This is a genomic window from Bacillus sp. AY2-1, from assembly GCF_008368965.1.
Taxonomy (GTDB): Bacteria; Bacillota; Bacilli; order Bacillales; family Bacillaceae_G; genus Bacillus_A; species Bacillus_A thuringiensis_S.
The window spans coordinates 1-48,210 of the sequence record NZ_QPEL01000065.1 but is presented as its reverse complement, the minus strand read 5'-3'; the positions used below and the strand labels follow the sequence as shown (position 1 = coordinate 48,210).

Below are 48,210 nucleotides of genomic sequence, written 5' to 3'. Positions count from 1 at the left end.
AAGAACTACTTGGTCGCTCAGAAGCGACTTTATCAATATAACATTTCGTTACATTCTCGTCAACAACTTTTTTCAATAAGTTGTTTTTCGTTTGTTTTGCTTGTTACCTTTCGTGGCAACGAATATAAATATACCAGTTTGATTATTAAAATGCAATAGTTTTTCTAATAAAATTTTTAACTTAGTAAAAAAGTATAAAAACAGCACATTTCTTCTATATAAGTATAATTTCTCGCACCATCAAGATCTATTATACCCACGCAACTCATACTCAAATAAAAAAAGCTTTGGAGAAATCTCCAAAGCTTAGTCTTGTTTATGGCGCATAGCAGGGAATAATAATACATCACGAATAGATGGTGCATTTGTTAATAACATAACTAGACGATCAATACCAATTCCTAATCCACCCGTAGGAGGCATACCGTACTCAAGAGCTTCAATATAATCGTCATCCATCATATGTGCTTCGTCATTACCTTTTTCACGCTCTTTTAATTGCGCTTCAAAACGTTCTTTTTGATCGATCGGATCATTTAACTCAGTAAATGCATTTGCATGTTCACGTGCAACGATAAATAATTCGAAACGATCTGTGAATCGTGGATCTTCATCATTCTTTTTCGCAAGTGGCGAAATTTCTACCGGATGACCGTAAATAAATGTTGGTTGGATTAATTTATCTTCTACTTTTTGCTCGAAGAACTCATTAATAATATGACCAACTTCCATTGTATCCTTAATTTCTACATTATGTTCTTTCGCAAGCTCACGCGCTTCTTCTACACTCATCGGATTCCAGAAATCCGCTCCAGAGTGTTGCTTAATTGCATCTACCATATGAAGACGTGTCCATTCTGGTTCTAGATTAATTTCATAATCACCATATTGGATTGTTGTTGTACCCAATACTTTTTTCGCAATATGAGCAACCATATTTTCTGTTAGTTTCATAATATCATTATAATCAGCGTACGCTTCATATAATTCAATCATCGTAAACTCAGGGTTATGACGAGTTGATACACCCTCATTACGGAATACACGGCCAATCTCATAAACTTTTTCTAATCCGCCCACAATAAGACGTTTTAAATGAAGTTCAATTGCGATGCGCATATATAATTCCATATCTAACGCATTATGATGCGTAGTGAAAGGACGAGCAGATGCTCCACCTGCAATCGCGTGCATCATAGGCGTTTCTACTTCAAGATAACCGTTGTCATCTAAATATCTTCTCATTTCACGAATAATTTTACTGCGAGTAACAAATGTTTCACGACTTTCCATACTTGTAATTAAGTCTAAGTAACGTTGACGGTATCGTTGTTCAACATCTTTTAATCCATGATATTTATCCGGTAACGGACGGAGAGATTTCGTTAAAAGCGTAAATCCCGTTGCTTTTACTGAAAGTTCTCCAACGTTTGTTTTGAACACTTTACCTTCAATACCTACTAAGTCACCTAAATCTGCTGTCGTAAATAACTCGTACTCTTCATCTCCAACAGTATCTTTACGAACGTAAATTTGAACTTGTCCGTGTAAATCTTGAATGTGCGCGAATCCAGCTTTTCCTTTACCGCGTTTTGTCATAATACGACCAGCGATAGAAACAGTGATTTCTTTCTCTTCTAATTCTTCTTTAGAGAATTCTCCATATAAACTTACTAAGTCGGTCGTTGAATTTGTGCGTTCAAATCGTTTACCGAACGGATCGATTCCTTGCTCACGTAAATTATGTAGCTTTTCACGACGAACAAGCAATTGGTCGTTTAATTCTTCGTGGTTCATGTTATCCATGATATTGATATCACTCCAGCTCTATTAATTTTTACAATATATACAGTATAGCATTTTCTACTCAACTAGAAAAACTGCCAGCAACTAACTGGCAGTTCTTCTTTCTTTCACGTAATTATAGGAAGTGTATAGAAGAATGTCAATCTCCTATGTTCCTTATTAACCAACGTAAATTGTTTGTTGTTTCGCTTCTACTTCTTCTACAAATGCACCTAACACATTCGCAAGGTCTTCACGTGTGTTACAAGCATTAATACCATTACGTACACTCGCATTACCACGAACACCTTTTAAATACCAAGCTGCATGTTTTCTCATCTCTCTTACAGCGACACTTTCGTTCTTTAAGTCGATAAGACGATCTAGATGCAACATACATACATCAATTTTCTCGCGCACTGTTGGTTCCGGCATTAATTCACCTGTCTCTAAATACTTTACTGTACGATAAATCATCCATGGATCCCCAAGAGCCGCACGGCCAATCATAACACCATCTACACCAATCTCATCAAGCATGCGCTTCGCATCTTGCGGTGTTTCGACATCACCATTTCCGATAACCGGGATATTCACAGCTTGCTTTACTTGTTTAATGATATCCCAATCCGCTTTACCTTCATACATTTGCACTCGCGTACGTCCGTGAACCGCCACAGCTTGTCCACCAGCACGCTCAATAGCTCTAGCATTTTCTATTGCGAAAATATGTTCTTCATCCCAACCGATACGCATTTTAACTGTAACCGGCTTTTCAACGGCATCTACAACTGCTGCTACCATTTCATATATTTTATTGGGATCTAAAAGCCACCTTGCCCCCGCATCACATTTTACGATTTTCGGTACTGGGCAACCCATATTGATATCAATAATATCTGCTGTCGTATATTTATCTACGTATTTCGCAGCATCTACAAGAGTTTCTTTCTCTCCACCAAAAATTTGTAAACTTAACGGTTTTTCTCTCTCATCGATATATAACATATCTAATGTTCTTTTGTTATTCAGTAATATTGCCTTATCACTTACCATTTCAGCACAAACTAGACCTGCACCAAATTCTTTCACTGTTAAACGGAATGCAGAATTACACACTCCCGCCATCGGTGCTAATACAACCGGATTTTTCATCTCAATATTTGCAATCTTTAACAATCAACCTACTCCTTCCTGCACAGTCACTTTGGCATTAATTCATCTATCGAAACATTTAATGCCTTAGCAACTTCTACTACAAAATCTTGAGAAGGTGATCGATTCCCTCTCTCAACTTCACCTAAAACAGATACAGATACCCCTAATTCTTTAGCAAAACCTTCTTGCGTGTAGCCTTTTAGCTTTCGAAAAGCACGAATGCGTCTTCCCCATTTTTCTGCTTCCATACCGTTACTCCCTCTCGCCTTTTCATTTCTTCTACTTGTGAACGTGAAATGTTTTGTTTTATGTCTTGATTAATCTCTAACAACGGAACGATAACAAAAGCTCTTTCAAACATCCGCGGATGCGGAACAATAAGATTCTCTGCTTCAATATTCTCTTGATTATAAAGTAAAATGTCAAGGTCGATAGTCCTCGGCCCCCACCTAATTTCCCTTTTTCTTCCTAGGTCATTTTCTACTTTTTGTGTTACTTTCAATAATTCTTGTGGTGATAAATTGGTAGAAATTTTTATAACTAAATTTAAAAAGCAACTTTGGTCAGTATAGCCAACTGGCTCAGTTTCATATACAGATGAAATATCATCAACCTGAATATAAGGATTTTTATTTAAGAACTGAATCGCTTCGGTTAGATACGTATAACGCTCTCCAATATTTGACCCTAATGCAATGTATGCTATATTATTCATGGACGTTCTCTCGTAATTTCTACTGCTACAGCACGATAATGACCTGGTATCGGTGGATCCGGCTTAATTACCTTAATTGTACATCGTGAAATACTTTCATATTGTTTTAATATATCTGCAGCAATATTTTCAGCGATACTCTCCACAAGCTTATACTTTCTATCTTCAACAACTTTTCTACATAATTCGAAAAGCTCTCCATAATTGACCGAATGCTCTAATTCATCACTTTCCCCTGCACGCTTTAAATCCAACTCCACCGTTAAGTCAACTTTAAATCTCTGACCTAATTTATTTTCCTCCGAGAACACACCATGATAACCGTAAAACTCCATATCATGGATATAAATTTTATCCAATTACTTTACCCCCTTACCAATCATTGCATCCATCATTTTAGCCATACGCGCCATTTCTTTCACATCATGGACACGAACAAACTCACAACCCTTTTCAATACCAAGACAAACAGTAGCTCCCGTTCCCTCAAGGCGTTCCTCTACTGGCAAATCTAATACGTGCCCAATAAAGGACTTTCTCGATGTACCTAAGAGAACCGGATAACCTAGCACATTTAACTGTTCTAAATTACGCATCACCTCTAAGTTTTGCTTAGGTGTTTTAGCAAAACCGATACCTGGATCTAAAATAATATTCTCATCTCGCACACCAGCATTTTTAGCAATTTTGATACTATCATACAAATCAGCAATCATATCCGCCATTAAATTACGATAATTCATATTATCGCGGTTATGCATTAAAATGATAGGTACATCATAATGAGCTGCGACTTCAGCAATTATTGGCTCCGCCTTCGCTCCCCAAATATCATTAATAATATGAGCACCAGCCTCAATTGCTTGCTTTGCAACTTCAGCTTTATATGTATCGATAGATATAGGCAATTTCACTTCTTTTGAAACCGCTTGAATCATCGGGACAACTCGCTTTATTTCTTCTTCTACTGATACTTTAGCAAAACCCGGGCGAGTAGATTCGCCACCAATATCAATAATATGAGCACCTTCACCTTGCATTTCTTTTGCATGACGTACCGCAGCATCTACCTCGTTGTAACTCCCACCATCAGAAAACGAATCTGGTGTTACATTTAAAATCCCCATAATTAATGTCTTTTCATTTAAATTCAATGTATATTCGCCGCAGCGTAAATCATAATCCCACTTCAAACTACACATCTCCTCTTCGTAATTCATTTCTGCTCCATAATTTCTCTCTCTGCATTCCATAAAGGTACATTAAACTTTTTGTAACTACTCCTACTTTACCCGGGAAATCCTGCGCTTCTATACGATAAAGCGGAACAATTTCTTGAATTGAGTTTGTTACAAAGACTTCATCTGCTGAAAGTAATTCATCTTTTGTAAAGAAACCTTCCTTTACTTCTATATTCAATTCTTCAGCACTTTTTATAATAAACGCACGAGTGATACCATTTAAAATCCCTGTTTTTAACGAAGGTGTATATAAAACATCACCTTTCACAAAAAAGAGATTCGAAACAATCCCCTCTGCAACATAACCTGCTTCAGTAAGGAAAATACCTTCCTTGCTCACTACATTTCCAATTTCACGCTTCCCTAAAATATTATTTAGATAATGATGAGACTTCAGACGAAATGCTCCTTCTGGTGTATTTCGCACTTGTTTTAAAATAACCCCTTCTTTTTCTACTACATCTCCTGGAGCTGTTAAAGGTTTTATAAAAACAATAACCGAAGGGTCTTCATACATTTCCGTTTGTAATCCTATTTCATCTACACCTGCTGATACATTAAAACGTACATACGCATGTTCCAATTCATTCTTAGCGAGTAGATTTTTCAAAATAAGCATCACGTCATCTTTTGTCATTGTCCATTTAATTTGCAATGCATCTAGCGCACCTATTAAACGGTTATAATGATCATCTAACAAAAAAGGATGACCATTATAAATACGAAATGTCTCAAAAACTCCCAGCCCATATAAATAACCATGGTCATAAGGGGAGATTTTCGCTTCATTCGCTTCTACATACTCGCCATTTACGTAAATTAACATGATGTCACACTTGGACTATATTTACGAATGAAGTTCTGTAGTAACTCTTTCCCATGAGAAGTCATAATAGATTCTGGGTGGAATTGCACACCCTCTATCGGCAGTGTCTTATGACGAATCGCCATAATTTCCCCTTCCTCTGTCCAAGATGTTACCTCTAAACAATCTGGCAATGACTCTTTCTTAACAATCAGGGAATGATAACGCGTTGCAGTAAATGGATTAGGAATATCTAAGAAAATCGTTTTCCCATCATGATGCATAAGTGACGTTTTTCCATGCATTAATCGCTCTGCACGAACAACTTCTCCACCAAATACTTGTGCAATCGATTGATGCCCAAGACAAACTCCAAAAATCGGAATCTTCCCAGCAAAGTATTTAATAACTTCCATACTAATCCCCGCTTCATTAGGACTACATGGACCTGGCGAAATCATTAAGAAATCTGGTTTCATATTCTCAATATCTGCAATACTCACTTCATCATTACGCTTAACAACAAGCTCTTGTCCAAGTTCTCCAAGAAACTGTACTAAATTAAATGTAAAAGAATCATAATTATCAATCATTAATATCATTTCTCTCACCTAACCGTTTCTTCGCTACTTTCTTTTGCACGCCATAAAGCAATTGCCTTTTTTAACGACTCTTTATATTCATTTTTCGGATTTGAATCAATTACAATTCCCGCTCCAGCTTGCACATGTGCTTGCCCATCTTTCGCAAGAAGCGTTCTAATGACAATATTTAATTCCGTATCTCCAGAATAACCAATCCAACCAATTGAACCTGTATAAATCCCTCGACGAACAGGCTCTAATTCTTCTATAATCTCCATCGTACGTATTTTCGGTGCACCAGTAATTGTTCCACCAGGAAATACAGCTTTCACTAAATCGAAAGCATCCTTATCTTCTTCCACCTCACCACGCACATTGGAAACGATATGCATAACATGTGAGTACTTTTCAATTACCATAAATTCATCGACTTCTACAGTACCATATTTACAAACACGTCCTAAATCATTTCGCTCTAAATCTACAAGCATCACATGCTCTGCTCGTTCCTTTTCGTTCTCAATTAATTCCCTTGCTAAGTCTTGATCCTCTTGTTCATTTGCACCTCGGGATCTTGTACCTGCAATTGGTCGTGTACTTACTTCTTGCCCTTGTTTTTTAATCAGCAATTCAGGCGAAGCACTAACAATTTGAAAATCCCCAAGCTCTAAGTAACCCATATATGGAGATGGATTAATTTTACGAAGACTTGTATAAATTTCTAGTGGATGCGTTTGTAAAGTTCTTTCCTGTCTTGTCGACAAGTTTACTTGAAACACATCACCATTTCCAATATACTCTTGAATACATTCAACAGCCTTCATAAAGCCTGCTTCTGTAAAGGCAACCGCTTCATTTTTCTTTTTAGGACGTTCAAACGGCATAGTCACTTCAGGCACTTCTGCCGTCCAAAGATCCTTCCATTCATTTAAACGTTCTTCCGCTTCTGCATGCTTATCTACATAATGTGTAATAATCCACAATACCTTTTCTTTTTGATCATAGACAAACACATCATCAAATAATAAAAAGTATATATCGGGTATATTCAGATCATCCTCTGCAAGAGAAGGGAGTTTTTCAATATAACGGATACAATCATAACTAAAGTAGCCCATTGCACCACCTTGAAAAGGTGGGTACTCTGGATTGTAGTCTGTTTTCCATTTCTCCATATATTCTTGCATTAAATCTAATGGATTCCCTTTTTTTATTGTTTCCTTACCACTTTCACTTATATGTAACTTTACACCCTTTCCTTGGATTGCCGCTACCGGGTTTAAACCCACTATGTTATAACGACCGCCACGTCCACTTTCCAGCAAAATATGTTGCGGCTTATCCTGAGAAAGAAATTTATATTGCTTAAAGAAATCTAACTGATATGGAATAGAAAGCGCTAAAGATTTTCTTCGTTGCATATCAACACCCCGTCTTCTTTTATCCCACCCTCTTAGATGAACCACCTCAAACTACATAAGTTATTTATATAGAGATTGATTATACTCGAAGGCTAGTGAAAATAATTTAATTATACTACCTCTTATTTTACATGAAGTTTTCTAGTCATTCACTCTTTTCCTATTTCCAATCCAAAAAGAAAAAGCATCCTTTTTCAAGGATGCTTTTTCAATCGCATTTAATTATGATTCAAATTGATAAAGTGGTGTACTTAAATAACGTTCACCGTTACTTGGAATAATAACGAGTACCTTTTTCCCTTTACCTAACTTTTTCGCAACTTCTGTTGCTGCATAAATAACTGCTCCTGAAGAGATACCAACTAAAATACCTTCTTCTTTAGCCACTCTTCTCGCATATTCAAATGCTTGCTCTGTTTTCACTTGAATAATTTCATCATATACTTCTACATCCAATGTCTCTGGGACAAATCCCGCCCCAATTCCTTGGATTTTATGTGGACCTGGTTTCCCACCAGATAACACTGGTGAATCCGCAGGTTCTACTGCATAAATTTTAATACCTTCATATGCTTCCTTCAGCACTTCACCAGCACCAGTAATTGTTCCACCTGTACCAATACCTGCAATAAACGCATCTAATTGATCACCCATTTGTTCAACAATTTCTGGACCTGTTGTTAAACGGTGAATTTGTGGATTCGATTGATTTTGGAACTGTTGCGGTATAAAGTAACCATGCTCTTTTGCTAATTCAGTTGCTTTACGAATTGCTCCACCCATCCCTTCAGGACCTGGAGTCAATACTAATTCAGCACCGTAAGCACGTAATAAATTACGACGCTCAATACTCATTGTTTCTGGCATTACTAAAATTGCATTATATCCTTTAGCAGCCGCTACCATCGCTAAACCAATACCTGTGTTACCACTTGTTGGTTCAATGATTGTATCGCCCTCTTTTAACAATCCCTTTTTTTCAGCATCTTCAATCATAGCTAGTGCAATACGATCTTTAACGCTACTCCCCGGATTCATAAATTCTAGTTTTAAGTATATATCTGCGCTGTCTGATTCTACGATGCGGTTCAACTTAACGATCGGCGTTTTCCCGATTAATTCTGAAACTGATTGTGCCACTCGCATTCCTGTCACTCCTAACACCGAGTATTTTTATTGGTTTTATCTATATTTAGATTTTGTCAGAAAATTCCCTGTTTGTCAATCTATTCGGAGGGTTAATCCCCTTATTACAAATTCTCAATTAAATTTGTAATATCTTCTTTAGAGAACTTGTAACGTTCATTACAGAAATGGCAATGAACTTCTGTCTCTTCTTCTTCTTCACGAATTTGCTCTAACTCTGTTTTACCTAAACTAATTAACACACTCTCAATACGCTCACGTGAACACGTACAATTAAATTGAACATCCATTGTTTCTAATACTTTTACTTTATCTTCTCCAAGGACTGCATATAGTAGCTCTTCTGGAGAAAGGCCTCGTTCAATCAATGTTGATACAGGCGGGATTTTTTGCAAACGATCTTCAATGAATGAAATTGTTTCTTCCTGTGCGCCCGGCATAATTTGAAGGATAAATCCACCCGCCGCTAATACGCTGTCATCTCCATTTACAAGAACACCGACACCAACAGAAGAAGGCGTCTGCTCAGAAACTGCGAAATAATACGTGAAATCTTCCCCTAGTTCTCCCGAAACGATTGGGGATTGACCGATAAACGGCTCACGCATACCAATATCTTTAATTACTGTTACAAAACCTTCTGTACCTACCGCTTGATATACACGTAATTTCCCTTGTTCCGTTCCTTCAAAATCAACATGTGGATTCGTTACGTAGCCACGTACATCTCCATTTGCATGAGCATCCACTAAGATAGGGCCAATCGGACCATTACCTTCTACCTTAATCGTTAACTTTTGATCACCTTTTAACATCGCACCCATCATTGTACCTGCAGTTAAAGAACGACCAAGTGCCGCCGAAGCTGTCCTCCATGTATCATGACGTCTTTGTGCCTCACTTACTGTATTTGTTGTACGTACACTATACGCACGTACTTCTCCATCAAACGCTAACGCTTTTACTAAATAATCTTTCATACTTATTTATTCACCTTTCTCCTGCTGTAAATTTGCATTACGCTCATATAACATATACAAGCCTTTTAACGTTAAAAATGGATCTACAATATCAATTACATTCGATTCCTCTGAAATTAATTTCGCCAATCCACCTGTTGCAATAACTTTCGGTTCTTGTTTAGCTTCCTCTTTCATACGCTTAACAATACCTTCCACTTGTCCTACATAACCATAAAGAATACCTGATTGCATCGCACTTACTGTATTCTTCCCAACAACACTGCTCGGTTTTGTAATTTCAATACGAGGAAGTTTTGCCGCCCTACTATATAAAGCCTCTGCTGAAATCATAATTCCTGGCGTAATAACTCCACCCATATAATGCTTTTCTTCATTAATATAACAATATGTAGTAGCCGTACCAAAATCAACAATAATAAGTGGACTTCCATACAATTGGATTCCTGCTACTGCATTTACAATTCGATCTGCGCCTACTTCACGTGGATTTTCATATTTAATATTTAGCCCCGTTTTTATTCCAGGTCCTACTACAAGCGGTTTAATTTTAAAATACTTTTCACACATACGTTCTAAAGCGAACATAATTGGTGGTACGACTGAAGACACAATAATACCTTTCACATCTTCAAACGAGAGACCCTCATGATCAAGTAACTGTTTTACAAGCATTCCATATTCATCTTCTGTCTTATGACGATCTGTTTCCATGCGCCAATGCTGACGAAGTTCCCCCTCTTCAAACACGCCTAGTACAGCATTTGTGTTCCCTACATCCAATACAAAAATCATATTCTCACCACTTATCTTATTTAATCTATATTTGTGTAGTATGTATAAAACTTATAAAAACATCATATCACACATACTTATATAATCAGCTTTCCTATCCTCATCATTTTACAAAAAGATTGCTCTCTATTTCAATTTTTAATACTAGTTTTACTTAAATTACTTTATCCACTAAGCCCTCAATAGTAATTAGCAAAAATCTTAACAAATAAAAAAGGAGTGACGATAGTCACTCCTTCATTTCTTACTTATCTTCTTTATCTTCATCGTCTTTCTTCATATTGATGTTTACTTTCACATCATCTGAAGATGTTGGACGCTCAGGTAATCTGCCATAATCATATAAATGATTAATTTGCTCTGCATCTAATGTTTCTACTTCAAGTAACGTTTTTGCGATAATATCAAGCTTATCTCGTTTTTCAGTAAGAATTTGTTTCGCACGAGCATAACAGTCTTTAATAATCGTTTGCATTTCCACATCAATTTCATGCGCAATTGCATCACTGTAGTTTTGTTCTGAATGGAAGTCTCTTCCTAAGAATACCTGACCACCTTGTGAGCTACCAAATTGCATCGGTCCAAGCTTATCACTCATACCGAATTCCGTAACCATACGTCTTGCAATACCAGTCGCACGTTGGAAGTCGTTGTGAGCACCTGTACTTGCTTCACCAAATACAATCTCCTCAGCTACTCGACCACCAAGTAAACCAGTGATTTTATCAAGTAACTCTGGCTTTGTCATGAAGTAACGATCTTCCTTCGGAAGCATTACCGCATATCCACCAGCTTGACCACGAGGGACAATTGTTACTTTATGAACGACATCAGCCTCATCAAGAACAACACCAATTACAGTGTGGCCTGCTTCATGGAAAGCAACGATATTACGTTCTTTTTCAGAGATAACACGACTTTTCTTAGCTGGACCTGCAATAACACGATCCGTTGCTTCATCGATATCACTCATATCAATTTTCTTCTTATCTCGACGTGCAGCTACTAAAGCAGCTTCGTTTAATAAGTTTTCAAGATCCGCACCAGAGAATCCTGGTGTACGAGTCGCAATTGCTCTTAAATTAATATGCTCATCAAGCGGTTTATTACGCGCATGTACTTTCAGTACAGCTTCACGGCCATTTACATCTGGACGATCTACTGTAATTTGACGGTCAAAACGACCTGGACGTAATAACGCTGGGTCAAGAATGTCTGGACGGTTTGTCGCAGCAATGATAATAATACCTTCGTTTGCACCGAATCCATCCATTTCAACAAGTAACTGATTCAATGTTTGCTCACGCTCATCATGACCACCACCAAGACCTGCGCCACGTTGACGACCTACTGCATCAATTTCATCAATGAAAATGATACAAGGAGCATTTTTCTTTGCATTTTCAAATAAATCACGTACACGTGATGCACCGACACCGACAAACATCTCTACAAAGTCAGAACCACTGATAGAGAAGAATGGAACGCCAGCCTCACCTGCAACAGCACGTGCTAATAAAGTTTTACCTGTACCTGGAGGTCCAACTAATAGGACACCCTTTGGAATACGGGCACCAACTTCAGAAAACTTACGAGGGTCTTTTAAGAATTCAACTACCTCAACAAGTTCTTGTTTCTCTTCATCCGCCCCAGCAACATCTCTGAAACGAACTTTTTTCTTTTCATCATTATATAACTTCGCCTTACTTTTCCCGAAGTTCATAACACGGCTACCGCCGCCTTGAGCTTGGTTTAATAAGAAGAAGAATAAAATGAAGATGATGACAAACGGAATGATTGAAGTAAAGAATGTTACCCAAGCACTTGTTTCTTCTGCTGGTTGATACTTAACTTCGGCACCTTTCGCTTTATCATTGATTTTCTTTTGTAATTCCTCAGTATTTGGTGCATAAGTAACAAATTGTTCTCCTTGGCTAGAGTTATTGAATTGTCCTTTTACCTCAAATACACCATTTTTCGGTTGAAGTTGCACATTACGCACTTCACCGCTTTCTAGTTTAGTAATGAATTTGTCGTAGCTAACTGATGTCGTTTTTTGTGTCGAACCATTAAAATAGCTCACGATTCCAATTACTACTAAGAATATCAGTAAATAAAAGATGGTATTACGGAAGATACGATTCATTCCTAACCTCCTCTCACGGCATAAACACTATAGTAAATCGTAACATAGAAAAACTTTCCTATACAATTGTAAAGCCTGTATTTAATTAATTTGAGTAAACGCTTGGTTTTAATACGCCTACATAAGGAAGATTACGGTACTGCTCTTTATAATCTAATCCATATCCTACTACAAATTCATGTGGAACAGTAAATCCAACATAATCCGCTTTCAGATCAACCTTACGGCCTGTTGGCTTATCTAATAATGTAACAATTTTTACAGACTTCGCTTTACGATATTTGAATAAGTCTACTAAGTAGCTTAGTGTAAGACCACTATCAATAATATCTTCGACGATTAAAATATCACGACCTTCTACAGAAGTATCAAGATCTTTTAAAATTTTCACTTCGCCTGTTGAAACTGTAGAGTGACCATAACTAGATACAGCCATAAAATCCATTTCAAGATATGTATCTGTTCTCTTTAATAAATCTGCCATAAATGGCATTGCGCCTTTTAATACACCAATTGCAAGGGGTACTGTGTTTTTATAATCCTCTGCAATAACTGCACCTAGTTCGCGCACCTTTTCTTGTATTTGTTCTTCAGAAATTAATACTTTTTCGATATCTTGATTCATCATTTCATTATCCTCCCGGAAGACTCCTTGCTTTTGTAGTGAATAATCATATATTTACCCTTCTTTGCCATCTCTTTCGAAATTGCAAATGCAGATCGCTTCAACAAGGGTACCCAAATAATGTTCCCACTTGCATCACAAACGACCGGCCATTCTTCCCTTTTTTCTTTTGGTACTTTCGCTTCGATAAAAATAGCTTTTATCTTTTTCGTGCCATCCATACCTTGTATTGACATGCGATCTCCATTTTCCCTAGAACGAATACGAAGTGGATATGATATATCATTATACTTAGCAACAAATACTGTTTCATTCATGTTACTTGGTATATCTTCGCTCACCTCTGTTACAAATTCATCCCCGTTCAATAGCGTAATGATCCCGGGTACTGATAAATCTTGCAAAAAAGGAGAGACAATTTCTTGTTTAAATCTAAAGCTACACTCCTCGTATGTACGAACAATTTTCAAATCACCTGGAAAATCAAGTGAACCTGAAGGTTGTGTCCGCTTAAAAAACTCAATCACCTTGTCAATATGTATAGAAGAAAGAGAAGATGGAATCTTATATTCATAAAGATAGTTTAATATTAGTTGAATCCCTCTTCTTTGTAAAGGCATAGACATGGATTCAAAGGCAGGAATTGATAAGCTAATTTGTTTATCACTTTTTTTTGTAATTACTTTATTCATTTTCTCAAAAGCTAATTCCTGCAAATAAGCCTCATCCTCTTGCATCTGCACGCTAAATTTTTGGAATTTCTCATGCATTTGTGGATTTTCTTCTTTTAAGTGAGGAAGGACATATTTACGTAATCGATTCCTTGTATATACTTCCTTTTTATTACTCGGATCTATACGTGGAATTAAATTTAGCTTATTACAGTAATCAACAATTTCTTCCTTCGTTACCCCAAGTAACGGCCTAATTAAATATCCATTATGAAAAGGACGCTTCACTGCAATTCCTGCATATCCTTTCGGAGTACTCCCTCTTACAAGACGCATTAAAATCGTCTCTACTTGATCATCTCCATGATGTCCAAGAGCAACATATCTTGCATCATATTTCTTCATTATTCTTTCCAAAAATGCATATCTGCATTCCCTAGCAGCAACCTGTGCATTCATCCCGTATTGCTGTTGATATTGTGATACATTAATTCTTATCGTTTCACAAATAATTCCCAGTTCTTCACAAAGGTCCTGCACAAACTGTAAATCCTCATGAGATTCATCACCTCTAAACATATGATCCACATGAGCTACTACAATTTCCAACTGTTTTTCCGCTCTTTTTTCTAATAAATAATATAAAAGGGCTAACGAGTCAGGACCACCAGAAACTCCCACAACAATTGTTGAATCATTCTTTAATACATCATGCTGCTTTACAAAGTCATCTACTTTTTCAACAAATGTATCTTTCAACTTCGCAATCACCTTTCATTAAACAAGAACAGCAACATTAGTCGCCTTGTCTATAATGGTACAACTTTTACAAACATTGTGCAAAAAAAAGATATACAAAAATTACATTTTTATCTTACATCCTCCGTCTGTATTCACAAAATCAATAGCATTACCTTTTCCCACAAAAAAACCTAGGTATTCGCCTAGGTTTTTAAAATCAAATTTTAGATAAACATTCCACTTACATTTTACTGCGCCTGCATGCCTACAATCGGAATCGTAGCCCACTTCGGCATATTTTTCTTCACTTTTGCCACTACAATAGTCATATCATCATTTATATAACCATCACAAGAGCGAATCACTTCTTCCATAATGATATCAGCAATTTCTTGCGGGTCTTCGGTTTGCAATTCTTTAATTTTTCGTTTCATCCACAATTCATGATTCTCTACATGCTGCGCTCCCTCAAAAATCCCATCGCTCATCATAATAAGGATATCGCCCGTTTTTAATTGTTCACCCACCACATCAACTTCAACATCTTCGATGATTCCCATCGGCAAATTACTTGCTTCAATTTTCAAAATATTATTCGCGCGTTTAACAAAACTCGGCGTTGATCCGATCTTTAAAAACCTTGCACTCGCATCTCGCAAATCTACCATAGCTAAGTCTAATGTCGTAAACATCTCTTCCGTCGTTCTCAAAGAAAGAATTGAATTAATAGACTTAATCGCTATTTCTTCGTCAATACCGGATTGGAGTATTTTTTGTAATAATTTCACCGTTTCCTTACTTTCCATATGAGCTCTTTGCCCATTCCCCATACCATCACTAATCGCAAGTGCATATTTGCCAACACTTAAATCCATCATCGCATAAGAGTCACCCGAAACAAATCCACCGCCCTTTGCGGCTGTGGCCAATCCCGTATCAAGAGAATACGTCTTCGCCGAACCGAATGATATTAAACTGTGGCCATTCGGATAAGAAGACTTTTCTTCATGTTTAACGACAATATTTTCTTTAAGGATATCCGAAAGCATCGGTGCAACTAACTTTTCACATTCACCATGTTCATTAGATGCAACGGGAATCAACATTTCAATATCAATACTTCCTCTATCTAAACAATAAATATCAACATGCTCTACTTCGACACCAAAATCACGGAACGCTTGCATAATCTGTTCTTCCTGCACCTGATGATTTTCACGCTCTCGTTGTATCTCCTTAGCAAAATCCTCCATAACCTTTGATACACCTAATAGTTGCTCCGCAACTATTCTACGATTTTCCTTCATTTGTTTTCGTAATTTTTGTCCCTCATAGAAATGATCTAATTCACCCGCTACTAAATCCGTCACTTTTTTCCCTCTCACACAATGCTTGTCCCACTCACGAACTAATTTACGATTATGTTGCAGGGTTCCTTCTTCCGTTTCACTCATTATTTGTTTCATATAATCGTACGTTTTATCGAAATTCACTACCCAGCATTGATCCTTTTTAAAGCATGTTTGACATGTTTTCGCAGTAATTGTACTCAAAAACAAATCTGCTTCTGTCTCTTTATCTTCTTCCTCTACATACCCATATACAGAAAAGCTATTAGATAAAGCAGCAAATACATTTGCAAATTGGTTGATTTTGTTCGCTGTAACATCGCGCATCCTTCTTAAATATTGTTGTTGATCTTGCGAATGCTCTTGTGTACCTGGCATAAATTTAGCAATACGATCTAAAACAAGCTTTGGCGTTAATAAGAAGATAGCAATCGCTACGCCTGACTCAATTAAAGTCGTTACAATATTTGTCTGTTTGTCTACATATAATGTAATTAAGCTTGTCCCAATTAATAAACCTAAACTAACACCTAAACGCTTCCCTTCTTTTAACAACCCACCAAGCAATCCAGAAAAAGCAAGAAGGCTAAGCTGGGACAAGCTAGATACATTTGCTAAACTTAATATCAAACCTGTTACGACCCCCACTGTAGATCCTGTAGCAGCACCCGCAATAAATGCAAATACTAGTACTAAATACCGTGTAAAAATATGTTGAATAGAAGCATCATATACAAACCAATCTGTTGTACCCGTTAAAACAGATGCTAGTAATATAATCAAACAAACAATTTCTTCCGTCTCTAACGCCTGTTGTTTTCCTTTCCTTTCTACTAAAAGCGGAACACTTTGTAAAAATATCATAGTTAATACAAAACTAAGCCCAGCCTCAATGGTACTAACGAGTAAATCGTACATGGTGACAGTTTGTTGTGCAAAATATACAACAACTAAGTGTGCGGTTAATGCGGAGATAAATACTTGAAATGGAACAAGTCCAACGGTTTTACGTGTGAATCTACTAAAGAAGATATTATAAATGAAGAAAGTAAAGATAGATGCAAAAGTAAAAAACAAATTATCTATCGAGACTGAAAGAGCTCCTCCCATTAGAGCTAAAAATGCTAGCGGCATCTTATCCCGCTTCATAACATAAACAGCAGCAAAAAATGGTAGTGCAAACGGTAAGATATTTGTTAATATATATGCTCTTCCCAAAAGAAAACCAATAACAACAATAATAAATCCCCATCTAAAGAAAACTTGTTCAAATTTCATTCGCAACTTACTCGTCCACTTTATTCCTCCAAGCTGACTCTCATTCATTGCCAATACACTTGTATTCATAGTATTCCTTCCTGCTTTAGGCATACTTTTAACACCACCTGCATAGTTTAATTACTGTCATTATAAAAGATGATTGTTGGGATTTTTGTCAAAACAACAGTTTTCACTTTTATAATCGTTCGACTTTTTATTCGAAATAACTCTACAGATATACACGGTATGTAAGTTATTTCGATTTTTTAATTAAATATTCAGAAAATATAGGGTGATTTTGTAGAAGTGTTGTATATCTTAATCCATTTAACAAAAAAAGATCATGCAAATTTGCATGATCTTTTTAGATGACCCGTACGGGATTCGAACCCGTGTTACCGCCGTGAAAGGGCGGTGTCTTAACCACTTGACCAACGGGCCGTTAAATTAAATATAGCGGCGGAGGGGATCGAACCCCCGACCTCACGGGTATGAACCGTACGCTCTAGCCAGCTGAGCTACACCGCCATGTCGTCGTATTTAACGGACAATTAGTATCTTACATCAGATATTATTTAAAGTCAACATATCTTGAAAACTTTTTTAAAATATATTTTCACATATAAAAAAGTACCCTGAGCCATCACTCTGGGTACCTCTCTATATGTTAAAAACTAAACGGTCTTATTATCCGCGACGTGCGCCACGGCCACCACGTTTAGACTCTGTGTTACGCTTTAAAGAAGTTAAACGATCTTCGCTATCCTTTAAGAAGCGTGCCATCTTTTGCTCAAATGTTTCTTTTGGAGCTCGGTCGTTACCGCCACCGCGATTATCTCTGTTGAAAGAGCGATTATTACGTTGTGGACGTCCAGAACGTTGTTGATCACCACCGCGTTGGTATTCACCGCGTGGACGATCTCCTTCTGTTTTTTCACGTTCTTTCGCTTTTTTGATAGATAAACCAATCTTTCCATCTTTTTCAACATTAATAACTTTTACTTCTACTTGGTCGCCCACTTTTAAGTGATCGTTAATATCTTTTACATAGTTATCAGCAACTTCACTAATATGAACAAGACCAGTTAAGCCTTCTGGCAGCTCCACAAAAGCCCCAAAATTTGTAATACCTGTTACTTTACCCTGTAACTTGCTGCCTACCTCGATTGACATAAAAAAAATGCTCCTCCTTAGTGGTTAAAAAGTCAAATTTTACTTTATTATATATAATCCTAAAATATAGTGTCAATAAGACATACTCTACTTCGAAACAGGAAAAATTATCTCCCCTTTACCAGAGAAGAAATAATCCCTTCTAGCAATCTTTAATACGTACTCTTCATCATTTAACTTTTGAACTTCGTCTTTTAGACTTTTTTCTTTATTCGTTAATGAATCCAGTTCTTTTTTCATGTCCTTAACTTTTGCTTCTTTTGCTTTAATGGAACTGTTTTGTTGATAAAACGTTACACTAATACTCGCAATAATTGTAAAAGTAAAGACAAGAAAAACCGCTAAACGGCGATAAAGTCGCTTCCTGTTCTCATCCGTTTGTATTATATGCTCTTTAACAGGATTTGGACTCTGTTTTTCGATTGTTCTTTGTCTCAGTTCCCTCATTTCCGAGGTCCCCCTAACTTCTTTTTTATACGCTCCCATATTTGGAAGATATGTCCCTTCAATTTTGCTATATATTGCAGGAACCCTATATGTTTCACTATAAAAAGTTTAACACGATTAGGGAGAAGTTTCCATATGAGCGAAGCAATAAATCGAACAGGCCAGAAAAAAACTTTCCATATGAAAAGTAATATCCAAATCACCATTTTCCATAACACATGTCCAATTGAAAGCAGTATACGAAATAAGAATAATATAAATGCAATAAATAGCTGCGCTATAATAATAACAGGTTTTATCATGAGTAGCTGTATAATTCGAACAAAAAAATATGTTGTTTGCATAAAAATATAGATGAGAAAATTTAACAGCTTCATGTATAGTGCTTTCAGTAAGCTTTGATATGCCGCAAAACCACATAATAATGCCAAAAACACATATATACGTAACTCAGCTTCATTTACGAGAAGCAATACATAAAAGACAAATAATGCTTGGACAATCCAAAATAGTATATCATGTATAAATACAAGCCAACGTTTACGTTCTTGACGCTTTAAAAAACGTTGATATGTATCTAAAGATGCTCCAATCCAAGCACCCATTCCAATCATTGAAAGCATTGTATACAACTGAATTGTTAAGCTCATTTAAACAACTTACTAAAGAAACCTTTAGTTTTTTCTCCTTGATTTTCATCAATATACAGCATCTCATGAACTTTCCCTTTAATCGACACAATACCTTTTTCTACATCTAAATTTTTCATTTGTAAATTTTGACCACGAATCGTTAAAAAACCCATTACGGTTTCGAGTAAAAACTCTTCGCTATCAAAACTCTCTACCTGCTTCACACCAGTAATATCAATTACACGCCTTCCACGCATAATAATATCATGCTCCACAGAAACATTTTGTTGATTAGAAGACGTAGGTGAGTAACCATTATTCACGTAAATCCCCCCATAGGTTTTTACTAGCTAATAGTAATGTATGAGGGGATAAATGATTTTAGAACAAGCCTTCTTCCGCTTTTACTTTTTCTTCGCGAACTAAGCTATACATATTTGCTGCATCTTCTTTTTTAGTTGTTTCTTTCAATTCATTTATTTTTACAGTCACTATTTTTTGACCAAAACGAATTGTTAATTCATCAGCTACTTTCACATCCGAACTTGCTTTTGCCACTTGACCATTAATAGATATTCTTCCTTGATCAGCTACTTCTTTCGCTAATGTTCTTCTTTTAATTAAACGTGACACTTTTAAAAACTTATCTAGACGCATCTCAAATCCCCCTATTAACGCTCTGTTTGTTTCGCTTCTTCCCATAAAACATCTAACTGTTCTAATGATAAATCTTCCATCTCTTTATTCATTTCAGCTACTTTTGCCTCCATGTATAAAAAACGACCAGTAAATTTCTCATTAGTTGAACGTAACGCCTCTTCTGGATCTATTTTATAATGACGAGCTATATTAACAAATGCAAATAGTAAATCACCAAACTCACCTAGCATCTTTTCCTCATCCATGTTTGTAACTTCTTGTTGGAACTCTTGCCATTCTTCCAAAGCTTTCTCTATCATAGGCTGCACATCAACCCAATCAAATCCAACCTTACCGGCTTTCTTCTGAATTTCATAGGCGCGTAGTAACTGCGGCAAACTTTTTGGAACGCCATTTAAAACAGATTCTTTCACGAATCCTTTTTCTTGTTTTTTAATTTCTTCCCAATTGGCAATCACTTCATCAGCATTGTTTACATCCGTATTTCCAAATACATGTGGATGGCGACGAACCATTTTCTCAGATAGAGTTCGAATGATATCATCTATAGAAAACCAACCTTCATCTTCTCCAATTTGAGCATGAAGCATAACTTGTAATAATATATCACCTAATTCTTCTACTAAGTGATCATCATCCTCTTCATCAATTGCTTCCAATACTTCATAAGCTTCCTCAATTAAATATTTCTTTAATGATTGATGTGTTTGCTTTTTATCCCACGGACAACCATTTGGGCCTCGAAGTTCTGCAATAATTTCTCTAAGTACATCGAACTGTTGATACAAGGATGCACGCTCCTGAACTGGCGGCACATACACACTCGTTAAATTATTCAATTCCGTTTCATGATCTAACATATACAACGGTACCTTCTTTACTTGTTCAAATGAAGTTCCTGCAGCTGTTACGATATACACTTCATAATCATCCGGCAACATCTCCATTAATGTTAATTTCACATCAGATGCAACGAATGCATCATATACTTGGCAAAAGATTAGATGTTGACGTAATTCTAATTGTCCTCTTTTAAATGATGTAGCGTCAAGTAATTGAAATCCTTCAATTGGATCAATCTTTAGGCTTGCAAACATAGGATCAAGGAAACTTTGTCCACCCTCAATTCGCAATTCAACATTTGAATCTTCACCTTTTTCCAACAGTAGCTGAACTGTTCTTTCTGCTACAAGCGGATGCCCTGGAACAGCATAGATAATTTCTGTACCTTCAGCTTGTTCTAGCAATTTATTCGCAATTGTTTCATATACAATTTCAAACGTATCATGCGCTTCATATACATCATCAAAAGCCGTATATTGCACGCCTTCTTTCTCCAATTCTTCTATAACTGGATGTTCCTTCGTCCTAACAAACAGATGATCTGCTTCTTTTATCTTTCGATATACACCCATCGTTAGCTGATCTAATTCACCAGCACCTAAACCTAAAATAGTAATGATTCCACTCACAATCTGTCACCTCTATCCACTCTTCTTCAATGAACCTTCTTTTTTCTCTTGTTTCATAACGGTTCCTAATTCTTTTTTTGTAAATACACGTAATTTCAAAATTAAAAACATATATGTCAATCCGCCGACAACTACACCTAGCAACGCTTCAAGCGTCGCGATTCCTCTATGTTCCGTATCAATTACTAATCCAGACACCTGCAACACACGTGTGAACATCATTAATACAAATCCCATACAGATACCACTAATCACTACACCTAACATATTTCGCTTATTGATAAGCGATCCTGATACAGCTCTCATAAGCAACAAACTATTTAGCCCAGAAATTATAATTAACGCACACAAAGTCGCAAAGGCTGCCCCTTTCACACCAAAATAAGGCATAAATATATAATTTAACGCTAACTTTAAGCAACCTCCAAATACAACAAATAATGCTGGCTTAAATGTTTGTCCCAACCCTTGTAAAATAGAAGCCGTCGTAATTGACAACGAGCTAAATAAAATAGATAAAGATAAAATAGATAAAACATCTGATCCATCACTATTTTCAAACAACATAATATTCGTAGGTTGAATAATACAAGTTAGTCCAATAGCTGCTGCAAGTCCAATAACAAGTGTTATTTTCATTGCTAACTTTACCTTTTCTTGAATAAAGGAAAGATCTCCTCTTTCCTTCGCCGCTGTAATAATTGGAATAAGTGACAACGAGAAAGAAGTCGTCACAACAGTACCTAATTGCATTAGCGGAATACTTCTATCATAAACACCCTTTAATACCTTTGCACTTTCAACCTGTTCTCCCGCACCAATAAGTAAGGTGTACAAGGATATTGAATCTGCCATCTGTATAAAAATAAGCACTAAATTACTAACACAAATCGCTAACCCCTGCCAAAAAAGGATTTTAATTATCCTCCTTTTTCCCTTAATTCTCGCTACACTTTTGAAAAATATAGAACGAAAATCTCGACGCATATACAACATAAGTACAATAATCCCAATAAGTCCACCCGCAATTGAGCCTAACATAGCCCCTGCACCAACTGTATATAAATCAAATCCGTGAGCAATTAGGAATAGCGATAAAAATACAATAATAGAAACTCGAATTGTTTGTTCTATTACTTGCGAAACAGCTGTTGGCATCATATTATTGAAGCCTTGAAAATACCCTCTTGCTACAGACAAAAACGGCATCAATAAGAATGAAAATGAAATAACACGTAGTAACTTATCTAAGTATATATCACCCATAGCTATCGCAATTGTTTTGGCCCCAAAAAACAATGTAAAGAAGCCTATAAAACCAATTCCCAATAAAAACCAAAAAGATACACAAATAATTTCTTCTGCTTCTTTTTGTTTTCCCCGCTCTAGTCGTTCTGCAACCATTTTCGAAATGATAATAGGAAACCCATAAGTAGCTAAAATTAAACAAAATCCATAAAACGGGTAAATTTGTTGGTAAATATAAAAACCAATATCACCCGCTATATTTTGATATGGAATACGGTAAAAAGCGCTTAATACTTTTGTAACAAAACTTGCAATCGTTAATATAATAGCCCCGCGCCAAAAGGCTTGATACTTCTTCGCTTCCATATAAGAAAACTCCTTTTTCTATTCTCACCTCTCGTATTATATCATAAAGAAATGAACAAGCTGCCTTACCACCACGGGTAATAATAGGTTCCTGCACCGTTAAAAATACTCAACGAAAAAAGGTAGCAAAGCGCTACCTTCATTCAATATACATATATCTCCAAATAATTGATTTCTCAAAAAGAAAGATCATAATTAGGAAAAATTGCTACTTCTAAAATTATACACCCTTACTGTTCCATTTGTTTCGCTAAGAAACTGGCAGCAGTATTAACCGCTTTATGCTCGATTTCGCTTATAATAGCTTCTTTCGAAAAAATAATGACAGCTCCAATCGGGTCTCCGTTTGCAACAATCGGTCCAACTGTATAAGAATGAACCTTTTCTGTTACACCATCGATAATGGAAATATCACTTTCGTCCGTCATAATAACAGACTTTCGTTCTTCCATCGTTTTTTCGATTAAATCGCCAACACTTTTATTTAAGTATTCTTTTTTCGATACGCCTGATACTGCGATGATAGAATCTCGATCACAGACAAGCACATTATGTCCTAAGCTGTCATATAAAGCCTCAGCATATTCTTTTGCAAAATCACCTAGTTCACTAATTGGAGAATACTTCTTTAAAATTACCTCTCCATCGCGATCAACAAATATTTCTAGTGGGTCTCCTTCTCGAATACGTAAAGTTCTACGAATTTCCTTCGGGATTACTACCCTGCCTAAATCATCAATTCGACGTACGATTCCAGTTGCTTTCATTCTAATGCTGCCTCACTTTCTACTGATGATCAAAGTGGTGAATTTACCTGTTCATGTAAAAATCACCAACTGTTAGACATAGTATTTTACACATTAGTTCTTCTATGCACGTCGAATTGTATTTTTTTATCTTATTTTAGGCATTTATTACTTCTTTTTTTACATCTGGTAAGCCTTTTAATAAATTTTCAGCAATTGTTAACCACTTCGATGTCTCTAAACCATTTGTTTTCATAACAATTTTCAATTGTGATCCTTCCATTCCTAAACCGATCATACGTCCAAAACTATTTCCAAGCATGAATAATTTTCCACCATCAATATTTTGACTTGCTTGTTCAGAAAACAGGAATGTTACTTCAAATTTATTCTGTTTAATTAACTCAATTTGTTCTTTCATTGCCAACACTTTGATATTTGCAATTTGTAATAAATAACCGACTTCTTGTGGATAATCACCGAATCTATCGATCATTTCTTCCTGCAATTCTTCAATATCCTCAATTGCAGAAACACCTCTAAATTGTTTATACATCATAATTTTTTGCTTACTATCTGAAATATAAGCATCTGGTAAGTATGCATCTACCTCTAAGTCAATTTCAACATTAACTGTATTTTCAGCCCCATCTGTTCCTCTACGCTGTTCAATTGCATCTTTTAACATTTGAGAATATAGATCAAATCCGACAGAATCAATAAATCCATGCTGCTCTGCCCCTAACAAATTACCTGCTCCACGAATAGATAAATCTCTCATCGCAATTTTGAAACCAGATCCAAGTTCCGTGAACTCTTTAATTGCTTGCAGACGCTTCTCTGCAACCTCTGACAGCACTTTGTCACGTTTATAGGCAAAGTATGCATATGCAACACGATTAGAACGTCCAACACGCCCACGAAGCTGATACAACTGTGATAATCCCATACGATCTGCATCAAATACAATTAACGTATTTACATTCGGAATATCTACACCCGTCTCAATAATTGTTGTACTTACAAGAACATCATGCTGTCCTTCTAAAAATGATAGCATAACAGACTCTAATTCACTTTCGTTCATTTTCCCATGTGCGTATGTTACACGGGCATCTGGAACTAACATCGAAATTTCATCTGCTTTTCTTTCAATATCCTCTACACGGTTATATAGGAAGTAAATTTGACCGCCTCTTGCAAGCTCTCGCTCTATCGCCTCTCGCATTAATGCTGGATTATACTCTACTACATACGTTTGGACTGGGAAACGATTTTCTGGCGGTGTCTCAATAACAGATAAGTCGCGCACACCAAGCATAGACATATGAAGCGTCCGTGGAATCGGAGTTGCCGTTAATGTTAATACGTCAACATTCGCCTTCAATTGTTTAATTTTCTCTTTATGCGTCACACCAAATCTTTGTTCTTCATCAATAATAAGAAGCCCTAAATCTTTATAAGTAACATCTTTAGATAAAATACGATGTGTTCCGATTACAATATCTATTGTGCCATCCTTTAAACCCTTAATCGTTTCATTTTGTTGTTTTCTCGTACGGAATCTACTTAATAATCCTATATTGATTGGATAATCTTGAAAACGCTCTCGAATTGTTTCATAGTGTTGCTGCGCAAGAATCGTTGTCGGTACTAAAATTGCAACTTGTTTTTCATCCATAATTGCTTTAAATGCCGCACGAATAGCCACTTCAGTCTTTCCATACCCTACATCACCACAAAGGAGCCTATCCATCGGGCGTCCGCGTTCCATATCTTTTTTAATCTCGTCAATAGAACGTAACTGATCCTCTGTCTCTTGATATGGGAAAGATGATTCGAACTCTTGTTGTTCTGCTGTATCTGGCGTATATGCATAGCCTTTTGAAGCTTCGCGTTCAGCATATAGTTTAATTAGGTCATCCGCAATGTCTTGTACAGATTTTTCAACTTTCGTTTTAACCTTCTTCCAATCATTACCGCCTAATTTGTAAACTTTTGGATCCTTACCTTCAGACCCTACATATTTTTGGACTTGATCAATTTGTTCAATTGGAACGTATAACTTATCATTACCTTGATATTTAATATTTAAATAATCTTTATGAACACCATTAATCTCTAATGTCTCAATACCTAAAAATTTACCTATACCATGATTTACATGAACTACATAATCTCCAACTTTTAATTCCGAATAACTTTTAATACGTTCAGCATTCGATAACTTTTGTTTACGTTGTGATTTTTTAACTTTCTTATGAAAAAGCTCCTTTTCAGTAATGACAACAAGCTTTTGCATCGGCATTTCAAATCCTGCATGTAAATCACCTACAGCAATTTGTAACCTTCCAGGCAATAAGATATCTGTACCTTCCACAATATCTGCCTCAATATCATAATCACTTAAAATATGTTGTAATTTTTTCACACGTTCATCATCTGTTCCAAGTACAACAGTCGTAAAATGCCCTTCATTCCATCTATCAATTTCTGTTTTTAACAAATTCATCTGTCCATGGAAATCTTGCATTGTTTTACATGTTACATTTACAATATTTTGCGGATGCGTGTGTGCAATATGACGCAAGAATAACGTTAAATATACAAAATTTCTTTTTTTATGATGAAGAAATCCCTCGAATGCGTGAGAGAAAGATAAATCTTGAATAATTGTTCCTTCACCAAGAAGTGATATATACCATTCCGCCTCTTCTGTTTCCAGATGTGATGCTGTTTCTTGAATACGGGAAATCTCATCTAAAATTACAACACCGTCTTCTGGTAAATAATCTATCAGACTAGCAGGTTCTTTATAGAAAATAGATAAGTATTTAAACATCTGTTCTATACTTTGCCCGTTTTTCAACATCTCAATTTCATGACTTACCGTCTCAAGTACTGTAGTCTTTAGTTTATCATCAGAAAGTTTTTGCATCGTCTTAGTCAAACCTTCTTCAAGATGCTGAATTCCTGATTTTAATTCTTCCTGTGAAAATAAAAACTCTGTTGCCGGACCAAACTTAACGCTTTCTTTTTTTCCTTGAGAACGCTGTTCATCCACATCAAATAATCGAATAGAATCGACTTCTGTATCGAAGAATTCAATACGAAATGGTAGTTCTTCAGTTAAAGGATAAATATCTAATATTCCCCCGCGCAAACTGAACTCCCCTGGAGCTTCTACCATCGACTTACGTTCATAGCCAATATGATGTAAAGTATGCAAGAGCGCATCTAAATCAATCTCTTGCCCTAGATTGATTTCAACTTGCTTTTGCTTCCACAATTCTTTTATTGGTAAAAATCTACGCAATCCTGCCACTGGAGCTACAATGATTCCATTCTCTCCAGCAGCCAAGCGATTTAACACTTCTATACGTTGCGCCTTCAATTCTGGACTTGCAACCCCAATTTCCGATGCTATAAGTTCATTCACTGGATATAGCCACACATCTTTTTCACCAAGTAACGCCACTAAATCTTCATGTACTTTTTGCGCTTGGTATAAGTTATGTGTCACGATTAATTGTGATTTTTTTGTTTTTTTATATAAAGCCGCCATTAATAATGAACGAGAAGACGTTGCCATCCCTGATATAAGTTGTTCCTTTAACCCATCTTCTAATCCATTAATAACTGATTGTATCTCTTTATTTTTATAAAATTGCTCTAATAAACCTATCATTTTTAAAACTCCTCTCAACATAAAGAGCAAGCCATTCTATTTTATGCAAATATTTCGGAAAAGGAAAACAGAAAAATGCTTTGGACATGCCAAAGCGACAACATTTTATTGCAGAAATTTTTCATATTCATAATACTCAGGATAAGATGCGAGCGTTTCTTGACACGATTCACAAATCGTTTTTATATATATATTTCCATTCTCATGAAAATGAATCATCTCTACTACTTCTTGCTCTGTTAGTTGAAATAAAACGTCGCTATATACTTTTTCTGCGTTAATGGAGCCTACATTACCTCCGCAGTGTCTGCAATAATAATACCCTTCCATACTAGCCTCCTAAAAATTAAATTACTACTAGTATGGGTAAAACAAAAAAGAAATATTCCTAATCTCATTTTTAACTATTGAAAGTATTCATGATTTGGAGAAAAGGCTTATTTAGCCACTCTTCACATGCATCCGCTGCTTTTTCAATAGAATGGTTAACATCCGGAATCTCTTCAGATGTAAAGCGTCCTAATACATAATCGACTACCTTCATTCCATTTTTCGGGCGATCAATTCCCATACGGATACGTTGAAATTCTTGTGTTCCTAGGTGTGAAATCATTGACTTTACACCATTATGTCCACCAGCACTACCTTTCATGCGAAGACGCAATTTACCTACAGGAATGTCTAAATCGTCGTACATAACAACGAAGTCCTCAACATCAATTTTATAATAATCCATGAGTGGACGAATACTTTCTCCAGATAAATTCATATATGTTAGCGGCTTTAATAAGATTACCTTTTCTCCATTAACAAAACCTGCACCAAATACACCTTTAAATTTTTGTTCATTCAAAGAAATGTTCCAACGCTTCGCAAGTTCATCAATGGCCATAAATCCAATATTATGCCTTGTTAATTCATATTCTCTACCTGGGTTCCCAAGTCCTACTATCAATTTCATTCTTGTACCACTACTTTCTTTTTTCGATACGAAAAGACGTAACCAATTTTGGTTACGTCTCATTCTATCCAATTAATTGAATAATACACTCACAGATTCTTCTTCGTATACACGAATGATTGCTTCTCCGATTAATGGAGCAACTGAAAGTTCATGTACTTTGTCGATTTTCTTCTCTTCCGGTAATACGATAGAGTTCGTTACAACTAACTCTTTAATATTTGAATTTTGAATACGTTCAATTGCTGGACCAGATAATACTGGGTGTGTACAGCAAGCATATACTTCAGAAGCACCGTTCTCAACAAGAGCGTTTGCTGCTAATGTAATTGTACCAGCTGTATCAATGATGTCATCAATTAAAATCGCTGTTTTGCCTTCAATATTACCGATAATGTTCATTACCTCTGATACGTTCGGGCGAGGGCGACGCTTATCAATAATAGCGATTGGCGCTTTTAGACGATCTGCCATTTTTCTTGCACGAGTTACACCACCATGATCAGGAGACACGATTACGATATCTTTAAGACCTTTTGTTTCAAAGTAATCAGAAAGAATCGGTACACCCATTAAGTGGTCGATTGGGATATCAAAGAACCCTTGAATTTGTGGAGCATGTAAATCTAGAGTGATTACACGAGTTGCACCTGCTGTTTCAAGCAAGTTTGCTACAAGTTTCGATGTAATTGGTTCACGAGAACGCGCTTTACGGTCTTGACGCGCATAACCATAATAAGGAATAACAATATTAATTGTTTTCGCAGATGCACGTTTTAATGCATCGATCATAATAAGTAATTCCATGATATGTTCGTTTACTGGGAAGCTTGTAGATTGAATAATGAATACATCGCAACCACGGATACTTTCTTCAATGTTAATTTGAACTTCTCCATCACTAAAACGATCAACAGAACATTTTCCTAGTCCTACTCCAATATGCTTTGCAATCTGCTCAGCAAGTTCCTTATTAGAGTTTAAAGAGAATACTTTCAAATTAGAATTTAGATATTGAGTCGACATCTAGATTAACCCTCCACATTATGATTTTTTCTTATTCAGCAATTGATCAACATAGTCTTCTTTGTTAACTTGACGTGCACGTGCTACCGATAATGCTTTTGATGGAACATTCTCTGTAATTGTAGAGCCTGCTGCCACATAAGCACCATCTTCAACTGTTACTGGAGCAACAAGGTTTGAATTACATCCAATAAATACCCCATTACCAATCACAGTTTTGAATTTATTCTTACCGTCATAGTTCACCGTAATTGAACCACAACCAAGATTCACGTCTTCTCCAACTTGTGCATCCCCGATATAACTCAAGTGTGAAGCTTTACTTCTATTACCAAAGACAGTTTTTTTGATTTCCACGAAGTTTCCAACGCGTACTTCGTCTCCAATAACTGAATCTGGGCGAATATGTGCAAATGGACCAACCGATACTTCTGTACCAAGTTTACTATCATGTACAGTAGATTGACGAATTGTCGTACGATCTCCAATTTCACTATCACGAATTACTGTATGCGGTCCAATTTCACAATCAGAACCAATTACAGTGTTCCCCTCAATAATTGTTCCTGGATGAAGAACTGTATCACTACCGATAATTGCATCAGCAGAAATATAAGTGTTACTTGGATCAATAATTGTAACACCATTTACCATGTTCTTTCGGTTGATACGGTTTTTCATAATAATTTCCGCTTGCGATAGAGCGACTCTGTCGTTAACACCTAACGTTTCATCGAACTGCTCTGTTTGATAAGCTGATACGATATGACCTTCATTTTTTAAAATCTCAATAACATCTGGAAGGTAATATTCACCTTGTACGTTATCATTTGAAACTTTAGAAAGTGAAGCAAATAAAGCCTTATTATCAAAACAATACGTACCTGTATTGATTTCTTTAATAGCTAATTCTTTCTCATTTGCATCTTTATGCTCAACAATCTTTTCAACATGACCATTCTCATTACGAACAATACGGCCATATCCAGCAGGTTCTTCTATGTACGCTGTTAGCACCGTCGCCATTGCTCCTGCTTCTTTATGTTGCTGAAGTAATGCTTCCATCGTTTCAGCAGTTATTAGCGGCGTATCACCACAAATAACTAAAGTTGTTCCTTCTTCATTTGCAAGTACACTTGCAGCTTGATCTACAGCATGTGCTGTACCAAGTTGTTCTGCTTGTAATGCAAACTCACTTACGTTTCCTAGCTGTTCTTGTACCATTTCAGCACCATGTCCAACAACCGTTACAAGTTTCTGCAATCCTAATTGAGATACTTGATCGACTACGTGTTGTACCATGGGTTTTCCACATACAGGATGCAGCACTTTGTATAGCTTAGACTTCATACGTGTGCCTTTACCTGCAGCTAGAATCACTGCAAATCTGTTTGACATATAGACCCTCCATCGCAACCTATTTATCCATTAAAGATATTATCCTAAATCATCATATATTTCAAGAAACACATTTTAACTATTAAATTTTACCATAATTCTTATAAGATGTTTTACTCTTTAGTATCTTTTTTAAGAAATAAGCTATACTATTTAAAATGATTTTGAAAAAATTAGTAGTTTCTTCTTTTTATATTAATGAATTATGAAATTTACAAATATAAAGTAAAAAAAACAAACTCCTGTAAATGCTTACAGGAGTTTGCTACAAAATTATAAGGCTTTTCGTCAAAGCCCTTTTCATTCGAATTTTACGAAGCACCTGCTTCTTCAAACTCAACCTCTTCTAACTCGCCTAAACGATGATACTCTGTTAAAACCGCATCTTGAATTTTAGAGCGTGTACCAGAATTAATCGGATGTGCAATGTCACGGAACTCTCCATCTGGAGTACGTTTACTTGGCATTGCTACAAATAATCCATTATTACCATCAATTACACGAATATCATGAACAACAAATTCATGGTCCAAAGTAATAGAGGCAATTGCTCTCATGCGGCCTTCTGTGTTTACGCGGCGTAATCTTACGTCAGTCACTTCCATCTTGTGTTCACCACCCTTTTCTAAATAAGCGATATATTTGTATAAATTCCACAAATTTTCTATTTTCCCTTTAATTTTTTAAAAATTTTTAAGATAAAAATTTTTAATGTAGTTGAATATAGAGATTAGTGGAGGTTATCGCTTACAAAAGGTTACTTAACTAGGGCGATTACTTCAATTTCAACGGAAACATCTTTCGGTAATTTTGCTACTTGCACACAAGATCGAGCTGGTTTATGAGTAGAGAAATAAGAGCTATATACTTCATTCACTGCATTAAAATCATCCATGTCCTTTAAAAATACTGTTGTTTTTACGACTGTATCAAATGAAGCACCTGCTTCCTCTAATACCGCTTGTAAATTTTGAAATACTTGTTCTGTTTGTACTGTTACATCTCCTGTTACAAGCTCCCCATTTTCCGTTAATGGAATTTGTCCTGAGCTATAAAACATATTATTTACAATAATCCCTTGTGAGTAAGGTCCAATCGCTTGTGGTGCCTTGCTTGTTTGAACAACTTTCATACTTTTCACCCTTTTATTATTTATTTTACTCTTTAAAAATAGTGTACGAAAGGCAGTTTGTCCATCTATTTTATAATCTATAAATAAAATAAAAAAAGATAGAGCTATCTGCTCTACCTTTTATTCAGCCTCTACAAGCCCTTCATCAAATGGTGCAAGAGAATAATTCCCTTTTTCCACTTGAATCGTTTTTTCTTTCACATCAACTTCCGATAGACGAATTAATGATACAAAATTATTAATTAGTCGTTCTTCAATATCTGTGGATTCTACTAATACACCAATACCAACAACATTAGCCTTGAACTCTTCTAACATACTCATCATACCTTGAATCGTTCCACCAGCTTTCATGAAGTCATCAATAATTAAAACATTCGATCCTTCTGGAAGGCTGCGTTTTGCTAATGTCATTGTTTGAATTCGTTTAGAAGAACCCGACACATAGTTAATACTAACAGTCGGACCTTCTGTTACCTTATTATCTTTCCTTGCAATTACAACTGGTACATCTAAGTAATTTGCCACTGCATAAGCAAGTGGAATCCCTTTCGTTGCCACCGTCATAACCGCATCAATTGATTGCCTAGCAAAAACAGAAGCAAACAAACGACCTGCGCCATTAATATGGCGAGGATTACTCAATAAATCTGTCATGTATAAGTAACCGCCAGGCAAAATACGATCTGGATTTTCAAATAAGCCACAAAGCTCATCAATAATTAGATCTGCCTCTTCTTCACTTATATACGGTATATATTTCACTCCTCCTGCTGCTCCTGGTATCGTTTGCAATGTGCCGACCCCTTGTTGTTCAAACGTTTGCTTAATAATAACTAAATCTTCACTAATGGAAGACTTAGCCGATTGATACCTTTCAGCAAAAAAAGTGAGAGATACTAGCTGACGAGGGTTTTGTAGCAAGTAATAAGTCATATCGACTAATCTTGTACTTCTTCTAATTTTCATACTCTCACCTCAAATCACGAATATTCTAAACAAATCATAACGTATTATACGTCTTTATTCAAGCGTTTCTCGCTCTCCTAATAAACGTACCGCATAGACCTGTTCACAAAATCCTTTTAACCCGTTATAAATGCGATGCATTCGAGAATCATGGTGTACAAGTCCAAATACAGTTGGACCACTTCCACTCATCAATACAGCATCCGCTCCGAATCGCTTCATCTGTGATTTAATACGTGCAACTTCAGGATGCATTCCAAATGTTACATCTTCTAAAACGTTACCAACAGTATCACAAATCCCTTTATAATCTCCAGAATTTATGACATCAACCATTTTATCTACATTTGGATGTGTAACTCGATTTAACTTTAAATTTCCATACACATCAGCAGTAGATACACCTATATGTGGTTTCGCTAAAATAACCCAACAAGAAGGCGGAGTCTTTATATGCTCAATTTTCTCTCCTCTTCCAGTGGCAATTGCTGTGCCGCCGTATACACAGAACGATACATCTGATCCAATTTCTGCGCCAAGCTCTGCTAACTCATCAATTGTAAGCCCTAAATTCCATAATTTATTAAGACCACGTAATGTCGCTGCTGCATCACTACTTCCACCTGCTAATCCAGCTGCTACTGGAATCGTTTTTTCAATAGTAATAGATACACCTTTTTTTACATTAAACTTCTCTTTTAATAATTTCGCTGCCTGATAAGCTAAATTTCGTTGGTCGTCTGGGACATACCGATTATGGGATAAAATTTCAATACGGTCTTCTGCTAATTCCGTTAGTTCTAGACGATCTGCTAAATCAATGGTTGTCATAATCATTTTCACTTCATGATATCCGTCTTGTCTTTTTCCCAGTACATCTAACGACAGATTAATCTTTGCTGGTGCTTTCACTAGTAGCTTCAATCTATTCACCCACTCTATGTACTCAATCTTTTATCGTTTATTTTACCATAAATTTATAGTAAGACGATGACACTTCCCTAATTATAACGAAAAGCATTCAGAATGAAACTACTTATGTAAAATGATGGCACCTTTTAGAGTACAAAAAGCCGAGGAATGTCTCCTCGGCTACCGTAGCATAGAAAGTATCTTACAACTACTGGTTTCGTTTCATTAATTGCTGTTCTGCAATTTCTATAGCACGTTTCACCATGTTACCAGCATCTTTCGCACGAATTCCGCCCCATCCTTCTTTCTGAACAACATCATAAAAGCCAAGCTCTTTTGCTAGCTCTTCTTTAAATTGGTTTGACATGACACCTCTTCGTCTACTCAATGCAGAGTCCCTCCTTATTTTGCTACGGTATAGTTAGTATGCAAAATAATATAGCTTTTCATTTATGGGAATATATGTAATGATATATGGATTATAAAATGACCTCATTATGAGGGTCTCCATAAAATGTTAACTCTACTGTCTCTGTTAAAACATCTGCATAACTATAAGATACACGTTGCAACGCATCTTCTTGTTGATCCAATTGTACAACAAAAACAGAACGGTATGTTTCTGCTAGTACACCTGATTGCTCCACAGTTTTTCTTCTTCCACTATTTGCTTTTAACATAAGTCGCTGTCCAAGATGGTGATCTAATTCGCTTTTAATTTCATCTAAACGTTTTGACATATACTTCGCTACACCTCGCTGTAATTTAGATTGAACACTTAAAGCACTATATATCTATCCTAATTATTAACCGCGATTCACAGCTAATATCATCTTGCGTTTGAATAGATAGAAGAAATACTATATTGTAAAAGTATCATTACGTAGTCTGTACGTTCTTGCCTCTTTTTATCCAAATTCATTTAAATCCTTCCATACAAAAAAGCAAGATACATATGTACCCTGCTTACTCTTCGTAATGTTGAAAAGGTAATCCCGTTCGTAAAATCCCTCTCGTTTCAATTCCACCTAGTCCCTTTTCACCAGTAATTGTATTACGTACGACATCCCATACATTGACTCTCTCCATAAATGAAGTAAAACTAATTTTACCAACTACATATACGGGATCTAGTGCATGAATATTAATTCTAGATGGTGAACTAGCGAAATTGGCCCCTGCACGAATTAGTGCCTCAAAGTGCGATTGACATGCCCCAGCAAAAATAACAAGTTGATCCAATGATGGATATTTTTTTCGCACTTCTCGAACAGCCTGTACAAAATGCCTTGAATGCCTATATGCCGCTAAATCTCCCTTCACTCCTTTCGATTTTGTATATGCATCATGCCCCGTAATAACGAGAATGTCTGGGCGAAAGTGATCTATTAAGTCTACTACTTTTTCATGCATCTCCGTTTCTTTACAATGAATACCTTGTACAGGAACGCCAATTTTGTTATATAAGTCTAAGCACTTGCGCAAATATAAAGGGTCTCCATCTATATGCAATACACGTCCCGGCATTTGAAAATAATTCACCTCACTTGTGTATCCACCAGTTGAAGTATGTTCATGCCTTTGTTTCATTAACACATAATCTTGTTGAAACAAACGATACGTGCGCTCCATTGTTTCTTTCTCACGCTTCACCCTTTTTTTATGTTCTCGTTGATCTATACTAATTAAATCTTCAAGTGGCGCATCCGCCACCAGTCTAATTTCCTCTCCAAACAATATAGCTATCTCGCCTTTTATTTCTATAATACGAAAAAGAATATCCCTCTTATGAGAATATCGTTCCACTAATTCTCCAACATGTAAAGCCATTCTCCTACCTCCAAACTCATTAGGCCATCTTACCTGTTTTTAAAATATGAATTTAGAGGGAGAAAGGTGACAAAAGGGACAGTTCAAGTTGAACTGTCCCTTTCATATTCTTATGATAATTTATGAAGAACCAATGCATTACTTAATGTTGCAAACTCTTCAATAGATAGCGTTTCGCCTCTTCGCTTTGGATCAATTCCTACTTCTGTTAAAATTCGATCCAATAATTCCTTATCTTTCGGGAAACCATTTAAATTATTTGATAAATTATTCATTAAAGTTTTACGGCGCTGTGCGAAACTTGCTCGTACTACTTCAAAGAAGAATGTTTCATCTGTCACCTCTACAACCGGTTTCGGACGCTTTAGAAGGCGAATAATTGCAGAATCAACATTTGGCTGTGGTACAAACACTGTACGCGGTACAGTCATAACTGTTTCAACTTCTGTATAATACTGAATGGCAATCGATAAAGAACCATACTCTTTCGTTCCAGGTTTAGCAGCTAAACGATCTCCAACTTCTTTTTGCATCATAACAACAAATCCACGAACTGGTAACTTTTCTTCAAGCAATTTAAATAAAATTGGCGTTGTAATATAGTATGGCAAGTTAGCTACTACCATTACATCTTGCCCTTCTTCAAATTGCTCATTAAATACTTCATGTACATCCGCTTTTAGTACGTCTTTATTAATAACTGTAACGTTACCATATGGTGCTAACGTCTCATCTAAAATTGGTAATAGTCTTTGATCAATTTCAAAAGCCACTACTTTTTTAGCACGCTTCGCTAATTGCTCTGTTAATGCACCGATACCTGGTCCAATTTCAATTGCACCACTTTCTGAACCAATTTCAGCATGATCGACAATACGATTTAATACATTTGTATCAATTAAAAAGTTTTGTCCTAAACTTTTTTTGAATGAAAATCCATACTTTTCAACAATGTCTTTTGTACGATTTGGCGTTGCGATATCCTTCATTTTTTTTCCTCCTGTATTACTTGCTTATAAGCTTCTCCAAATAATTCCTTTGAAACTTGAAACATCTGTAATCGTTTATGTAACTGTTTTGCATTTGTATAACCAATCTTTAATAGCTTACCCATTCTTTCTCTGCGGCTCTTTGCCATTTCTCCGCCCACTAAGCCCGCATCGACTAAATCACTCCAACTAATTTCACTTGTATAAACTTCCATTTCTTCATGTATATTCTCTAGAGCACGGCGGATCGACTCATTAGAAGCATGTTCGATCCCAACTCCCTTTTTCCTTTTAGCAAGCGCTTCTTCCTTCGGTAAAAAGGCATGCTTACAGCCGGGAACCTTGTCAGAAATAATTTTTCGAATACGCTCTCCAGGATAATCCGGATCTGTGAAAATAATAACGCCCCTTTTTTGTTGCGCTAATTTAACTTGCTCAATAACATGATCACCGATTGCTGAACCGTTCGTTTCAATTGTATCCGCATCAACAGCACGCTTAATCGCAACTGTATCATCTTTACCTTCTACAACGATAATCTCTTTTATTTTCATGCTTGCCTCCACACTCGTTTCGTCTCTACTTAGTAAAACAAAAAAATGACGACTTTTCCATTATTATTTTCCCCATTCTTATATTTTAAAAAATAGAATAGAAAAATCTTTGTTCTCTGTCCTTATTGTAACACTTCATCATTCACATTTATTTTCTTCATCACTTCTACTAGTGTTTTTTCAAAATAAAAAAGAACAGGTTTCCCCATTCTTTTTTATTCAACACCAAATAAAAATTTTGCATTTTTGGTTGTCATTTCTGCTACTTCCTCATAAGAAATTCCTTTTAAATTCGCAATTTCTTCTGCTACGAGTTTTACATAACTCGGTTCATTTCGTTTCCCTCGAAATGGATGCGGCGTTAGATACGGACAATCCGTCTCTATTAACAATTTCTCTAATGGAATCTTCGTAGCAACCTCTTTCGGCTTCTTAGCATTTTTAAATGTAACTGGTCCGCCTAACGAAATTAAAAAGTTCATATCAACACATCGCTCTGCTACTTCTACGCTGCCGCTAAAGCAATGCATAATGCCTCCTACTTCAGCTGCATTCTCTTCTTCTAGAATATCAACAATATCTTGAGTTGCATCGCGGTTATGTATAATAATCGGCAATTTCACTTTTTTAGCTAATGTAATTTGTTTACGGAATACTTCTTTCTGTATTTCTTTTGGAGACTTATCCCAGTGATAATCTAAACCCATTTCTCCAAGTGCAACGACTTTAGGATGAGAAGCAAGTTCTTCTAACCAAGCTAAATGTTCTTCTGTCATGTCAATTGCATCAACTGGATGCCATCCAACCGCAGCGTAAATAAAATCATAGGCTTCAGCTAATTCCATCGCCTTTTTTATCGTTACTTCATCAAAACCAACAACAACTGTATAAGTAACTCCCGCTTCTTTCATTCGGGCAATAACTTCTTGCAAATCTTCTTCGAATTGCTCTGCATTCAAATGTGAATGTGTATCAAACAACATAATACATAACTCCTTTTATATTGAAATCAAGTTTATTCTACAAAAATAAGTTCTTTAATAACTTAACGATAACAATACTACAATCTTAATGCAAAAATAGAGAGTGTAAAAAGAAAAAAGACGCTTCACACATGTTACACGTGAAACATCTCTTTTCTTGTCTTAATTACTTGATTTTTGTACCATTTGGTAGATTTTGATCAATTGATGCTAATGACAATACGCCATTCTCTTCACCCGCTAAAATCATACCTTGCGATAATTCACCGCGTAATTTTACAGGTTTTAAGTTTGTTACACAAATAACCTTTTTACCTTTTAGGTCCTCTGGCGAATAGAATTTCGCAATTCCAGAAACAACTTGACGCTTTTCTGTGCCTAAGTCTAGTTGAATTTTTAACAACTTGTCTGCTTTTTTCACAGGTTCAGCAGATAGTACTTCAGCTACGCGTAATTCTACTTTAAAGAAATCATCAATTGTAATTTCTTCTGCCTTCGGTTCTTCTTCTTTTTTCTCTTCTACTTTAGGAGCAGAGCTTTTCATTTGTTCCTTAATGTACTCTACTTCCACTTCCATTTCTAAGCGAGGGAAAATTGGGTTTCCTTTTTCTACTTTTGTTCCAGCTGGAATACAGCCAATTGTAGATAGACTTTCCCAAGATTTATGAGCCTCATCAGTAAGGCCAAGCTGAGCGAACATCTTGCTTGGTGCTACTGTTAAGAATGGCATAAGCATAATACCTGTTTGACGAAGTACTTCTGCTAAATGAGCCATTACAGAAGCTAACTTTTCACGATCATTCTCATCTTTCGCTAATACCCATGGTTGTGTTTCATCAATATATTTGTTCGTACGACTAACCAATTGCCAAATAGATCCTAACGCTACAGAGAACTCCATATTCTCCATTGCCTCTTCTACTTTTTTCAATGTATCTTTTGCAAACGTTACTAACGTTTCATCAAATTCCGTTACATTCGCTTTAAATGCAGGGATTTCTCCGTTAAAGTACTTATCAATCATAGCTACTGTACGATTTAATAAGTTACCTAAGTCATTTGCTAGATCGAAATTAATACGCTCCACAAATCCTTCTGGTGTGAATACACCGTCAGATCCGAATGGAACTTCACGAAGTAAGTAATAACGTAATGCATCTAATCCGTAACGATCGATCAATGTAACTGGATCTACTACGTTTCCTTTTGACTTACTCATCTTTCCATCCTTCATTAAAATCCAGCCATGAGCAAAGACTTTTTTCGGAAGAGGTAAATCTAATGCCATTAAAATGATTGGCCAATAAATTGTATGGAAACGAACGATTTCTTTTCCAACTAAATGCACATCTGCCGGCCAGAATTTCTTATACATCTCTTCATTTTCTGTTCCATAACCTAATGCTGTAATGTAGTTAGATAATGCGTCAACCCATACGTAAATAACGTGTTTCGGATTACCTGGAACACGAACTCCCCAGTCAAATGAAGTACGAGAAACTGCTAAATCTTCTAAGCCTGGTTTAATGAAGTTATTAATCATTTCATTCTTACGAGACTCTGGCTGAATGAAATGTGGATTATCTTCATAGAATTTTAATAGTCTGTCGACATATTTACCCATTCTAAAGAAATATGATTCTTCACGAACAAGTTCTACATCATGACCACTATCTGGACTTTTTCCTCCAACTACTTTGTCACCTTCCATAATTGGATCTACTAATTGATGCTCCGTATAGAATGTCTCATCTTGTACAGAATACCAACCTTCATATTCATCAAGATAAATATCACCTTGATCTACTAGTTGCTTAAAGATTTTTTCAACAACATCTTTATGACGATCTTCAGTTGTACGAATAAAATCATCATAAGAGATATCCATCTTCTCCCAAAGTTCTTTAATTCCTGCAACAATATTATCCACATATGCTTGTGGTGTAATATTTAATTCTTCTGCTTTTTTTTGGATTTTCTGTCCATGCTCATCAGTTCCTGTTAAATAATGAACATTGTATCCTTGCATACGCTTATATCGTGCCATTGCATCTCCTGCTACTGTCGTATAAGCATGTCCAATGTGTAATTTTCCACTTGGATAATAAATTGGGGTAGTAATATAAAAGGACTTATTTTCCTCTGTCATTGTTTTGGACCTCCCGAATAACCTCATATGTATTTATAAACAGTATATCAAAAACTCATATATAAAGTGAAACTTTAATCAGCGGGGTTTTTGTTCATCCCCACTGATTATTAGCCCACATCAATCGGGCTTTTACGAGCAGCCCGAATCTCACTTATCTTCTTTACCCCAACCTAATTTTGAATTTGGGTTCTTAATGCTCGATATCTTTATCATCTATTGCTCATATTCCAAAAAAATATACAATCTCCACTTAAAATTTGTTAATTTTTCAGAAAACAATGTAAATAATTGTGGAATTTCCTCTCAATCTATTATATATAAGAAATAAGAAATCTATAAATCTTTTTAAAAAATATAGAATTTAAGAATTGACGGAAATGTAAATGATTGGTATCATATGTCCATAGGGTATTTTGTCGAAAAATGACGAATCTAAAAATAGACTCGAAACTTATAAACTATTTATTTAGGAGGAAAAAAATTATGAAATCTACTGGTATTGTTCGTAAAGTTGATGAATTAGGTCGTGTAGTAATTCCAATCGAATTACGCCGTACTTTAGGTATTGCAGAAAAGGATGCTCTTGAAATCTATGTTGATGACGAGAAAATCATCTTAAAAAAATATAAACCAAACATGACTTGCCAAGTAACTGGTGAAGTATCTGACGGTAACCTTTCTTTAGCTGAAGGTAAAATCATCTTAAGCAAAGAAGGCGCTGAGCAAATCTTAAACGAACTTCAAGATTATATCGAAACAGCAAAATAAGCTTCTCAATTATGAGAAGCTTATTTTTTATCGACATGATAGATTTGATATACATCTCTTTTCGACAAATCTCGATCTTTAGCGACTGTTTTAATCGCTTCTTTTGAATTCATACCTTTTTCATTTATATAGTGTTCAATATGATCATATACTGAAAGAGATTCCCACCATTGTTCTTCTGGAGCAGGTTCTTCTGTCGAACCAGCTACTAAAATACAAAACTCACCACGTACCTCATTTTGCTTCGTCCACTCAATTGCTTCTTCGACTGTTCCTCGAATAAATTCCTCAAATTTTTTCGTTAACTCCCGACATAATACAATCTCTCTATTTCCCAACACTTCCTGCATCGAAATTAAAGTATCATCTAAACGATGAGGCGCTTCATAAAACATCATTGTAGTTTGTACATAACGAAGCTTTTCTAACTCCATCTTTCGTTCCTTTTTATTTCTCTGCAAGAAACCATAGAAATAAAACTGCTTTGTTTCAAGACCAGATGCAATTAATGCTGTAAGGGCTGCATTTGCTCCAGGAAGCGGAATTACATGATATTGCTCAGCTACTGCCTCAACAACAATATCGTAACCTGGATCAGAAATACACGGCATACCAGCGTCACTAACAAGTGCTACATTCTTTCCATCCTCTAATTTCTCTAATATTTTCTTCCCACTTACTTCTTTATTGTGCTCATGATAACTCGTGACAGGTGTTTCAATTTCAAAATAATTACAAAGTTTTTTCGTTTGTCTCGTATCTTCAGCAGCAATTAAATCAACTTCTTTTAAAATTCGGATTGCACGAAATGTCATATCTTCTAAATTTCCAATAGGAGTTGGTACTAAATATAAAACTCCCTTTTCATTTTGTTGAAAGCTTTTTTGTTGCCACATAGCGTTCTCCTTTTTGCATATATGCCTCTTTTTGTTTTCTCGTTAATTGCTTAAAGTAATACTCCGCTTGCATAGCTGTACGTTTATCATCATGGGTCTCTACATATTTTAAAACGACAGGAAGCCTGACGCGTGTATACTTAGCTCCTTTGCCGCTATTATGAGTCTGTATTCGTTTTTCTATATGGTTTGTATATCCAGCATAATAACTTCCATCAGAGCACTCTACCACATAAAAAAAATGCTTATTCTTCTCCATATAAAATTGAACGTATCTCCTTTGTATATTCGTTATTGTTCTCATATACAACGAGAGGTGGTAAAATTTTTAAATCTGCATTTCCATCCTTAATTCCTTCAATTAACAATGTATTTGCTTCTTTTCCAACCTTAGGATAAACAAATCGCACACGCTTTGGTTCAATTTTATATTTACGCATTAATGTGACAATGTCGAGTAATCGCCCTGGACGATGTACAAACGCCACTTTCCCACCTTGTTTTACTAACTGACTACTTGCAGATACAACATCTTCTAATGTACACATAATTTCATGACGAGCTATCGCTAAATGTTCATTCATATTTTTCTCTGAAGTTTGAGGTGTTTGAAAATATGGTGGATTACATGTAACAACATCATATTGATGACGTCCGAGTTTCTCTGGCATATCTTTCAAATCTCCATGTATGAGGTGAATTCTTTCTTCCAGCCCATTATATTGAACACTTCTTACTCCCATATCATATAAGCGTTCTTGAATTTCCACACCAGTAATCTTTCCTTTTGTTCTTGTACTTAATAGAAGGGGGACAACTGCGTTACCTGTACACAAATCAAGTAAATTCCCCTTTTGAATTGGTACCCATGCAAAATCTGCCAGTAAAACAGCATCTAAAGAAAAATTAAATACTGATGGGCTTTGTATAATCTTCATGTCTTGCGCTAATAAGTAATCTAAACGTTCATCTTCATATAAATTCATATACTGCTCCTTTTCTTACCCTTAACCTACCCTATTTCATGTATAAAAAATTACCTTTCCAATTATAATTGGAAAGGTAATTTCACTTTTTATTTAAGAATGACAGACAGAACAAACAATCTCCCTCTTTACGTACACTTCCATAATGTAGATTGCAAATATGAAAACCTTCTTGATACAGTCTCGCTAAATTGTCATAGCCTTCACCAATATCTGTCTTCGGCTTCACTTCTTTACGCTTTTGAGTTTTTTGTTTTTCTTTATTCTGCACTTCTTCAAAACGGTGTCGCAAATTGTTATTTTCCATTTTTATATGCTGGTTTTCTTCCAACAACTCTGCAAGATGCTGTTTTAACTCTCCCAACTGTTTGTATAAATGTCCAATTTGCTCTTCCATACTAGAAACCGATTCAAAAATATCTTTTTTCTCCACAAGCACCCACCTCATTAATCTGTGGTTTGACTCGAAACGACCCCTTTATTCACTAACTCATCTAACGTATATTCTACTATCCGTTCCTTGTCTACTAGTTCCACTTGAATTAATCTTTCTAAAATATTTAATCCGATCACACGGCCAGTACCATGCGGGGTTTGTATACGTTGATCTAAATCAGGAAGTTGTTCCTTTGCTGCCTCATATTCATCATTCTCATATTTTAAGCAACACATTAAGCGACCACATAAACCAGAGATTTTTGCAGGATTTAATGATAAATTTTGATCCTTTGCCATTTTAATGGATACAGGTTCAAAATCTCCTAAAAAAGTAGAACAACAAAGCATACGACCACATGGACCAATACCACCTAGCATCTTCGCTTCATCACGAACACCAATTTGTCTTAGTTCAATTCTTGTTCTAAAAATTGCCGCTAAGTCCTTCACTAGTTCGCGGAAATCAATCCGACCATCCGCAGTAAAATAGAAAATAATCTTATTACGATCGAATGTATACTCTACATCTACAAGTTTCATATCAAGATTATGCTCTACTACCTTTTGCTGACAGACTTGATATGCTTCTTTTGCAGCATGTTTGTTCTCTTCAACAATGGTACGATCATTTTCATTTGCAATACGAATAACCTTTTTTAGCGGTAATACAACGTCGTTTTCATCAACTTGCTTTTTGGTAATAACTACTTTTCCGTATTCAATACCTCTTACCGTTTCTACAATAACAAACTCATTTTCAGAGATATCGAACTGATTTGGATCAAAGTAATATACCTTTCCGGCCTTCTTAAAGCGAACACCTACTACATCATACAAAACGGTCATCCCTCCTGCAACCGCAACACTAACTGTTCGAACACAAGCTGCGCATTTACATTAGCGTTGATTCTATTTTTTGCCTCTAATATATTAAAGAGAGCTGATACAATGCGCTTCTGAGCATAGGAAAACGATTCAAACATCTCTTTCTGCTCATGAAAAACAAGACGATCTTCTTCTCCAAGTTGAACATATAGTAAATCCTTATAAATAAGGAGTAACATATCTAACCCTTGCTGTAATTGTTCTTTCTCTCCAAAGTGTTTTCCCCATTTTTCTTGTACAAAAAAAATAGAGGTTTTATCTTTTTCGAGCGCTTCACATAATTTTATCACTAAAGCTCGTGCTTGTGCAAACCATTCATCACTACATAAAGCTAAAGCTTCATCAAAACTATTTGTGAGTTGAGCAGCAAGTGTCGATAAAGATGCTGTAATACCTTCTTCCTGTAATCTTCTAATTAAAGATTCTGTAGGTAACGGTCTAAACGTAACAACTTGGCAACGAGATAAAATCGTATTTAAAATTTGATGACTTTGTTCAGTAAGTAAAATAGCGGTTGTATCACTACTTGGTTCTTCTAAAAATTTCAAAAGTGTATTTGCCGCATTTGCCGTCATACGATCTGCGTGCTCAATAATATATAATTTTTTATTTGCCTCTAATCCTGTTTTTGAAAACTCTTCTTGTAAATCATGAATTTGCTGCTTCTTAATAGATAATCCGTCTGGTTTTACAATATGTAAGTTAGGGTGGTTACCTGAATCAATTCGCTTACAATTTGTGCATACATGACAGGGCTCTACTCCATTCCGCTGAGAACAGAGGAAACTCTTTGCCATTTGAATTGCTGTCGCAAACTTTCCCGTACCTTTCCCTCCCTCTAACAAGTAAGCGTGGGATATACGCTCTTTTGCAATGCTATTCATCAACATTTTTACACCGATGGGTTGTATAGCAGAAAGCTGCTCCCACGTCTTCATCATAATGCATACCTCACTTATTTCATTCTTTCCTTCTATTATAACAATTTATCTTCTATAATCTGAACAACTTCTTCTATAAGTTTTTCCATCGGCTGATCAGCATTTACCAATACAATACGATCCGAGAAACGTTCTACAACTTGTAAATACCCTTCGCGCACACGTTTATGGAAAGAGATATCTTCCATATCTAGTCGATTTACTTCACGTCCTGCATCTTTTTCAATTCGAGCCAAACCAACCTCAGGCTCAATGTCTAGATAAATTGTTAAACTAGGCATACAGTCCTCTGTTGCGAAACGATTTATTTCAAATACCTTATCCATACCCAACCCTCTTGCATAGCCTTGATATGCTAAAGAACTATCTATAAAACGATCACATAGCACGAGATAGTTCTCATTAAGTGCTGGCATAACTTTTTCTACTAAATGCTGTCTGCGCGCAGCAGTATAAAGAAGCGCTTCTGTACGTGCTTCCATCATCGTATATTCTTGTTTATGTAAAATCGTCCTAATGTCCTCAGAAATTGCAATACCACCTGGTTCCCTTGTCGCCATTACCTTTTGTGCTTTTTGTTCAAAATATGGTAATAAGCTTTTAATTAACGTTGTTTTACCTGAACCTTCTGGACCCTCAATTGTTACAAATAATCCCTTCATCCTAAAACCTACTTTCTATATCATACACTTTCATATATTTCGTATTACCTTGAAAACGAGCTCCTGCTCTCTCTAAATACATAATTTGCTCTTTATGCTCTGAAGTAATTCTCTCTCCATACATAACCAATGGAATTCCAGGTGGATACGGAATTACCATTTCCGCCGCTATCATTCCAACAGCCTCTTCTATAGATACTATCTTTGTTCCATATCCTTCTAGTTGTTTATACGTATACGGCAAAGGAGAGAATTCACCTTTATAAGTATAACGAATAGATTCCCTCTTGTCTTTCACGTCATAATGTTGCAATGCTACTCGGATCATCTCTATAACCTTCATATACTCCTCATTTACTTGCAGGGGTAAAATAAATAGGACATTGTACGGATCAGCCATCTCTGTATATATACCGACATTTTCAAATACGGACTGTAATTCGTACCCTGATAACTGACAACGAGTTTGTACGGTAACCTTTAGCTCGTCTTGCAACGGATATTCTAAAATGGCGATTTGTGGAATAGAACGTAACTGTTCCTTAAATCTCCGTAAAAACTCAACAATTTCACCATGTCCTTCTTCTTTTATACGCGCCATTGTAAAGCGTGCTATATCCAAGGAAGCCATAATTGGATACGATGGACTACTAGATTGTAGCATACTTAAATAAGTAGTAACCTTCTCTTCGTCTACTAAGTGACTATTTATATGTAAATAGGAACCCATTGTCATTGCGGGTAATGTTTTATGTGCAGAATGAACTACAATATCTGCACCATATGTTAACGCTGATTTTGGGAATGGTTCTCCCAAACAAAGATGTGCCCCATGTGCCTCATCTACCAAAACAGGGATTTTATGTGCATGTGCAAAAGCGATGCTTGCCTCTAAATCCATCCCCATACCATAATAATTAGGATGCGTTAAAATGAGTGCTTTCGCATTTGGATATTTTCCAATTGCTTTCTTAATAATTTCATTACGAACTCCCACTGGTACGTTATAAGCTTCATCAATCCATGGATCTAAAAAAATGGGATTTGCTCCCGCTAGTTTTAAACCATTAATAATTGATTTATGACAATTTCTTTGTACAAGAACAATATCATGTTCCCTGCAACAAGACAAAATCATTGCTAAGTTCCCGACTGTTGAACCATTAATTAAAAAATAACTTCTCTTTGTATCATACACTTCAGTCAATAATTGTTGTGCCTCATCTATACATTCAAACGGACTATGCAAATCATCCAGTCCTGCTAACTCAGTTACATCAATAGATAGAATATCTTTAAACTCTCTTATTGCCTTCTGAGGGAAGTTTAAACCATTCTTATGACCTGGAACATGAAAAGATAACGACCCTCTTTCTTTAAACTCTATTAACGCCTCATATAAAGGCATATGATTTTGATTCATCTACATCTCTTCCTTATAATTCATTCTCCATCTATTATACAGAACAAAAAAAATAATAGGCATATGCCTATTTAAAAATATGATACTTCTAATTTTCGAAGTTGCTTTAAATAATGTATATATTTTGGATCATCTGTCTCTGTGTTCACCATATCCTTTTCACATTCATAACATATTAAATTATTATAAACATATATACCTTCTTTTCTTTTTGTCTCACAAACAATACAAACTTCACTTTGTAATTTCATAACCTTCCCTCCCTATTTAAGTGAACCTATTTTATACTTCTAATCCTTAACAATTTCCAGAAAAATATACACCCATCTCTTATATAATATGATTAACTCTTGGGCAACGTGTTTGTATTACCATTACTTCTTTCCCATTCTTTTTAACAATACAAAAAAACACGAGTCAAATGACTCGTGTTTTAGTTGCTTGGCGACGT

The 48,210-nt window shown here is 35.9% G+C and carries 50 protein-coding genes and 2 tRNA genes; 1 reads left to right on the top strand and 51 read right to left on the bottom strand.

Annotated features, from left to right (window positions below; genetic code table 11):
• Positions 1-306 precede the first annotated feature (306 nt).
• From lysS to metG, 42 genes are all read right to left on the bottom strand, one after another.
• Positions 307-1,806: a lysine--tRNA ligase gene (lysS, locus tag DN403_RS16050; RefSeq protein ID WP_000369684.1), complete on the bottom strand. Its 1,500-nt coding sequence runs from the start codon at positions 1,804-1,806 to the stop codon at positions 307-309.
• Positions 1,807-1,965: 159 nt separating this feature from the next.
• The gene (gene dusB / locus DN403_RS16045; RefSeq protein WP_000912244.1) at positions 1,966-2,964 is read right to left on the bottom strand and encodes a tRNA dihydrouridine synthase DusB; all 999 of its coding nucleotides are present in this window, start codon (positions 2,962-2,964) and stop codon (positions 1,966-1,968) included.
• Positions 2,965-2,987: 23 nt separating this feature from the next.
• The gene (locus DN403_RS16040) at positions 2,988-3,191 is read right to left on the bottom strand and encodes a helix-turn-helix domain-containing protein (RefSeq protein WP_000387030.1); all 204 of its coding nucleotides are present in this window, start codon (positions 3,189-3,191) and stop codon (positions 2,988-2,990) included.
• Positions 3,143-3,658: a 2-amino-4-hydroxy-6-hydroxymethyldihydropteridine diphosphokinase gene (gene folK / locus DN403_RS16035; RefSeq protein ID WP_001059450.1), complete on the bottom strand. Its 516-nt coding sequence runs from the start codon at positions 3,656-3,658 to the stop codon at positions 3,143-3,145. The genes DN403_RS16040 and folK overlap by 49 nt, the downstream gene beginning before the upstream one ends.
• Positions 3,655-4,017, bottom strand: coding sequence for a dihydroneopterin aldolase (folB, locus tag DN403_RS16030; RefSeq protein WP_149185579.1), 363 nt, complete (start codon positions 4,015-4,017; stop codon positions 3,655-3,657). Before folB ends, folK begins: the two co-directional genes overlap by 4 nt.
• Positions 4,018-4,878 (bottom strand): dihydropteroate synthase, encoded by an 861-nt coding sequence (gene folP, locus DN403_RS16025; protein WP_002084136.1) that lies wholly within the window; start codon positions 4,876-4,878, stop codon positions 4,018-4,020.
• Positions 4,853-5,725, bottom strand: a complete 873-nt coding sequence (gene pabC, locus DN403_RS16020) for an aminodeoxychorismate lyase (RefSeq protein WP_000909860.1) — start codon at positions 5,723-5,725, stop codon at positions 4,853-4,855. Before pabC ends, folP begins: the two co-directional genes overlap by 26 nt.
• Complete coding sequence (gene pabA / locus DN403_RS16015) at positions 5,719-6,306, bottom strand: aminodeoxychorismate/anthranilate synthase component II (protein ID WP_000602284.1); 588 nt, start codon at positions 6,304-6,306, stop codon at positions 5,719-5,721. The genes pabC and pabA overlap by 7 nt, the downstream gene beginning before the upstream one ends.
• 5 nt (positions 6,307-6,311) lie before the next feature.
• Positions 6,312-7,709: an aminodeoxychorismate synthase, component I gene (gene pabB, locus DN403_RS16010; RefSeq protein WP_001189702.1), complete on the bottom strand. Its 1,398-nt coding sequence runs from the start codon at positions 7,707-7,709 to the stop codon at positions 6,312-6,314.
• A gap of 222 nt (positions 7,710-7,931) precedes the next feature.
• Entirely contained in the window at positions 7,932-8,855 is a 924-nt protein-coding gene (gene cysK, locus DN403_RS16005) for a cysteine synthase A (protein WP_001261716.1), read from the bottom strand.
• Between the two features lie 104 nt (positions 8,856-8,959).
• Positions 8,960-9,835: a redox-regulated molecular chaperone HslO gene (gene hslO, locus DN403_RS16000; protein WP_000656369.1), complete on the bottom strand. Its 876-nt coding sequence runs from the start codon at positions 9,833-9,835 to the stop codon at positions 8,960-8,962.
• Positions 9,836-9,841: 6 nt separating this feature from the next.
• Positions 9,842-10,630 (bottom strand): type III pantothenate kinase, encoded by a 789-nt coding sequence (locus DN403_RS15995; RefSeq protein ID WP_000578366.1) that lies wholly within the window; start codon positions 10,628-10,630, stop codon positions 9,842-9,844.
• Between the two features lie 244 nt (positions 10,631-10,874).
• On the bottom strand, positions 10,875-12,776 hold the full coding sequence (gene ftsH / locus DN403_RS15990; RefSeq protein WP_001079668.1) for an ATP-dependent zinc metalloprotease FtsH: 1,902 nt from the start codon (positions 12,774-12,776) through the stop codon (positions 10,875-10,877).
• Positions 12,777-12,861: 85 nt separating this feature from the next.
• Positions 12,862-13,404, bottom strand: a complete 543-nt coding sequence (gene hpt / locus DN403_RS15985) for a hypoxanthine phosphoribosyltransferase (RefSeq protein ID WP_000981846.1) — start codon at positions 13,402-13,404, stop codon at positions 12,862-12,864.
• Positions 13,401-14,831 (bottom strand): tRNA lysidine(34) synthetase TilS, encoded by a 1,431-nt coding sequence (tilS, locus tag DN403_RS15980; RefSeq protein ID WP_000655456.1) that lies wholly within the window; start codon positions 14,829-14,831, stop codon positions 13,401-13,403. The genes hpt and tilS overlap by 4 nt, the downstream gene beginning before the upstream one ends.
• A 230-nt stretch (positions 14,832-15,061) precedes the next feature.
• Positions 15,062-17,533, bottom strand: coding sequence for a stage II sporulation protein E (spoIIE, locus tag DN403_RS15975; RefSeq protein WP_001123558.1), 2,472 nt, complete (start codon positions 17,531-17,533; stop codon positions 15,062-15,064).
• A 258-nt stretch (positions 17,534-17,791) separates the two neighbouring features.
• A tRNA-Glu gene (locus DN403_RS15970) sits at positions 17,792-17,863 on the bottom strand.
• A gap of 13 nt (positions 17,864-17,876) precedes the next feature.
• Positions 17,877-17,950, bottom strand: a tRNA-Met gene (locus DN403_RS15965).
• A gap of 159 nt (positions 17,951-18,109) precedes the next feature.
• Positions 18,110-18,595, bottom strand: coding sequence for a S1 domain-containing RNA-binding protein (locus DN403_RS15960; protein WP_000021451.1), 486 nt, complete (start codon positions 18,593-18,595; stop codon positions 18,110-18,112).
• Between the two features lie 87 nt (positions 18,596-18,682).
• A complete protein-coding gene (gene divIC, locus DN403_RS15955; RefSeq protein WP_001208739.1) occupies positions 18,683-19,042 on the bottom strand; it encodes a cell division protein DivIC in 360 nt (119 codons plus the stop codon).
• Entirely contained in the window at positions 19,039-19,692 is a 654-nt protein-coding gene (gene yabQ, locus DN403_RS15950) for a spore cortex biosynthesis protein YabQ (RefSeq protein ID WP_000059770.1), read from the bottom strand. The genes divIC and yabQ overlap by 4 nt, the downstream gene beginning before the upstream one ends.
• A complete protein-coding gene (gene yabP / locus DN403_RS15945) occupies positions 19,689-19,997 on the bottom strand; it encodes a sporulation protein YabP (RefSeq protein ID WP_001059105.1) in 309 nt (102 codons plus the stop codon). Before yabP ends, yabQ begins: the two co-directional genes overlap by 4 nt.
• A gap of 58 nt (positions 19,998-20,055) precedes the next feature.
• Entirely contained in the window at positions 20,056-20,331 is a 276-nt protein-coding gene (locus DN403_RS15940) for an RNA-binding S4 domain-containing protein (protein WP_001234876.1), read from the bottom strand.
• Positions 20,332-20,345: 14 nt separating this feature from the next.
• Positions 20,346-21,806 (bottom strand): bifunctional methyltransferase/pyrophosphohydrolase YabN, encoded by a 1,461-nt coding sequence (gene yabN / locus DN403_RS15935; protein ID WP_000014231.1) that lies wholly within the window; start codon positions 21,804-21,806, stop codon positions 20,346-20,348.
• Between the two features lie 12 nt (positions 21,807-21,818).
• A complete protein-coding gene (locus tag DN403_RS15930; RefSeq protein WP_000387575.1) occupies positions 21,819-23,420 on the bottom strand; it encodes a putative polysaccharide biosynthesis protein in 1,602 nt (533 codons plus the stop codon).
• 230 nt (positions 23,421-23,650) lie between these two features.
• On the bottom strand, positions 23,651-24,187 hold the full coding sequence (gene spoVT, locus DN403_RS15925; RefSeq protein WP_000648306.1) for a stage V sporulation protein T: 537 nt from the start codon (positions 24,185-24,187) through the stop codon (positions 23,651-23,653).
• A 136-nt stretch (positions 24,188-24,323) separates the two neighbouring features.
• Positions 24,324-27,854 (bottom strand): transcription-repair coupling factor, encoded by a 3,531-nt coding sequence (gene mfd / locus DN403_RS15920; protein WP_000579721.1) that lies wholly within the window; start codon positions 27,852-27,854, stop codon positions 24,324-24,326.
• A gap of 105 nt (positions 27,855-27,959) precedes the next feature.
• The gene (locus tag DN403_RS15915) at positions 27,960-28,184 is read right to left on the bottom strand and encodes an anti-sigma-F factor Fin family protein (RefSeq protein WP_000399438.1); all 225 of its coding nucleotides are present in this window, start codon (positions 28,182-28,184) and stop codon (positions 27,960-27,962) included.
• Positions 28,185-28,254: 70 nt separating this feature from the next.
• Positions 28,255-28,815, bottom strand: coding sequence for an aminoacyl-tRNA hydrolase (pth, locus tag DN403_RS15910; RefSeq protein WP_014894852.1), 561 nt, complete (start codon positions 28,813-28,815; stop codon positions 28,255-28,257).
• Between the two features lie 72 nt (positions 28,816-28,887).
• Positions 28,888-29,841: a ribose-phosphate diphosphokinase gene (locus tag DN403_RS15905; RefSeq protein WP_000107420.1), complete on the bottom strand. Its 954-nt coding sequence runs from the start codon at positions 29,839-29,841 to the stop codon at positions 28,888-28,890.
• A gap of 18 nt (positions 29,842-29,859) precedes the next feature.
• On the bottom strand, positions 29,860-31,239 hold the full coding sequence (gene glmU / locus DN403_RS15900) for a bifunctional UDP-N-acetylglucosamine diphosphorylase/glucosamine-1-phosphate N-acetyltransferase GlmU (protein WP_000071039.1): 1,380 nt from the start codon (positions 31,237-31,239) through the stop codon (positions 29,860-29,862).
• Between the two features lie 311 nt (positions 31,240-31,550).
• On the bottom strand, positions 31,551-31,844 hold the full coding sequence (gene spoVG / locus DN403_RS15895) for a septation regulator SpoVG (protein WP_000454041.1): 294 nt from the start codon (positions 31,842-31,844) through the stop codon (positions 31,551-31,553).
• Between the two features lie 152 nt (positions 31,845-31,996).
• On the bottom strand, positions 31,997-32,371 hold the full coding sequence (locus DN403_RS15890) for a RidA family protein (protein WP_000869823.1): 375 nt from the start codon (positions 32,369-32,371) through the stop codon (positions 31,997-31,999).
• Between the two features lie 120 nt (positions 32,372-32,491).
• Positions 32,492-33,340 (bottom strand): pur operon repressor, encoded by an 849-nt coding sequence (gene purR / locus DN403_RS15885; RefSeq protein ID WP_000702467.1) that lies wholly within the window; start codon positions 33,338-33,340, stop codon positions 32,492-32,494.
• Positions 33,341-33,394: 54 nt separating this feature from the next.
• The gene (ispE, locus tag DN403_RS15880) at positions 33,395-34,264 is read right to left on the bottom strand and encodes a 4-(cytidine 5'-diphospho)-2-C-methyl-D-erythritol kinase (protein WP_000772104.1); all 870 of its coding nucleotides are present in this window, start codon (positions 34,262-34,264) and stop codon (positions 33,395-33,397) included.
• A gap of 196 nt (positions 34,265-34,460) precedes the next feature.
• The gene (gene sspF / locus DN403_RS15875) at positions 34,461-34,640 is read right to left on the bottom strand and encodes an acid-soluble spore protein SspF (protein WP_002094215.1); all 180 of its coding nucleotides are present in this window, start codon (positions 34,638-34,640) and stop codon (positions 34,461-34,463) included.
• 91 nt (positions 34,641-34,731) lie between these two features.
• Entirely contained in the window at positions 34,732-34,992 is a 261-nt protein-coding gene (veg, locus tag DN403_RS15870; protein WP_000044347.1) for a biofilm formation stimulator Veg, read from the bottom strand.
• Between the two features lie 226 nt (positions 34,993-35,218).
• Positions 35,219-36,082, bottom strand: a complete 864-nt coding sequence (yabG, locus tag DN403_RS15865; RefSeq protein WP_001173734.1) for a sporulation peptidase YabG — start codon at positions 36,080-36,082, stop codon at positions 35,219-35,221.
• 110 nt (positions 36,083-36,192) lie between these two features.
• Complete coding sequence (gene rsmA / locus DN403_RS15860) at positions 36,193-37,071, bottom strand: 16S rRNA (adenine(1518)-N(6)/adenine(1519)-N(6))-dimethyltransferase RsmA (protein WP_000651548.1); 879 nt, start codon at positions 37,069-37,071, stop codon at positions 36,193-36,195.
• Positions 37,068-37,625 carry a ribonuclease M5 gene (rnmV, locus tag DN403_RS15855; RefSeq protein ID WP_000692841.1) on the bottom strand — a complete coding sequence of 186 codons (558 nt, stop codon included), beginning with the start codon at positions 37,623-37,625 and terminating at the stop codon, positions 37,068-37,070. The genes rsmA and rnmV overlap by 4 nt, the downstream gene beginning before the upstream one ends.
• A 215-nt stretch (positions 37,626-37,840) precedes the next feature.
• Entirely contained in the window at positions 37,841-38,608 is a 768-nt protein-coding gene (locus DN403_RS15850; protein WP_149185578.1) for a TatD family hydrolase, read from the bottom strand.
• A gap of 166 nt (positions 38,609-38,774) precedes the next feature.
• Positions 38,775-40,757 carry a methionine--tRNA ligase gene (gene metG, locus DN403_RS15845; protein WP_000134138.1) on the bottom strand — a complete coding sequence of 661 codons (1,983 nt, stop codon included), beginning with the start codon at positions 40,755-40,757 and terminating at the stop codon, positions 38,775-38,777.
• A 486-nt stretch (positions 40,758-41,243) separates the two neighbouring features.
• On the opposite strand from metG, the gene DN403_RS15840 reads away from it, so the two are divergent.
• Entirely contained in the window at positions 41,244-41,528 is a 285-nt protein-coding gene (locus DN403_RS15840) for an AbrB/MazE/SpoVT family DNA-binding domain-containing protein (RefSeq protein WP_000843036.1), read from the top strand.
• A gap of 20 nt (positions 41,529-41,548) precedes the next feature.
• Here DN403_RS15840 and rsmI read toward each other — a convergent pair whose 3' ends face one another.
• From rsmI to DN403_RS15795, 9 genes are all read right to left on the bottom strand, one after another.
• Positions 41,549-42,424 carry a 16S rRNA (cytidine(1402)-2'-O)-methyltransferase gene (gene rsmI, locus DN403_RS15835; protein ID WP_000267816.1) on the bottom strand — a complete coding sequence of 292 codons (876 nt, stop codon included), beginning with the start codon at positions 42,422-42,424 and terminating at the stop codon, positions 41,549-41,551.
• Positions 42,393-42,683, bottom strand: coding sequence for a GIY-YIG nuclease family protein (locus tag DN403_RS15830; protein WP_000414350.1), 291 nt, complete (start codon positions 42,681-42,683; stop codon positions 42,393-42,395). The genes rsmI and DN403_RS15830 overlap by 32 nt, the downstream gene beginning before the upstream one ends.
• Positions 42,670-43,410 (bottom strand): tRNA1(Val) (adenine(37)-N6)-methyltransferase, encoded by a 741-nt coding sequence (locus DN403_RS15825; protein WP_001055355.1) that lies wholly within the window; start codon positions 43,408-43,410, stop codon positions 42,670-42,672. The genes DN403_RS15830 and DN403_RS15825 overlap by 14 nt, the downstream gene beginning before the upstream one ends.
• 82 nt (positions 43,411-43,492) lie before the next feature.
• The gene (gene yabA, locus DN403_RS15820; RefSeq protein ID WP_000412063.1) at positions 43,493-43,843 is read right to left on the bottom strand and encodes a DNA replication initiation control protein YabA; all 351 of its coding nucleotides are present in this window, start codon (positions 43,841-43,843) and stop codon (positions 43,493-43,495) included.
• Between the two features lie 14 nt (positions 43,844-43,857).
• Positions 43,858-44,685 (bottom strand): PSP1 domain-containing protein, encoded by an 828-nt coding sequence (locus tag DN403_RS15815; protein WP_000272429.1) that lies wholly within the window; start codon positions 44,683-44,685, stop codon positions 43,858-43,860.
• Positions 44,686-44,690: 5 nt separating this feature from the next.
• Positions 44,691-45,674, bottom strand: coding sequence for a DNA polymerase III subunit delta' (gene holB, locus DN403_RS15810; protein WP_000978578.1), 984 nt, complete (start codon positions 45,672-45,674; stop codon positions 44,691-44,693).
• Positions 45,675-45,709: 35 nt separating this feature from the next.
• A complete protein-coding gene (gene tmk, locus DN403_RS15805) occupies positions 45,710-46,336 on the bottom strand; it encodes a dTMP kinase (protein ID WP_149185577.1) in 627 nt (208 codons plus the stop codon).
• A gap of 1 nt (position 46,337) precedes the next feature.
• Positions 46,338-47,759 carry an aminotransferase class I/II-fold pyridoxal phosphate-dependent enzyme gene (locus tag DN403_RS15800; protein WP_001073008.1) on the bottom strand — a complete coding sequence of 474 codons (1,422 nt, stop codon included), beginning with the start codon at positions 47,757-47,759 and terminating at the stop codon, positions 46,338-46,340.
• A gap of 71 nt (positions 47,760-47,830) precedes the next feature.
• Positions 47,831-48,010 carry a sigma factor G inhibitor Gin gene (locus tag DN403_RS15795; protein ID WP_000776279.1) on the bottom strand — a complete coding sequence of 60 codons (180 nt, stop codon included), beginning with the start codon at positions 48,008-48,010 and terminating at the stop codon, positions 47,831-47,833.
• Positions 48,011-48,210 lie beyond the last annotated feature (200 nt).

Excerpts from the sequence above, each read along its gene's own strand:
- lysS (WP_000369684.1), bottom strand. The coding sequence starts at position 1,806 with ATGGATAACATGAACCACGAAGAATTAAACGACCAATTGCTTGTTCGT.
- DN403_RS16040 (WP_000387030.1), bottom strand. The coding sequence starts at position 3,191 with ATGGAAGCAGAAAAATGGGGAAGACGCATTCGTGCTTTTCGAAAGCTA.
- folK (WP_001059450.1), bottom strand. The coding sequence starts at position 3,658 with ATGAATAATATAGCATACATTGCATTAGGGTCAAATATTGGAGAGCGT.
- folP (WP_002084136.1), bottom strand. The coding sequence starts at position 4,878 with ATGAATTACGAAGAGGAGATGTGTAGTTTGAAGTGGGATTATGATTTA.
- pabC (WP_000909860.1), bottom strand. The coding sequence starts at position 5,725 with ATGTTAATTTACGTAAATGGCGAGTATGTAGAAGCGAATGAAGCGAAA.
- pabA (WP_000602284.1), bottom strand. The coding sequence starts at position 6,306 with ATGATATTAATGATTGATAATTATGATTCTTTTACATTTAATTTAGTA.
- pabB (WP_001189702.1), bottom strand. The coding sequence starts at position 7,709 with ATGCAACGAAGAAAATCTTTAGCGCTTTCTATTCCATATCAGTTAGAT.
- cysK (WP_001261716.1), bottom strand. The coding sequence starts at position 8,855 with ATGCGAGTGGCACAATCAGTTTCAGAATTAATCGGGAAAACGCCGATC.
- hslO (WP_000656369.1), bottom strand. The coding sequence starts at position 9,835 with ATGAAAGATTATTTAGTAAAAGCGTTAGCGTTTGATGGAGAAGTACGT.
- DN403_RS15995 (WP_000578366.1), bottom strand. The coding sequence starts at position 10,630 with ATGATTTTTGTATTGGATGTAGGGAACACAAATGCTGTACTAGGCGTG.
- ftsH (WP_001079668.1), bottom strand. The coding sequence starts at position 12,776 with ATGAATCGTATCTTCCGTAATACCATCTTTTATTTACTGATATTCTTA.
- hpt (WP_000981846.1), bottom strand. The coding sequence starts at position 13,404 with ATGATGAATCAAGATATCGAAAAAGTATTAATTTCTGAAGAACAAATA.
- spoIIE (WP_001123558.1), bottom strand. The coding sequence starts at position 17,533 with ATGCCTAAAGCAGGAAGGAATACTATGAATACAAGTGTATTGGCAATG.
- DN403_RS15960 (WP_000021451.1), bottom strand. The coding sequence starts at position 18,595 with ATGTCAATCGAGGTAGGCAGCAAGTTACAGGGTAAAGTAACAGGTATT.
- divIC (WP_001208739.1), bottom strand. The coding sequence starts at position 19,042 with ATGAGGGAACTGAGACAAAGAACAATCGAAAAACAGAGTCCAAATCCT.
- yabQ (WP_000059770.1), bottom strand. The coding sequence starts at position 19,692 with ATGAGCTTAACAATTCAGTTGTATACAATGCTTTCAATGATTGGAATG.
- DN403_RS15940 (WP_001234876.1), bottom strand. The coding sequence starts at position 20,331 with ATGCGTCTAGATAAGTTTTTAAAAGTGTCACGTTTAATTAAAAGAAGA.
- DN403_RS15930 (WP_000387575.1), bottom strand. The coding sequence starts at position 23,420 with ATGGAAGCGAAGAAGTATCAAGCCTTTTGGCGCGGGGCTATTATATTA.
- spoVT (WP_000648306.1), bottom strand. The coding sequence starts at position 24,187 with ATGAAAGCAACTGGAATCGTACGTCGAATTGATGATTTAGGCAGGGTA.
- mfd (WP_000579721.1), bottom strand. The coding sequence starts at position 27,854 with ATGATAGGTTTATTAGAGCAATTTTATAAAAATAAAGAGATACAATCA.
- DN403_RS15915 (WP_000399438.1), bottom strand. The coding sequence starts at position 28,184 with ATGGAAGGGTATTATTATTGCAGACACTGCGGAGGTAATGTAGGCTCC.
- pth (WP_014894852.1), bottom strand. The coding sequence starts at position 28,815 with ATGAAATTGATAGTAGGACTTGGGAACCCAGGTAGAGAATATGAATTA.
- DN403_RS15905 (WP_000107420.1), bottom strand. The coding sequence starts at position 29,841 with ATGTCGACTCAATATCTAAATTCTAATTTGAAAGTATTCTCTTTAAAC.
- glmU (WP_000071039.1), bottom strand. The coding sequence starts at position 31,239 with ATGTCAAACAGATTTGCAGTGATTCTAGCTGCAGGTAAAGGCACACGT.
- spoVG (WP_000454041.1), bottom strand. The coding sequence starts at position 31,844 with ATGGAAGTGACTGACGTAAGATTACGCCGCGTAAACACAGAAGGCCGC.
- DN403_RS15890 (WP_000869823.1), bottom strand. The coding sequence starts at position 32,371 with ATGAAAGTTGTTCAAACAAGCAAGGCACCACAAGCGATTGGACCTTAC.
- purR (WP_000702467.1), bottom strand. The coding sequence starts at position 33,340 with ATGAAAATTAGAAGAAGTACAAGATTAGTCGATATGACTTATTACTTG.
- veg (WP_000044347.1), bottom strand. The coding sequence starts at position 34,992 with ATGTCAAAACGTTTAGATGAAATTAAAAGCGAATTAGATCACCATCTT.
- yabG (WP_001173734.1), bottom strand. The coding sequence starts at position 36,082 with ATGGCTTTACATGTTGGAGAATTAGTGGAACGATATTCTCATAAGAGG.
- rsmA (WP_000651548.1), bottom strand. The coding sequence starts at position 37,071 with ATGAAGGATATCGCAACGCCAAATCGTACAAAAGACATTGTTGAAAAG.
- rnmV (WP_000692841.1), bottom strand. The coding sequence starts at position 37,625 with ATGAAAATAAAAGAGATTATCGTTGTAGAAGGTAAAGATGATACAGTT.
- DN403_RS15850 (WP_149185578.1), bottom strand. The coding sequence starts at position 38,608 with ATGTTGTTTGATACACATTCACATTTGAATGCAGAGCAATTCGAAGAA.
- metG (WP_000134138.1), bottom strand. The coding sequence starts at position 40,757 with ATGACAGAGGAAAATAAGTCCTTTTATATTACTACCCCAATTTATTAT.
- DN403_RS15840 (WP_000843036.1), top strand. The coding sequence starts at position 41,244 with ATGAAATCTACTGGTATTGTTCGTAAAGTTGATGAATTAGGTCGTGTA.
- rsmI (WP_000267816.1), bottom strand. The coding sequence starts at position 42,424 with ATGTGGCAACAAAAAAGCTTTCAACAAAATGAAAAGGGAGTTTTATAT.
- DN403_RS15830 (WP_000414350.1), bottom strand. The coding sequence starts at position 42,683 with ATGGAGAAGAATAAGCATTTTTTTTATGTGGTAGAGTGCTCTGATGGA.
- DN403_RS15825 (WP_001055355.1), bottom strand. The coding sequence starts at position 43,410 with ATGAATTTATATGAAGATGAACGTTTAGATTACTTATTAGCGCAAGAC.
- holB (WP_000978578.1), bottom strand. The coding sequence starts at position 45,674 with ATGATGAAGACGTGGGAGCAGCTTTCTGCTATACAACCCATCGGTGTA.
- tmk (WP_149185577.1), bottom strand. The coding sequence starts at position 46,336 with ATGAAGGGATTATTTGTAACAATTGAGGGTCCAGAAGGTTCAGGTAAA.
- DN403_RS15800 (WP_001073008.1), bottom strand. The coding sequence starts at position 47,759 with ATGAATCAAAATCATATGCCTTTATATGAGGCGTTAATAGAGTTTAAA.
- DN403_RS15795 (WP_000776279.1), bottom strand. The coding sequence starts at position 48,010 with ATGAAATTACAAAGTGAAGTTTGTATTGTTTGTGAGACAAAAAGAAAA.